68 protein-coding genes and 2 pseudogenes (2 of these 70 cut by a window edge) are annotated in these 54,337 nt (G+C 66.3%); 55 read left to right on the top strand and 15 right to left on the bottom strand.

Annotation, left to right across the window (positions count from 1 at the left end; all coding sequences use genetic code 11):
- From fusA to rpsJ, 3 genes are all read left to right on the top strand, one after another.
- A protein-coding gene (fusA, locus tag ACOQPH_RS14460) for an elongation factor G (RefSeq protein ID WP_420622059.1) crosses the window boundary here: on the top strand, positions 1-798 show its 3' end. 1,287 nt of this gene lie to the left of the window's left edge; only the last 798 of its 2,085 coding nucleotides appear in the window; its start codon lies beyond the left edge, outside the window; its stop codon occupies positions 796-798.
- 182 nt (positions 799-980) lie between these two features.
- Complete coding sequence (tuf, locus tag ACOQPH_RS14455; RefSeq protein ID WP_420622058.1) at positions 981-2,165, top strand: elongation factor Tu; 1,185 nt, start codon at positions 981-983, stop codon at positions 2,163-2,165.
- 25 nt (positions 2,166-2,190) lie between these two features.
- Positions 2,191-2,505: a 30S ribosomal protein S10 gene (rpsJ, locus tag ACOQPH_RS14450; RefSeq protein ID WP_323671069.1), complete on the top strand. Its 315-nt coding sequence runs from the start codon at positions 2,191-2,193 to the stop codon at positions 2,503-2,505.
- Positions 2,506-2,540: 35 nt separating this feature from the next.
- Here the strand turns inward: rpsJ and ACOQPH_RS14445 are convergent, their stop codons facing one another.
- The 4 genes from ACOQPH_RS14445 to ACOQPH_RS14430 are packed head-to-tail and all read right to left on the bottom strand — an operon-like array spanning position 2,541 to position 6,528.
- Positions 2,541-2,789: a MoaD/ThiS family protein gene (locus ACOQPH_RS14445; RefSeq protein WP_420622057.1), complete on the bottom strand. Its 249-nt coding sequence runs from the start codon at positions 2,787-2,789 to the stop codon at positions 2,541-2,543.
- An 11-nt stretch (positions 2,790-2,800) separates the two neighbouring features.
- Positions 2,801-5,119, bottom strand: a complete 2,319-nt coding sequence (locus ACOQPH_RS14440) for a xanthine dehydrogenase family protein molybdopterin-binding subunit (protein WP_420622056.1) — start codon at positions 5,117-5,119, stop codon at positions 2,801-2,803.
- 36 nt (positions 5,120-5,155) lie between these two features.
- Positions 5,156-5,635 (bottom strand): (2Fe-2S)-binding protein, encoded by a 480-nt coding sequence (locus ACOQPH_RS14435; RefSeq protein WP_420622055.1) that lies wholly within the window; start codon positions 5,633-5,635, stop codon positions 5,156-5,158.
- Positions 5,632-6,528 (bottom strand): FAD binding domain-containing protein, encoded by an 897-nt coding sequence (locus ACOQPH_RS14430; protein ID WP_420622054.1) that lies wholly within the window; start codon positions 6,526-6,528, stop codon positions 5,632-5,634. Before ACOQPH_RS14430 ends, ACOQPH_RS14435 begins: the two co-directional genes overlap by 4 nt.
- A 309-nt stretch (positions 6,529-6,837) precedes the next feature.
- Here ACOQPH_RS14430 and ACOQPH_RS14425 point away from each other — a divergent pair, with 309 nt between their 5' ends.
- The 6 genes from ACOQPH_RS14425 (at position 6,838) to ACOQPH_RS14400 (ending at position 12,589) form a co-directional block, all read left to right on the top strand.
- Entirely contained in the window at positions 6,838-7,863 is a 1,026-nt protein-coding gene (locus tag ACOQPH_RS14425) for an NADP-dependent oxidoreductase (protein ID WP_420622053.1), read from the top strand.
- An 85-nt stretch (positions 7,864-7,948) separates the two neighbouring features.
- Positions 7,949-8,914, top strand: coding sequence for a sterol desaturase family protein (locus ACOQPH_RS14420; protein ID WP_420622052.1), 966 nt, complete (start codon positions 7,949-7,951; stop codon positions 8,912-8,914).
- Complete coding sequence (locus tag ACOQPH_RS14415) at positions 8,911-10,605, top strand: GH3 auxin-responsive promoter family protein (protein ID WP_420622051.1); 1,695 nt, start codon at positions 8,911-8,913, stop codon at positions 10,603-10,605. The genes ACOQPH_RS14420 and ACOQPH_RS14415 overlap by 4 nt, the downstream gene beginning before the upstream one ends.
- A gap of 23 nt (positions 10,606-10,628) precedes the next feature.
- Entirely contained in the window at positions 10,629-11,759 is a 1,131-nt protein-coding gene (locus ACOQPH_RS14410) for a mandelate racemase/muconate lactonizing enzyme family protein (RefSeq protein ID WP_420622050.1), read from the top strand.
- A complete protein-coding gene (locus tag ACOQPH_RS14405; protein ID WP_420622049.1) occupies positions 11,756-12,214 on the top strand; it encodes a hypothetical protein in 459 nt (152 codons plus the stop codon). Before ACOQPH_RS14410 ends, ACOQPH_RS14405 begins: the two co-directional genes overlap by 4 nt.
- Positions 12,215-12,370: 156 nt before the next feature.
- Complete coding sequence (locus ACOQPH_RS14400) at positions 12,371-12,589, top strand: hypothetical protein (RefSeq protein ID WP_420622048.1); 219 nt, start codon at positions 12,371-12,373, stop codon at positions 12,587-12,589.
- A gap of 43 nt (positions 12,590-12,632) precedes the next feature.
- Here ACOQPH_RS14400 and ACOQPH_RS14395 read toward each other — a convergent pair whose 3' ends face one another.
- Entirely contained in the window at positions 12,633-12,944 is a 312-nt protein-coding gene (locus ACOQPH_RS14395; RefSeq protein ID WP_420622047.1) for a hypothetical protein, read from the bottom strand.
- Positions 12,893-13,927: an SWIM zinc finger family protein gene (locus ACOQPH_RS14390; protein WP_420622046.1), complete on the bottom strand. Its 1,035-nt coding sequence runs from the start codon at positions 13,925-13,927 to the stop codon at positions 12,893-12,895. Before ACOQPH_RS14390 ends, ACOQPH_RS14395 begins: the two co-directional genes overlap by 52 nt.
- Before the next feature lie 327 nt (positions 13,928-14,254).
- On the opposite strand from ACOQPH_RS14390, the gene ACOQPH_RS14385 reads away from it, so the two are divergent.
- Entirely contained in the window at positions 14,255-14,572 is a 318-nt protein-coding gene (locus tag ACOQPH_RS14385; protein ID WP_420622045.1) for a DNA-binding protein, read from the top strand.
- A gap of 342 nt (positions 14,573-14,914) precedes the next feature.
- Here the strand turns inward: ACOQPH_RS14385 and ACOQPH_RS14380 are convergent, their stop codons facing one another.
- Together ACOQPH_RS14380 and ACOQPH_RS14375 are read right to left on the bottom strand one after the other, a co-directional pair.
- Positions 14,915-15,253, bottom strand: a complete 339-nt coding sequence (locus ACOQPH_RS14380; RefSeq protein ID WP_420622044.1) for a hypothetical protein — start codon at positions 15,251-15,253, stop codon at positions 14,915-14,917.
- Positions 15,254-15,548: 295 nt separating this feature from the next.
- Positions 15,549-15,698 (bottom strand): hypothetical protein, encoded by a 150-nt coding sequence (locus ACOQPH_RS14375; protein WP_420624391.1) that lies wholly within the window; start codon positions 15,696-15,698, stop codon positions 15,549-15,551.
- Between ACOQPH_RS14375 and ACOQPH_RS14370 the strand changes: the two genes are divergently transcribed.
- The 31 genes and pseudogenes from ACOQPH_RS14370 to ACOQPH_RS14220 all read left to right on the top strand — a co-directional run bounded on the left by ACOQPH_RS14370 (position 15,669) and on the right by ACOQPH_RS14220 (position 32,028).
- A complete protein-coding gene (locus ACOQPH_RS14370; protein ID WP_420624358.1) occupies positions 15,669-16,019 on the top strand; it encodes a hypothetical protein in 351 nt (116 codons plus the stop codon). The genes ACOQPH_RS14375 and ACOQPH_RS14370 overlap by 30 nt on opposite strands.
- A 33-nt stretch (positions 16,020-16,052) precedes the next feature.
- Complete coding sequence (locus ACOQPH_RS14365; protein WP_420622043.1) at positions 16,053-16,334, top strand: hypothetical protein; 282 nt, start codon at positions 16,053-16,055, stop codon at positions 16,332-16,334.
- Between the two features lie 377 nt (positions 16,335-16,711).
- Entirely contained in the window at positions 16,712-17,413 is a 702-nt protein-coding gene (gene rplC / locus ACOQPH_RS14360) for a 50S ribosomal protein L3 (RefSeq protein WP_420622042.1), read from the top strand.
- Positions 17,414-17,423: 10 nt separating this feature from the next.
- On the top strand, positions 17,424-18,071 hold the full coding sequence (rplD, locus tag ACOQPH_RS14355) for a 50S ribosomal protein L4 (protein ID WP_420622041.1): 648 nt from the start codon (positions 17,424-17,426) through the stop codon (positions 18,069-18,071).
- A complete protein-coding gene (gene rplW, locus ACOQPH_RS14350; RefSeq protein ID WP_420622040.1) occupies positions 18,068-18,358 on the top strand; it encodes a 50S ribosomal protein L23 in 291 nt (96 codons plus the stop codon). The genes rplD and rplW overlap by 4 nt, the downstream gene beginning before the upstream one ends.
- Positions 18,359-18,369: 11 nt before the next feature.
- Positions 18,370-19,206, top strand: a complete 837-nt coding sequence (rplB, locus tag ACOQPH_RS14345) for a 50S ribosomal protein L2 (RefSeq protein ID WP_420622039.1) — start codon at positions 18,370-18,372, stop codon at positions 19,204-19,206.
- Positions 19,207-19,210: 4 nt separating this feature from the next.
- A complete protein-coding gene (gene rpsS, locus ACOQPH_RS14340) occupies positions 19,211-19,492 on the top strand; it encodes a 30S ribosomal protein S19 (RefSeq protein ID WP_419554743.1) in 282 nt (93 codons plus the stop codon).
- Positions 19,489-20,181 (top strand): 50S ribosomal protein L22, encoded by a 693-nt coding sequence (gene rplV, locus ACOQPH_RS14335; RefSeq protein WP_420622038.1) that lies wholly within the window; start codon positions 19,489-19,491, stop codon positions 20,179-20,181. The genes rpsS and rplV overlap by 4 nt, the downstream gene beginning before the upstream one ends.
- Before the next feature lie 2 nt (positions 20,182-20,183).
- Positions 20,184-21,071, top strand: a complete 888-nt coding sequence (rpsC, locus tag ACOQPH_RS14330; protein ID WP_419554741.1) for a 30S ribosomal protein S3 — start codon at positions 20,184-20,186, stop codon at positions 21,069-21,071.
- The gene (gene rplP, locus ACOQPH_RS14325; RefSeq protein ID WP_419554740.1) at positions 21,071-21,487 is read left to right on the top strand and encodes a 50S ribosomal protein L16; all 417 of its coding nucleotides are present in this window, start codon (positions 21,071-21,073) and stop codon (positions 21,485-21,487) included. Before rpsC ends, rplP begins: the two co-directional genes overlap by 1 nt.
- A pseudogene (gene rpmC / locus ACOQPH_RS14320) lies at positions 21,487-21,717 on the top strand (50S ribosomal protein L29); the annotation flags it as partial. The gene rplP and the pseudogene rpmC, both read left to right, overlap by 1 nt.
- A gap of 131 nt (positions 21,718-21,848) precedes the next feature.
- On the top strand, positions 21,849-22,127 hold the full coding sequence (gene rpsQ / locus ACOQPH_RS14315) for a 30S ribosomal protein S17 (RefSeq protein ID WP_420622037.1): 279 nt from the start codon (positions 21,849-21,851) through the stop codon (positions 22,125-22,127).
- Between the two features lie 30 nt (positions 22,128-22,157).
- Positions 22,158-22,526 carry a 50S ribosomal protein L14 gene (gene rplN / locus ACOQPH_RS14310; protein ID WP_420622036.1) on the top strand — a complete coding sequence of 123 codons (369 nt, stop codon included), beginning with the start codon at positions 22,158-22,160 and terminating at the stop codon, positions 22,524-22,526.
- Positions 22,527-22,539: 13 nt separating this feature from the next.
- Positions 22,540-22,878 (top strand): 50S ribosomal protein L24, encoded by a 339-nt coding sequence (gene rplX, locus ACOQPH_RS14305; protein WP_420622035.1) that lies wholly within the window; start codon positions 22,540-22,542, stop codon positions 22,876-22,878.
- On the top strand, positions 22,875-23,483 hold the full coding sequence (gene rplE, locus ACOQPH_RS14300) for a 50S ribosomal protein L5 (RefSeq protein WP_420622034.1): 609 nt from the start codon (positions 22,875-22,877) through the stop codon (positions 23,481-23,483). The genes rplX and rplE overlap by 4 nt, the downstream gene beginning before the upstream one ends.
- On the top strand, positions 23,483-23,668 hold the full coding sequence (locus ACOQPH_RS14295) for a type Z 30S ribosomal protein S14 (RefSeq protein WP_419554737.1): 186 nt from the start codon (positions 23,483-23,485) through the stop codon (positions 23,666-23,668). The genes rplE and ACOQPH_RS14295 overlap by 1 nt, the downstream gene beginning before the upstream one ends.
- A gap of 13 nt (positions 23,669-23,681) precedes the next feature.
- Entirely contained in the window at positions 23,682-24,086 is a 405-nt protein-coding gene (gene rpsH, locus ACOQPH_RS14290) for a 30S ribosomal protein S8 (RefSeq protein WP_420622033.1), read from the top strand.
- A 9-nt stretch (positions 24,087-24,095) separates the two neighbouring features.
- A complete protein-coding gene (gene rplF, locus ACOQPH_RS14285; protein ID WP_420622032.1) occupies positions 24,096-24,665 on the top strand; it encodes a 50S ribosomal protein L6 in 570 nt (189 codons plus the stop codon).
- Positions 24,662-25,021, top strand: coding sequence for a 50S ribosomal protein L18 (gene rplR / locus ACOQPH_RS14280; protein ID WP_420622031.1), 360 nt, complete (start codon positions 24,662-24,664; stop codon positions 25,019-25,021). The genes rplF and rplR overlap by 4 nt, the downstream gene beginning before the upstream one ends.
- A complete protein-coding gene (gene rpsE, locus ACOQPH_RS14275; protein ID WP_420624357.1) occupies positions 24,990-25,688 on the top strand; it encodes a 30S ribosomal protein S5 in 699 nt (232 codons plus the stop codon). Before rplR ends, rpsE begins: the two co-directional genes overlap by 32 nt.
- Positions 25,685-25,924, top strand: a complete 240-nt coding sequence (rpmD, locus tag ACOQPH_RS14270) for a 50S ribosomal protein L30 (RefSeq protein ID WP_420622030.1) — start codon at positions 25,685-25,687, stop codon at positions 25,922-25,924. The genes rpsE and rpmD overlap by 4 nt, the downstream gene beginning before the upstream one ends.
- Entirely contained in the window at positions 25,908-26,399 is a 492-nt protein-coding gene (gene rplO / locus ACOQPH_RS14265; RefSeq protein ID WP_419554731.1) for a 50S ribosomal protein L15, read from the top strand. The genes rpmD and rplO overlap by 17 nt, the downstream gene beginning before the upstream one ends.
- Before the next feature lie 9 nt (positions 26,400-26,408).
- Positions 26,409-27,737, top strand: a complete 1,329-nt coding sequence (gene secY, locus ACOQPH_RS14260) for a preprotein translocase subunit SecY (RefSeq protein ID WP_420622029.1) — start codon at positions 26,409-26,411, stop codon at positions 27,735-27,737.
- Positions 27,737-28,306 carry an adenylate kinase gene (locus ACOQPH_RS14255; protein WP_420622028.1) on the top strand — a complete coding sequence of 190 codons (570 nt, stop codon included), beginning with the start codon at positions 27,737-27,739 and terminating at the stop codon, positions 28,304-28,306. The genes secY and ACOQPH_RS14255 overlap by 1 nt, the downstream gene beginning before the upstream one ends.
- A 94-nt stretch (positions 28,307-28,400) precedes the next feature.
- The gene (gene rpmJ, locus ACOQPH_RS14250) at positions 28,401-28,514 is read left to right on the top strand and encodes a 50S ribosomal protein L36 (protein ID WP_419554728.1); all 114 of its coding nucleotides are present in this window, start codon (positions 28,401-28,403) and stop codon (positions 28,512-28,514) included.
- Positions 28,515-28,532: 18 nt separating this feature from the next.
- Entirely contained in the window at positions 28,533-28,910 is a 378-nt protein-coding gene (gene rpsM, locus ACOQPH_RS14245) for a 30S ribosomal protein S13 (protein ID WP_420622027.1), read from the top strand.
- Complete coding sequence (gene rpsK, locus ACOQPH_RS14240; RefSeq protein ID WP_420622026.1) at positions 28,907-29,296, top strand: 30S ribosomal protein S11; 390 nt, start codon at positions 28,907-28,909, stop codon at positions 29,294-29,296. The genes rpsM and rpsK overlap by 4 nt, the downstream gene beginning before the upstream one ends.
- Before the next feature lies 1 nt (position 29,297).
- Positions 29,298-29,915 (top strand): 30S ribosomal protein S4, encoded by a 618-nt coding sequence (gene rpsD / locus ACOQPH_RS14235; protein WP_420622025.1) that lies wholly within the window; start codon positions 29,298-29,300, stop codon positions 29,913-29,915.
- 27 nt (positions 29,916-29,942) lie between these two features.
- Positions 29,943-30,944, top strand: a complete 1,002-nt coding sequence (locus tag ACOQPH_RS14230; protein WP_420622024.1) for a DNA-directed RNA polymerase subunit alpha — start codon at positions 29,943-29,945, stop codon at positions 30,942-30,944.
- 2 nt (positions 30,945-30,946) lie between these two features.
- A pseudogene (gene rplQ, locus ACOQPH_RS14225) lies at positions 30,947-31,297 on the top strand (50S ribosomal protein L17); the annotation flags it as partial.
- Between the two features lie 26 nt (positions 31,298-31,323).
- Positions 31,324-32,028 carry an RraA family protein gene (locus ACOQPH_RS14220; protein WP_420622023.1) on the top strand — a complete coding sequence of 235 codons (705 nt, stop codon included), beginning with the start codon at positions 31,324-31,326 and terminating at the stop codon, positions 32,026-32,028.
- Positions 32,029-32,066: 38 nt separating this feature from the next.
- Here the strand turns inward: ACOQPH_RS14220 and ACOQPH_RS14215 are convergent, their stop codons facing one another.
- The 4 genes from ACOQPH_RS14215 to ACOQPH_RS14200 all read right to left on the bottom strand — a co-directional run bounded on the left by ACOQPH_RS14215 (position 32,067) and on the right by ACOQPH_RS14200 (position 34,910).
- The gene (locus ACOQPH_RS14215) at positions 32,067-32,402 is read right to left on the bottom strand and encodes a transcriptional regulator (RefSeq protein ID WP_420622022.1); all 336 of its coding nucleotides are present in this window, start codon (positions 32,400-32,402) and stop codon (positions 32,067-32,069) included.
- Entirely contained in the window at positions 32,396-33,028 is a 633-nt protein-coding gene (locus tag ACOQPH_RS14210) for a hypothetical protein (RefSeq protein ID WP_420622021.1), read from the bottom strand. The genes ACOQPH_RS14215 and ACOQPH_RS14210 overlap by 7 nt, the downstream gene beginning before the upstream one ends.
- Positions 33,029-33,211: 183 nt before the next feature.
- Entirely contained in the window at positions 33,212-34,150 is a 939-nt protein-coding gene (locus tag ACOQPH_RS14205) for an acyl-ACP desaturase (protein ID WP_420622020.1), read from the bottom strand.
- 142 nt (positions 34,151-34,292) lie between these two features.
- Positions 34,293-34,910 carry a superoxide dismutase gene (locus ACOQPH_RS14200; RefSeq protein ID WP_420622019.1) on the bottom strand — a complete coding sequence of 206 codons (618 nt, stop codon included), beginning with the start codon at positions 34,908-34,910 and terminating at the stop codon, positions 34,293-34,295.
- Between the two features lie 105 nt (positions 34,911-35,015).
- Here ACOQPH_RS14200 and ACOQPH_RS14195 point away from each other — a divergent pair, with 105 nt between their 5' ends.
- Positions 35,016-35,360, top strand: a complete 345-nt coding sequence (locus ACOQPH_RS14195) for a hypothetical protein (protein ID WP_420622018.1) — start codon at positions 35,016-35,018, stop codon at positions 35,358-35,360.
- A 142-nt stretch (positions 35,361-35,502) separates the two neighbouring features.
- A complete protein-coding gene (locus ACOQPH_RS14190; RefSeq protein WP_420622017.1) occupies positions 35,503-38,520 on the top strand; it encodes a M16 family metallopeptidase in 3,018 nt (1,005 codons plus the stop codon).
- A 19-nt stretch (positions 38,521-38,539) separates the two neighbouring features.
- Here the strand turns inward: ACOQPH_RS14190 and truA are convergent, their stop codons facing one another.
- Positions 38,540-39,349: a tRNA pseudouridine(38-40) synthase TruA gene (gene truA / locus ACOQPH_RS14185; RefSeq protein ID WP_420622016.1), complete on the bottom strand. Its 810-nt coding sequence runs from the start codon at positions 39,347-39,349 to the stop codon at positions 38,540-38,542.
- A gap of 74 nt (positions 39,350-39,423) precedes the next feature.
- On the opposite strand from truA, the gene ACOQPH_RS14180 reads away from it, so the two are divergent.
- From ACOQPH_RS14180 to ACOQPH_RS14165, 4 genes are read left to right on the top strand one after another with little or no spacing between them, the layout of a single operon-like run.
- On the top strand, positions 39,424-41,163 hold the full coding sequence (locus ACOQPH_RS14180; protein ID WP_420622015.1) for an N-acyl-D-amino-acid deacylase family protein: 1,740 nt from the start codon (positions 39,424-39,426) through the stop codon (positions 41,161-41,163).
- 51 nt (positions 41,164-41,214) lie between these two features.
- On the top strand, positions 41,215-41,661 hold the full coding sequence (gene rplM, locus ACOQPH_RS14175) for a 50S ribosomal protein L13 (protein ID WP_420622014.1): 447 nt from the start codon (positions 41,215-41,217) through the stop codon (positions 41,659-41,661).
- A gap of 26 nt (positions 41,662-41,687) precedes the next feature.
- Positions 41,688-42,080 carry a 30S ribosomal protein S9 gene (gene rpsI, locus ACOQPH_RS14170; protein ID WP_420622013.1) on the top strand — a complete coding sequence of 131 codons (393 nt, stop codon included), beginning with the start codon at positions 41,688-41,690 and terminating at the stop codon, positions 42,078-42,080.
- A gap of 22 nt (positions 42,081-42,102) precedes the next feature.
- A complete protein-coding gene (locus tag ACOQPH_RS14165) occupies positions 42,103-43,497 on the top strand; it encodes a phosphoglucosamine mutase (RefSeq protein WP_420622012.1) in 1,395 nt (464 codons plus the stop codon).
- A 34-nt stretch (positions 43,498-43,531) separates the two neighbouring features.
- Here ACOQPH_RS14165 and ACOQPH_RS14160 read toward each other — a convergent pair whose 3' ends face one another.
- Both ACOQPH_RS14160 and ACOQPH_RS14155 read right to left on the bottom strand, forming a co-directional pair.
- Complete coding sequence (locus ACOQPH_RS14160; RefSeq protein WP_420622011.1) at positions 43,532-44,455, bottom strand: catechol 2,3-dioxygenase; 924 nt, start codon at positions 44,453-44,455, stop codon at positions 43,532-43,534.
- 307 nt (positions 44,456-44,762) lie between these two features.
- The gene (locus tag ACOQPH_RS14155) at positions 44,763-44,885 is read right to left on the bottom strand and encodes a hypothetical protein (RefSeq protein WP_420622010.1); all 123 of its coding nucleotides are present in this window, start codon (positions 44,883-44,885) and stop codon (positions 44,763-44,765) included.
- A gap of 624 nt (positions 44,886-45,509) precedes the next feature.
- On the opposite strand from ACOQPH_RS14155, the gene ACOQPH_RS14150 reads away from it, so the two are divergent.
- The 8 genes in view from ACOQPH_RS14150 to tsaD are tightly spaced (at most 60 nt apart) and all read left to right on the top strand, a layout consistent with a single transcriptional unit that may run on beyond the window.
- Positions 45,510-49,241, top strand: coding sequence for an SIS domain-containing protein (locus ACOQPH_RS14150; RefSeq protein ID WP_420622009.1), 3,732 nt, complete (start codon positions 45,510-45,512; stop codon positions 49,239-49,241).
- A gap of 36 nt (positions 49,242-49,277) precedes the next feature.
- Positions 49,278-49,622, top strand: coding sequence for a holo-ACP synthase (locus ACOQPH_RS14145; RefSeq protein WP_420624356.1), 345 nt, complete (start codon positions 49,278-49,280; stop codon positions 49,620-49,622).
- Between the two features lie 60 nt (positions 49,623-49,682).
- Positions 49,683-51,128 (top strand): NAD(P)H-hydrate dehydratase, encoded by a 1,446-nt coding sequence (locus ACOQPH_RS14140; protein ID WP_420622008.1) that lies wholly within the window; start codon positions 49,683-49,685, stop codon positions 51,126-51,128.
- Positions 51,125-52,351 carry an alanine racemase gene (alr, locus tag ACOQPH_RS14135; RefSeq protein WP_420622007.1) on the top strand — a complete coding sequence of 409 codons (1,227 nt, stop codon included), beginning with the start codon at positions 51,125-51,127 and terminating at the stop codon, positions 52,349-52,351. Before ACOQPH_RS14140 ends, alr begins: the two co-directional genes overlap by 4 nt.
- 12 nt (positions 52,352-52,363) lie before the next feature.
- Positions 52,364-52,867 carry a tRNA (adenosine(37)-N6)-threonylcarbamoyltransferase complex ATPase subunit type 1 TsaE gene (gene tsaE / locus ACOQPH_RS14130; protein WP_420622006.1) on the top strand — a complete coding sequence of 168 codons (504 nt, stop codon included), beginning with the start codon at positions 52,364-52,366 and terminating at the stop codon, positions 52,865-52,867.
- Positions 52,867-53,559, top strand: coding sequence for a tRNA (adenosine(37)-N6)-threonylcarbamoyltransferase complex dimerization subunit type 1 TsaB (tsaB, locus tag ACOQPH_RS14125; protein WP_420622005.1), 693 nt, complete (start codon positions 52,867-52,869; stop codon positions 53,557-53,559). The genes tsaE and tsaB overlap by 1 nt, the downstream gene beginning before the upstream one ends.
- Positions 53,556-54,173 (top strand): ribosomal protein S18-alanine N-acetyltransferase, encoded by a 618-nt coding sequence (rimI, locus tag ACOQPH_RS14120; RefSeq protein ID WP_420622004.1) that lies wholly within the window; start codon positions 53,556-53,558, stop codon positions 54,171-54,173. Before tsaB ends, rimI begins: the two co-directional genes overlap by 4 nt.
- Positions 54,170-54,337, top strand: partial view of a tRNA (adenosine(37)-N6)-threonylcarbamoyltransferase complex transferase subunit TsaD gene (tsaD, locus tag ACOQPH_RS14115; protein WP_420622003.1) — the 5' portion only. It continues 840 nt past the right edge of the window; only the first 168 of its 1,008 coding nucleotides appear in the window; it begins with the start codon at positions 54,170-54,172; the stop codon falls past the right edge of the window. Before rimI ends, tsaD begins: the two co-directional genes overlap by 4 nt.

Here is a 54,337-nt window from a genome sequence, read left to right as displayed (position 1 = left end):
CTCAGCGAGGAAGATCCCACCTTCCAGGTCAAGTCCGACCTCGAGACCGGCCAGACGGTGATCTCGGGCATGGGCGAGCTGCATCTCGAGGTGCTCGTCGACCGGATGCTGCGGGAATTCAAGGTTGACGCCTCGATCGGCAAGCCGCAGGTGGCCTACCGAGAGACAATCACCGCGCGGGTCAACAAGTTCGAGTACCGCCACATCAAGCAGACCGGCGGTTCGGGCCAGTACGCGGTGGTGGTCATCAATCTGCGACCGTCCGAGCCGGGCGAGGGATACGTCTTCGACGACCGCATTCGCGGCGGCGCCATCCCGCGCGAGTACATCAGCTCGGTCAACGCGGGCTTGCAGTCGTCGCTGGAGAACGGCCCGCTGGCAGGCTTTCCACTGGTGGACGTGGCCGTCGATCTTGTCGACGGCAACCATCACGACGTGGACTCCTCGGAAATGGCGTTCAAGATCGCCGGTACGATGGCCATGCGTGACGCAGCCAGGCTGGCGCGTCCGGTCCTGCTGGAACCGGTCATGTCGGTGGAGGTCGTGACGCCCGAGGACTACATGGGAGATGTCATCGGCGACCTGAACTCCCGGCGCGGCCGTGTCGGGCAGATGGAGCTGCGTGGCGTCAACCAGGTGATCGATGCCAAGGTGCCGCTGTCGGACATGTTCGGCTACGCCAACGATCTGCGGTCCCGTACCCAAGGCCGAGCCACGTACAGCATGCAGTTCGACAAGTACGAACAGGTGCCCTCCAACATTGCCGAGGAGATCATAAAACGCATCCGCGGCGAATGATCCGGCCCGCCGTTGGTGGGCACGACAGCCGTCCGGATTCCTGAGTTATTTGGCCGGGTTTATTGGAACTGGGCCACAGCGTCTCTAACCTCTCACCGTTCAATACGGTGAAGAAACAAAGACATCCCCTGCACCTCACTCTCCCCCGATAGGCGAGCAGAACCCCGAAAGGCGGGTAAGACATGGCCAAAGAGCGTTTTGAGCGGACGAAGCCTCACGTCAACGTGGGCACGATGGGACACATCGACCACGGCAAGACAACCCTGACGGCCGCCATCACACGAGTTCTTGCTGAACAGGTCGGCGGCCAGGCAACGGCCTTCGACGAGATCGACAAGGCACCCGAAGAGCGCGAGCGCGGCATCACGATTTCCATCGCTCACGTCGAGTACGAGACGGCGAACCGGCACTATGCACACGTCGACATGCCCGGCCACGCCGACTACATCAAGAACATGATCACCGGCGCCGCCCAGGTGGACGGAGCCATCCTGGTCGTGTCTGCTGCCGACGGCCCGATGCCCCAGACCCGTGAGCACGTGCTGCTGGCCCGTCAGGTTGGCGTGCCGTACATCGTGGTCGCACTCAACAAGGTTGACATGGTCGACGACGAGGAGCTGCTCGAGCTCGTCGAGCTGGAGGTGCGCGAGCTCCTCAGCGAGTACGAATTCCCCGGCGACGACGTGCCCGTGATTCAGGTCTCCGCGCTGAACGCGCTCGAGGGCGACGCGGCCGCTGGCGCGCAAGTTATCGAGCTGATGAATGCGGTGGACGACTACGTGCCCGAACCCGAGCGCGACACGGACCGCCCGTTCCTGATGCCGATCGAAGACGTGTTCTCGATCACTGGCCGGGGCACCGTGGTGACCGGCAAGATCGAGCAGGGCATCATCAACACCGGCGAAGAGATCGAGATCGTCGGTATCCGCAACACGCAGACCACGACGGTCACCGGTGTCGAGATGTTCCGCAAGATCCTCGACGAGGGCCGGGCCGGCGACAATGTCGGGCTGCTGCTGCGAGGCACCGGCAAGGACGACGTCGAGCGCGGCCAGGTTTGCACCAAGAAGGGCGCGATCACGCCGCACACCAAGTTCGAGGCACAGGTGTACGTGCTGAACAAGGACGAGGGCGGTCGTCACAAGCCATTCTTCTCGAACTACCGGCCGCAGTTCTACTTCCGTACCACCGACATCACGGGCGTCGTTGAGCTTCCTGCAGGCACCGAGATGTGCATGCCGGGCGACAACACCGAGATGACGGTTGAGCTCATCAACCCGATCGCGATGGACGAGGGCTTGCGCTTCGCCATTCGCGAGGGCGGCCGCACCGTCGGTGCCGGCCGGGTCACCAAGATCATTCAGTAACAGAAGCGACAAGTCAGGCGTTCACATGGCAGCACCTCGGATCCGGATGCGGCTCAAGGCCTACGACCACGAGATCGTGGACCAGTCCGCACAGAAGATCACCGAAACGGTGCTGCGCACCAATGCCAAGGTCCGCGGGCCTGTGCCACTGCCGACGGAAAAGCACCGCTACACCGTCGTGCGGTCACCCCACAAGGACAAGGACTCGCGCGAGCACTTCGAGATGCGCATCCACAAGCGCCTCATCGACGTGATCGACCCGACGGACAAGACGGTCGACTCGCTTCAACGTCTCGACCTTCCTGCCGGCGTCGAGATCGAGCTCAAGGTCCAGCCCTAGCCAGCTATCCGCCCGCAAGCGGGCGCGGTGCTTGTCTATCCGCCCGCAAGCGGGCGCACTAAGTGCACCTCTGATGTCTCGGTGAGTTCTTCGAGCATCGGATCGGGGATGATCTCGCCGTCGATGGCGACCGCGGTGGACGAGGTCTCGACGAGGTGCGCGTTCAGCGAGGGGTAGAGCTCGGTGAGCTTGCGAACGAACTCGCGCACGTTCGCAGCATCTATGGCGACTTCGGCAACACCGGTGTGTTTGCGCTGGTCTGTCGAGAAGTGAACGACCGCCATGAAGTCTCAGATCAGCTGTCGTTCGCGGTCAGTGCTTCCAGCACCCGCGGCGGCGAGAGCGGCAAATCGCTGATGCGGCAGCCGGTGGCGTCGGCCACGGCGTTCGCCAGCACTGGTAGCGGCGGCACGATGCCCACCTCGCCAACGCCGCGCACACCGTAGGGATGCGACGGGTTCGGCACTTCCACGATGACCGTCTCGATCATGGGCAGGTCGGAGGCCACCGGGATGCGGTAATCCAGGAAGCCTGGGTTCTCGAGCGTGCCGTCGTCGGAGTAGATGTACTCCTCGTTGAGCGCCCAGCCGATACCCTGCACGACGCCGCCCTGCATCTGGCCCTCCACGTAGCTCGGGTGGATGGCTGTGCCGGCATCCTGGGCCGTGGTGTAACGCTCGACGGTGATGCGGCCGGTCTCGGAATCGACGGAGATATCCGCCACCTGGACCGAGAACGCCGGGCCTGCGCCGCGGGCATTCAACGACGCAGTCGTACCCAGCGGGCCGCCGGTGCGCTTCGCGTTGCCGGTAATGGCAGCCAGCGACAGCGGTTCCTGTTCACCGGGTCCGTGCACGGCCGAACCGTCCACCCAGTCGACCTGTTCGAGGTCGCAGTCCCAGGTCTTGGCCGCACGCTTGCGCAGCTGCAGCTTGAGGTCTCGGCAGGCTTCCACCACGGCCATACCGGTGGCGAACGTGGCACGGCTGCCCTCGGTGACGTCGGTGAAGCCGACGACCTCGGTGTCGCCCACGACCGGCTGGATCAAGTGCACGTCCAATCCGAGTTCCTCCGCGGCCATGATGGCCATGGATGCCCGGCTGCCGCCGATGTCGGGACTTCCGGTGATGACCGTGGCCGTGCCGTTCTCGTTCAGGTTGACGGTGGCGCTCGACGCCTCACCGATGTTGAACCAGAAACCGGTGGCCACGCCGCGGCCGTATTGCTTGACGGCGGTCGATCCGCCGCTGGGCCCGGCGGGAGGCTCCGACTGGTAGTGATCGCTGTCGCGGATCGCCTCGAGGCAGTCTCGCAGGCCGATCATCGGCCACTTCGGGCCGTACGGCGTCGGATCGCCCTGCGACGGGCAGTTGTGGAGCCGCAGATCGATCGGATCCATGCCGAGCCGACGGGCGATCTCATCGACGACCGATTCCATGGCGAACGCCGCGGCAGGGGCCGACGGTGCGCGGTAGGCCACGTTGACGGGCCGGTTCATCACCACATCGAAGCCTTCGACGTAGAGGTGGTCGAGGGTGTATGCCGAGACGACGCACATGCAGCCGAGCATCGCCGCAATGCCGCCGAAGCCCCCGTTCTCGTACGCCAGCCAAGCCTGCGCCGTGGTGATCGTGCCGTCATTGCGGGCGCCGACCTTCATCTTGATGATCGATCCGGGCGCGGGCCCGGTGGCGCAGAAGACGTCCTCGCGGCTCATCACGATCTTGACCGGTCGGCCCGCCTTCGTCGACAGCAGTGCTGCCACCGGCTCGATGTAGATGGTGGTCTTGCCGCCGAAACCGCCGCCGATCTCGGCCGGGATGACCTTGATGCGCGACGTGTCCCAGCCCAGCACTGTGGCCGTCGACGAACGCACCATGAAGTGACCCTGCGACGAGCACCAGATGACGGCTTTGCCTTCCTGATCGCAGTCCACGACGCAAGCGTGCGGCTCGATGTAGCCCTGATGCACGGCCTGAGTCGAAAACTCCCGCTCGATCACGATGTCGGCTTCGGCAAAACCCTGCTCGACATCGCCGCGCTCGTACACGGTCCGGGCTGCGATGTTGGACGGCTCGGTGGGCCGGGGCTCGACGCCGCGGGTGAACAGGTTGTCGTGCAGGATCGGAGCGTCGTCCGCCATCGCGTCGGCCAGGTTGAGCACATGGGGGAGCACCTCGTAGGTGACCTCGATGGCCTCGGCCGCTGCCTTGGCCTCGCGTCGGGTCGATGCTGCCACCGCGGCTAAGGCATGGCCGGTGTACAGCACCTTGTCGCGGGCGATGACAGTGCACATCAGCTTGCGCGTGGCGCCCTTGGGGGGTGCCTCGAGGAAGTCAGCGCCGGTAACCACGGCCTTCACGCCAGGCATTGCCGCTGCGGCAGAAGTGTCGATGGAGGTGATCCGGGCGTGGGGGTGCGGCGAGCGCAGGATGTGCCCATGCAGCATTCCCGGAAGGATCAAGTCGGCCGCATAGCGGGCCTTGCCGGCGACCTTGTCGAGGCCGTCGTGGCGGATCGGGCGGGTGCCGACCCAGCGGTACCCGCCGCTGCCATTGCCGTCGGTGCCGTTGCCGTTGGTCCCTGTGCTTGCGGGTGCTTCGGTGGTGCTCATGTTCAAGTGTCCTTGTGCGTTCTTGGGCGAGCTGTTCTAAGCGGCGGTACGGATCTCGACGGCGGCGTCGAGCACCGATCGCACGATCTTGTCGTACCCGGTGCAGCGGCACAAATTGCCGGCCAGCGCGTAGCGCACTTCGGTCTCGGTGGGGTCAGGGTTCTCGTCGAGCAGCGCCTTGGCGGCCACGAGAAACCCGGGGGTGCAGATGCCGCACTGCAGCGCGGCGCCTTCGAGGAAGCACTGCTGCAGCGGGTGCAGCCCCTCGGCGCTGGCAAGACCTTCGCAGGTGGTGATGGCCGCGCCGTCGGCTTCGGGGGCGAAGATCAGGCACGAGCACTGCAGGAGCCCGTTCATGATGATCGAGCAGGCACCACAGTCGCCGGTGCCGCAGCCTTCCTTGGCCCCGGTGAGCCCCAGCTCGTCCCGCAAGGCATTGAGCAGCGATTCGCCGTCGTCGGTGAGGAAGTCGACGGTGTCGCCGTTGACCTCGCAGCTCACATGGGTGCGGCTCATTGGGAGTCCCCTTGCTGTTGGTTGTTGGGCTGTCCGTTGCGGGTGCGGATCCGGTCGGCGGCGATGGCGGCGGCTCGACGGGTGAGCACACCGGCGACCTGGCGCCGGTAGTTGATCGTGCCCCGCTTGTCGTCGATGGGGTTGCAGGCAACGCTGGCGGCCGCGTCCGCTGCGGCCAGCGCAGCGTCGTCGAGGCGGCTGCCGACCAGCGCTACTTCTGCCGCATGCACTCGCACGACGGTGGGGGCAACCGCGCCGAGTGCAACAGCGGCCGCGCTCACGGTGCCGTCGTCGTCCAGCGTGAGCCGGACGCCGGCGCCCACCACGGCAATGTCCATCTCGGTGCGCGGGATGAGCCGCAGGTAAGCGTCTGCGGTGCTGGCCGCCGGACGGGCGAGCTCGAAGCACACCACGATCTCGCCGTGGGCCAGCGACGTCTGGCCCGGGCCCGTCACCACGTCGGCCACGGGCACTCGTCGCTCGCCCTGCGCCCCTGCGATCACCGCGACCGCATCGTTCACCACCAGAGGCGGCACAGAGTCGGCGGCGGGAGAGGCGTTGCACAGGTTCCCACCGAGGCTCGAGCGGTTCTGGATCTGGTCCGACCCGATGAGCCCGGCGGCCTCGCTCAGGCCCGGAAAGTCGGCGCTGAAGGCGGCATTGCCGGTCAGCACCGAAGAGGGCACTGCGGCTCCGACGTGCCAGGTGTCGCCCTCGAGGCTTACCGACATGAGACGGTCGATCTTCTTGAGGTCGATCACCATCGACGGCTCGGGCCGGCCGCCGCGCATCTGCGGCACGACGTCGGTGGCGCCTGCGAACACGATGGCGTCGGTATCGCCAGCGAGCAGCGCCCGGGCCTCATCGATGGTGGTCGGCGCGGCATATTTCATGCGGGTAGCTCCCGATCCGGTATCTGTGGCGAATGTATCGACGGCACCGCCTTTCGGCGGCTGTGTCCAATGCACCGCCTTGCGGCGGCTGTATCTCGTGCACCGCCTTGCGGCGGTCGTGTCTCGTGCACCGCCTTGCGGCGGTCGTGAGTACACGGCAGCGGACGATAGTTGCGCTGGGACGTGCTTGTGGCGTTAGCGACGCTCGCCGGCCACCGGGCGATCGCGACCCGGCGGCGAGCGGACGAAGAACGGTCGCCGGAAACCGGCAATCATGGCGGGTGCTGGGTGAGACCCGAGGAGCGATTGATGGCTGAACAACAGGGTGCAGCGCGGGGGTCCGACTGCGTCGTGCTGGCAACTGTGCCCGATGGGCCGTTGCGCAGCGAGCACTTCGCGATGCAGACCGAAGACGTGCCCGATCCGGGACCGGGTGAGGTGCTGGTGCGGGTGCAGGCGATCACGATCGGCGCGGGACAGCGGGCGGGCCTGCAGGGCAGTGCCAGCTACGCGGGCGCTCCGGAGGCTGGCGTCGTGATGCGAGGCACCGGCGCCGGCGTGGTGGAGGCCTCCAACGCCGAGGGGATCAACGTGGGCGACACGGTGGTGGGCTGGACCGGCTGGCGCCGTCACGCGGTGATGACCGGTGGCGACCTGCGAGTTTCCGATGGCTCGCTGGATCCCGCCTTGCACCTGGGTGTGCTCGGTACGAACGGGCTCACTGCCTATTTCGGCTTGCTCGACGTTGGCCGACCCCAACCGGGCGAGACCGTGGTGGTGTCCGCAGCGGCGGGATCGGTGGGGCACATCGTCGGGCAGATCGCCAAGGCAAAGGGCGCCACGGTGGTGGGCGTGGCCGGTTCAGACGAGAAGTGCGCGCTGCTGACGGGCGAGATCGGCTTCGACGCTGCCATTAACCGACACTCGCCCGAATTCCGGGCCGAATTCCGGGCTGCCACACCCGACCGCATCAACGTGTACTTCGACAACACCGGCGGCGAGATCCTGGGCTCCGCCCTGTTCCGCATGGCCACCTTCGGACGCATTGTCTGCTGTGGTGCCGTTTCGGCCTACGACACCGCCACGCCCGACCCCAGCCCGCGCGGCATCCCGGGCTTGCTGGTGAACAATCAGGTGCGCATGCAGGGCTTCATCGTCTTCTCCTACGCCGACCGTTACGACGAGGCTCGTGCGGAGATGCGCGGGTGGATCGACAACGGTGCGCTCACGCCCCGTCACGTCACCTACAACGGCCTCGACACCGCCGGCGGCGCGTTCGTCGACCTGCTCGGCGGTCGCACGATCGGCACCACCATCGTCCGCCTCGGCGACTGAGCCACCCCAACGGCCCGCTCGGCTGCTGAGTTGCTTGCACCGCCGATACGGCGGTTGTGCGCGCGGCGGAACCTAGGCTCAGCCCATGGCGGCCGCCCCTCAGCCGGAGCGAGCAACTGCTGAGGCGCACGCCGACGGCGGAGACCGACCTTCTGCTCTCGCAAGGCTCACAGTTCGAGGCGCGTATCCGATCGTGATCCTGCTTGGGATCGGCATCTACACCACGCTGGGATCGCTCGGCGTGCCCGCCACAGTTGCGTCGTACGTGGCTGTGGTGGTTGGGGCCGGCTTGGTCACGCTGCACGAGATCTTTGTGCCCTACCGCCCCGAATGGCGCCCGCAGGGTGACGACGTGCGGGCCGATGTGGCCTTCATGCTGGCCGTACAGGTGGTGTTGCCGTTGCTGCTCGCGCTTGGGGCAACGACGGCGTTTGCCGGCTGGTTGCGAGAAGGCGACCTCACTTTCGGGAGTCTGTGGCCGCACACCTGGCCAGTCGCGCTGCAGGCGGTCCTGATGCTGGCCGTGGCTGACTTCTTCCGGTACTGGATGCACCGGGCCTTTCACGGTTCCGCCTTCATGTGGCGGTGGCACGCCGTGCATCACTCTCCGCATCGGCTGTACTGGCTCAACGTCGGCCGCTTCCATCCAGGAGAGAAAGCGGTCCAGTTCTGCGTTGACGCGTTGCCGTTCGTGCTCGTGGGCGTGGGAAGCGAGGTGCTTGCGGCGTATTTCGTCTTCTACGCGCTGAACGGCTTCTACCAGCACTCCAATTGCAATGTGCGCCTTGGGTGGCTCAACTACCTCATCAGCGGCCCGGAGCTGCACCGTTGGCATCACTCCGAGTTGCCGGCGGAGTCCGATCACAACTTCGGCAACAACCTGATCATCTGGGATGTGCTGTTCGGAACCCGGTATCTGCCGGCCGACGCAGCCGTCGGTCGGCTCGGACTGTTGAACCGCGAGTACCCGAGGAGCTTTGTGGCCCAGATGCGCACCCCCTTGATTCGAGGACTCGACAAGCGGGCGGCCGAGGGGGCGACGTCTTCGTGACTCACGGCCTCAGCTACCGCCTGCTCCGTGCTGGTCTGGCCGCGGCCAGCGGGCGTACGTACCGCCGGCTTGTGGATGCGTGCGCCAATCCTCGGGCGGTTCAGGATCAGGTACTGCAACGCATTTTGTCCGACAATGCCGGCACGGTGTTCGGAGCCGATCATCGCTTCGGTTCCATCGCAGGATTCGAGGACTACCAGCGTGCCGTGCCCGTGCAGACCTACGAGGACCTCCGGGAGGGGATCGAGCGGCAAGAAGCCACCGGCGAACCCTGCCTGACCGCGGAACAGCCCGTCTATTACAACCAGACCAGCGGCACCGTTGCAGCGCCCAAGAACATCCCGCTGACCAAGGCAGGCTTGGCTCGAATCCAACGTTTGCAGCGACTTGCCGCCTACGCGTTGTCAAGGCGGACATCGGCACTCGGCGGCAAGGTGTTCGTGGTAAGCGGCGCTGCGCACGAGGGCACCATGCCGGCAGGCACGCCGTACGGCTCGGCATCGGGCCAGATCTACGCGAGCCAGGGTGCGCTGCTTCGCCGCCGGTATGTGCTGCCCGCGTCAGTATCGGACATCGCTGACTATGACGCCCGCTACTTGACGATGGCGGTGCTAGGTGCCGCTGACGGTTCTGTTACAACGATGGCGACGGCCAATCCGTCGACGTTTGTCCGGCTGATGGATGTGCTCAACGAGCACGCCGAATCGGTGATCGACGCGGTGGCGGCGGGGAAGCTGCCCGCGGCGTGCGCCGGCGCGGTTCGCGGCGACGAGCTGGGCTTTGGTCCTGATCCGCAGCGAGCAGCAGGGCTCCGCCGGAGACTCGAAGCCGCCGGTGAGCTCACCTATGCCGACATCTGGAGCGATCTGCAGGCGGTGGTGACGTGGACCGGGGGGAGCTGCGGCCTGGCCGTCGAGCGCCTTCAGCCGATGCTGACGAGCGGCTGCCCGGTATTCGAATTGGGATATCTCGCCAGCGAGGTGAGCGGCACCGTCAACATCGATCCCATCGAGGGCTCGTGCGTGGCGACCCTGGCCGACAACTTCTTCGAGTTCGCAGAACGCGACGCGTGGGAGGACGCCGCCGATGAAGCGGACCGTGGCCTGCAGACCTGCACGCTCGCCGACCTCGAGACCGGACGGGACTACTACGTCATCGTGACCACAGCCGACGGTCTGTACCGCTACGACATGAACGACATCGTGCGGGTGACGGGCTGGGTGGATCGCGCGCCGGTCCTTTCCTTCGTCCAGAAGGGCAAGGGAGTCACGAGCATCACCGGCGAGAAACTCTATGAGTCCCAGGTGATCTCGGCCGTGACCGCTGCGGTCGCGGAACTCGGGACCGTCGCGCCATTCTTCATCGTGCTCGCCGACGAGGCCGAGGCGACCTACACGTTGTACGTGGAATTGGCGAGCACTCCGGACGCCGTGTCGGAGGCCAGCGTGGCCGGCGACTTGGCGAGCAACATCGAGCGGTCGCTGCGACACGCCAATGTCGAGTACGACGCGAAACGAGCCAGCGGTCGGCTCGCTCCGCTGCGTGTCCGGTTCCTTGCTGCGGGCACCGGCGACGCATACCGGCGCCAGCGTGTCGCCGACGGCCAACGCGACGTGCAGTTCAAGTACCTCCATTTGCAGTACAGCGCCGAGTGCTCGTTCGGCTTCGACGACTTCCTCACCGCCACCTGAGCGAGATTCGACGGGGTCACCGCGTGCAGATCCGCCATCTGAAAGCGTTCACGTTCCCGGTGCCGTTCAAGCGTGTGTTCCGGCATGCCTCCGCGAGCCGCAGCCAAGCCGAGAACGTCATCGTGGCGGCCCACGCTGCCGACGGGAAGATCGGTTACGGCGAGGGGTGTCCGCGGCTGTACGTGACTGGGGAAACGGTCCCCGACTGCGCTGCATTCGTCAGCCAGTACGCCGATTCGTTCTGCGCGGACGTCAGGAGTGTCAACGATCTGCGGGCTTGGGCCGATGCCCACCGCAGCGTCATCGACAACAACCCAGCTGCGTTCTGTGCAATGGAGATTGCCGCACTCGATCTGCTGGGCAAGGAAGACAGTTGCAACATCGAGCAATTGCTCGGCGTCGCGACGGGCCCACCCGACGTGGCCTACTCAGCCGTCCTCGGCGATATGCCGCTGCCGCTGTATCGGTGGCAGCTCCGCGACTACCGGGCGCGGGGTTTCACCGATTTCAAGGTGAAGCTCTCGGGCTCGCCCCGGCGTGACCGCGCCAAGCTGGCCCCGTTCGCCTCTCGAGGTTCGGGTCCGGAGACCGTTCGTCTCGATGCGAACAACCTCTGGGAGACGCCCATGGCGGCCATCAAGCACTTGGACGCGCTGGAAGATGTCGCGTTCGCTATCGAGGAGCCGCTGCAGGCGGGCGACATCGAGGGGTGCGCTCAGATCGCCCGTGACTGCCGCATCAAGATCATCGCCGACGAGAGCGTGTGGCTCGCCGATCAGCTGGAGGCGTTGGCGGAACCATCTCGATGGATCGCCAACGTGCGCGTGTCGAAGATGGGAGGCATCGTCAGGTCGCTCGACGTCGTGGCCGCCGCAGCGAGCGCAGGCATCGATGTCATCGTCGGATGCCAGGTGGGGGAGACGAGCCTGCTCACCCGAGCAGCGCTCCCAGTCATCGCGAGCGCCCCGGGCGCAATCGTGGCGGCAGAGGGTGCATTCGGCACGCACCTGCTGGCCAGTGATCTCACTGATCGGACCATCATGTTCGGTCACGGCGGCGTGCTGCGGGGACGCGACGTGCCCGATCGCAGCGGCGGCGGGCTGGGCCTTCGGCTTGATCCCGCAGCCGTTCTGGTGCCGCTGGAGGTCACGTGAGCGACGACCGCTTCGCCGCGGCGAGCCTGGCGCTGGGCCTGGCGTTCTTGGCCCGCGTCGCGGGCCAAGCCGCCCAGCGCTGGTGGGGTGTCAGCTTCTTGCCCTCGCAGGACGCATGGCAGGGCAGCAGCCTGCCGTTCCCGGCACTGTTCGTGTCCCAGCTCGTGATCCTGGTGATCATCGCGGTAGCGACGCTGCGGATCCGAGCAGGCCGGAATCTCTTCGGGCGGCGCTGGATGACGTCGGTCGCTTGGTTCGGGATCCTGTACTTCGTCGTGATGTCGGCCCGCCTGGTCCTCGGGTTCGGAGGCAGCGCCGGCGTATTCGGCGAGGACAGCTTTGCCGCCCGAAGGTGGTTCACTGCCTACCTGCCGACGGTGTTTCACCTGGTCCTGGCGGGTGAAGTGCTGCTGTTCGCGGCCTACCAACGCGCTCGCCTGAGACAGACCAGCTGAGCGACCGCGGGGTTGGGGTGTTGCCCGTGACTGTCAGTGACACCGTGCCCGCATGGTTGCCGCCTTGATGCCATCGGCTTTTGCCTTGGCGTACAAGCTGTCTGTGTCGCCGAATTCTGCTTGTTCTGGCTCGACCCCGACTAGTAGCTTCAATTGGTGAGACGCAGGAAAGGAAGTGACGCTGTGGCCGCGAATCCGATGCCAGCCGCGATCAAGATCGAATCCGATACGGAACTTGTGACGCTTGCTGATGTGGACGCTGCCGTAGGCGCCACCCCGGTTCCACCGGATGAGCAGAACGGCGTGATCTACAGCAGCGACGAGGAATTCTCCGCGCACCTCGAAGCTCAGCCGTTCGATTCATCGGGCGAATAGTCCGAGCGGGTGCCGACGCACGAGATTCTTCCGTAGCTCGGTCTCAAGGCCAGCCTCGTTCGTCGATGTCGGTCATGAGGCGGCGCTTCAGCTTGTGCTCGGTACGGATCTGACCCAAGAGCGTCACGAAGCGCTCGGGCTCACCAGCGGAGTTGGCCAGGCGACGGATGCGCGCCATGAGGTCGACGGCACCGCGATAGAGGTCCGGTCGCTTGAGTCCAATGATCGACAGCGCTTCTGATTCGTAGACGGCGATTGCGTCGAGCGGGTGGGTCTGCTCGCGGACGCGGGCGAGTGTGAGTCTCAGCGCTGGTCCGCATCCGAATTCGGCGGCTGCGTCCCACGCTGCGCCCACGAGATCGCCTCGTCGGATCGGCCGGCAGCTTCGAGCGAGATAGCGATCTCCAGGACGTCCCGAGAACTCGGCTCGTCCCGGCTGTGTACGTCGATGAGGGCATCAGGGTCGCCGGTGGCGAGCGCCCATCCCACCATTGCCTGGCGAACGGCGAATACGGCACCGTACGGATCGTCCGTCGGCTTGATCTTGCGCCACCGAGGTTCGAGCCGGCGCCGGTATTCGGCCAGCCCGGCCTCGCCCAGAATGTCCGCATAGCTCGCGGCTGCTCGGTGGAACCCGTCCAGTTCCGAGCTCAGTTCCAGCTTCACCAGGCAGGCTGCAAGCTCGACGGGGTCGGACGTTCCTTCCCGGCATGATCGAAGATGCAATTCGGAGAGCCGATCGATGATGCCGGTCAGGTGGCCGTCGGAGTCGTCCACATAGTTCATGGCCTTGTCGGCGCAGCCGAAGACGTGTTCTGCGAGTTCGGCGACGGCATCGGGGTGGCCGAACTCGCACAGGTTCTCGAGATGCTCGATCATGACGTGGATGCCGTCTGCCCAAGCTTCAGCCTCGTAGTAGCTCACGAAGTCGCCGTGAGCGAAGAAGGCGCGGTCGATGCGCCGCACCCACACGCTGAGCTTGGGCGCGCTGGCACTGGTGCCGATCTGCCTTCTTGGTGAGCTGCTGCCGGCGGCCGCGCGCTCGGGTCGGACATCGGGCTCATCCCTGCGGGGAAGCAGCGCCAGCGCCGTTGCCACGCAGTGCTTGCAGAAAGAGCCATCCTCCGCCGCAGGGCAAGTACACGACGAGCGGGGCCGGTCACCGTCGGCCCACAGCTCCACGATGTAGGGCACCGTGCCCCGAACCATCGCCCGGACCCGTCCATCGCGCTCGACCGGCGTTTCGACCCGGCGTTCGTGCAAGTAGCCCACACCGCGCTCATAAGAACGTGGCCCAGCGAGCCTCTTCACTCTCGCAGCGTCGAACAGCGGGTCCACGACCTCACTCCAGAATCGGTGCATCGCCAACGGCCGACGTGGAGACTTGTCCTCCCGAGGGCCGTCTCAGCCCCGAGCCGCACGAACTGTACGACCCCGGCAAGATCCACCGTTCCCATCAGCCGGCCCGCAAGTGTGCGACGCGTCGTCGCTGAGGTTCCATGGCGAATTCACCACTATGTTCGGCGAGGAGGCATCTACTGATGGCACGCACCTCCTGACTGACGCACATGCCGTGGAAGTCGCGGGATTCGTCTGCCCAAACTTGCATGTTGGTACCATAAATGTTACCAACAAGCTATTCGCGGCAAAGACGAGGGGATTGAGATGGCACTGACTCGAGACTTCAAAGAGACGGTCCAGGCCCGCGTTCGGCGGGACCCCGAATTCCGCGTGCGACTCCTGAAGGAAGGCGTCGACTGCATGCTCGCCGGAGACATCGACACAGGCAAGCTCGTGCTGCGTGACTACATCAACGCGACGATTGGCTTCTCAGGACTCGGCGAACTGACACACAAGCAGCCCAAGAGCCTCATGCGCATGCTGAGCCCGAGCGGCAACCCCCACGCCCGCAACTTGTTTGAGATCATCGGCTGCATCCAACGACACGAGGGCCTCCAGCTCGAAGTGAAATCAGTCCGATAAGTCGGCCCTGCGCAACCATGCTTGGGACGGTTGATGTCGCCTTGACTCGGCTTGCCGATGAGGCCGTCGAGGTCTTCTCTGCAACGATGCAGCCGTCGGTCCCAGCTCGTGAGAAGTGATTCGGAGATGCCGTGGTCACGGCATTGGCTGGCTGCGAATTCTGCGATGTCGAACGCCGCGGCAGTGTGAGTGCGGAGTCGTGCCTCGTCGAAGTGGGCTTGAGGCCGGTCAGCGCTGTAAGTCGAGCCTTGCCGCCATACATCCAAGTCTGCGAGGTTGACCTGGCTGCCGGCGAGCTTTCCGAATGCATCGCTCACCCATTCGGGCTGGGGTCTGAGTAGTTCAAGGATGTTGTGAGAGTGAACCGGCGCAGTGCCGACGAGCACGACATGCGTCGTCTTGGCTGCTGACTCGATGGCCATATGAATCTCGCCCATCGCCGCCGCGAAGCGAACGTCTTCGACCGCAGCCAGCGGCCGCTCGGGCTCGTGCCTTGAGGGCACAGCGTCGTATCCACCGTTCGTCGTAGTCGAGGTCATCGTAGATGGCCACCAAGTCGATGTCGCCCACGTTGATGGCCTCGCCCTGGGCCAACGAGCCGTAGAGCAGCACAGTGCCGACGCCGGCATCGAGGATCGCTCCAGCGGCACGCTGAGCCGCTACGAGGTCGGGTGCGGCCATAGACCGAGACTAATCAGAGCGGCCAGCAAGAACGAAACGGATCGGAACTGTTCGCTACCTCACAGCTCACAGGGTGCGCGAGATCACCCATCGCTCGCGTGACCCAACCGTTGGCCCAGATCGACGGGCGTGCGTTCCAGAACGGTTAGCCAAGAGAGAATTGGCCATTGTGATCCCGGTGCCGCAGACGTTCATGCTGATGCGACCTGCCGATATGGCGGGAAACGGGGGAACGCAAATCGCAGCTCGCGTCATCTCGTAGCACGAATACATGCGCGCATCGAATGGATTGCCTCTATTGCGGCCCGATGCTGACGACGCCACGCGATAACTGAGAGTTATGAGCGGTACCGTTCTTGGTCTTGGCGGCTCGAATCACGACTTCAGCGCCGCCATCGTTCGCGACGGCGAGATCTTGATTGCGGTCGAGGATGAACGCCTCCACAGGGTGAAGCGTGGCAACTCCGGCTGGCACGCCAGCCCAGCACGAGATGCCACCAAGTATTGCCTCGACGCGGCCGGCCTCGCGCTCGAAGATCTGGATCGTGTGTTTTGGGAGTCTTCGCGTTCTTGTGGGATGCAGGCCAGCACACGACCGGCACCGTTGGTGTTCGGCCTCGCGAGCCAGGCGGTACTTGTGCGCGTGCGACCAGAAAATCGCTTTGCTCGTTCATGCCGTGCATCTACGTTGCGCTGTCACCTCGACGGCTGCGGAGGGAGTCTCGTGTCTGAACAGGATCGTGTCCGGCTCTATCGTTGGCTGTGAGAGCAGGCCGACGAGCAGCTGGCTGAGTACCTGATGTCGTGCCTGCCGCCGGTTGCTGACAACGATGTGGTCACCAAGGAGTTCCTGCGCGCAGAACTGTCCCGGTTCGCCACCAAAGACGAACTCACAGCGCGGTTCGACGCAATGCGCACTGAGCACGCTGCGCAGCGAGACGCCGATCGCACTGAGCACGCAACCCAGTTCAATAGCCTCCGGACTGAGTCAAGACACCAATTCCGTTGGCTCGTGGGCATTGTGACGACGATGTTCGGCGTGCTGATGGCAGCCATGTTCGCTCTTGCCGCCGTTTCCTGACGTACACCGTCGTGCTCGGCGGCCTGGCGCAGCGCACGCAGGTGAACACGGCCGTGCTTGGGGCTGAATCCCGCTGACATCTGAGGGTTGGGGAGATGGGGGACCCTCGGTAGGCTGCTTCATTCGCGGTGCGGGGTCTCCTTCACCGAACCGACGTCCGGCCAGGCCGGGTGCGCAATGCCAATTGGCGGCGGGCACACGGAACCGGTTGGCACAACCGGAGAATCGCTCCGCCGGCAGCGCCGTGCGGAGCGTTTACGTGCCGCCCGGGAGGGCGGACCGGCAAGCAGAGTGCCGCCCGGGAGGGCGGACCGGCAAGCAGAGTGCCGCCCGGGAGGGCGGACCGGCATCGACGAAGGCACGAGAGAGACGCTGACATGGCGAACAAGGCGCTCGTCGCGACGAAAGTCGGCATGACGCAGCTTTGGGATGACGAGAATCGGGTCGTCCCGGTCACCGTGCTGCGCGTGGATACATGCCGGGTCACCCAAGTCCGCACCACCGAGCAGGACGGCTACACCGCGGTGCAGGTCACCTACGGCCACCGCGAAGCCCGCAAGCTCAATCGCCCCACGGTGGGTCACTACGAGCGTGCTGGGGTCGACCCCGGCGTACGCCTCGTAGAGCTGCGGCTCGATGATGTGAGCGAAGTGACGGTCGGTGCCGAATTGGGCGCCGACCTTTTCAGTCCTGGGGAGCTCGTCGATGTGACGGCCACCTCCAAAGGCAAGGGCTTCGCCGGTGTCATGAAGCGGCACAATTTCTCGGGCCAGCGAGCCAGCCACGGCGCCCACCGCGTGCATCGCGCTCCCGGAGCCATCGGTGCCTGCGCCACGCCCTCGCGTGTGTTCAAGGGGACCCGCATGGCCGGCCGCATGGGCAGCGAGAAGGTCACCACGCTCAACCTCACTGTCGTCGAAGCCGACGCGGAGCGCGGCCTGCTGTTGGTGCGCGGTTCGGTCCCCGGACCCAAGGGCGGCACGGTCGTCGTCCGCAACGCTGTCAAAGCGCCACTGGACGCGTCGGCAAACACAGCGCCCCTGGGCGCGTCGGCAAACACAGCGCCGGCAAGGGTTTGAGGGGGCTGCGATGACGCTTACGCTCGATGTCCGCACCTCCGACGGAGGCGCTGCCGGCACCGTCGAACTTGACGAGGCCATCTTCGGTATCGAACCGAACATGGCGGCCCTGCACCAGGCCGTCACCGCACAGCTCGCAGCTCGCCGCAGCGGCACTCACAACACCCGCACGCGCGCCGAGGTGCGCGGCGGTGGCGCCAAGCCCTGGCGGCAGAAGGGCACCGGTCGGGCCCGCGCGGGTTCGATCCGCTCGCCCCAGTTCGCCGGTGGCGGTGTGGCGCACGGTCCCAAGCCGCGCGACTACCGCCAGAAAGTGAACCGCAAGATGGTGCGGCTCGCCCTCCGGTCCGCCCTGAGCGACCGGGCTCGCAGCGAGCGCGTCATGGTCATCGACGAGTGGCGCTTCGCCCAGCCCCGCACCAAGGAAGCCATTGCCGTGCTGGAGAACCTGTCGCTAGACGGGCAGGTTCTGCTCGTTCTGGACGGCAGCCCTGCGCACCAGACCGCCGACCGTAGCTTCCGCAATCTCCCCTCAGTGCGTTCGGTTCGCACGGCTGAGCTGAACGCCTACGACATCCTGCGCTCGGACTGGCTGGTCTTCACTCCCGACACCCTTCCAACCAGCAACGGCTCGCAGAGCGGGGGAGCAGACCAGTGAAGGACCCCCGCGACGTGCTGATCGCCCCCGTCATCTCGGAGAAGTCCTACGACTTCCTCGAAGAGGGCGTGTACGTGTTCCGCGTCCATCCCTCGGCCAGCAAGCCGGAGATCCGCCAAGCGGTCGAGACGGTCTTCGACGTCAAGGTCGCCAAGGTCAACACGATGAACCGCAAGGGCAAGGCCCGCCGCAACCGGCGCAACAACACCACTGGCAAGCGGCCCGACACCAAGCGGGCGATCGTCACCCTCGTCGAGGGCGACTCGATCCAGATCTTCAATTCCTGAGGCACAGCGTCATGGGCATTCGAGTACGCAAACCGACAAGTCCCGGCCGGAGGTTCCAGACCGTCTCGGACTTTGCTGACATCACCGCAACCAAGCCCGAGCGCTCGCTCATCGCCAAGCAGCACTCCACTGGCGGCCGAAACAGCTACGGCCGCAAGACCTCCCGCCACCGTGGCGGCGGTCACAAGCAGCGATACCGGGTGATCGACTTCCGCCGCAACAAAGACGGTGTGCCGGCCACGGTCGCCACCATCGAGTACGACCCCAACCGCAACGCACGCATCGCGTTGCTGCACTACCACGACGGCGAGAAGCGCTACATCCTGGCGGCAGCGGGGCTGGAAGTCGGCGACAAGCTGGCCAACGGATCCCAAGCGGAAGTGCGCGTCGGCAACGCCATGCCGCTGCGGTACGTGCCGGTCGGCACCACCGTTCACAACGTGGAGCTCAAGCCCGGCGCGGGCGGCCGCATGGCGCGTTCGGCAGGCTCCAGCGTGCAGCTGGTGGCCAAGGAAGGCGTGTACGCCACCTTGCGCCTGCCGTCCACCGAGATGCGCCGTGTGCCGATCGACTGCCGTGCCACGATCGGCTCGGTCGGCAACTCCGAGGCCGATCTCATCAAGATCGGCAAGGCAGGCCGGAATCGCTACAAGGGCGTCCGCCCGCAGACCCGCGGCGTGGCCATGAACCCCGTCGACCACCCCCTCGGCGGCGGCGAGGGCAAGTCCTCGGGCGGCCGCCACCCGGTGTCGCCGTGGGGCAAGCCCGAAGGCCGCACCCGCTCCAAGAACCGCAAGTCCAACGACCTCATCGTCCGTCGCCGCCGGACGCGCGGGTCCCGGAGGTAGAGCGATGCCGCGCAGTCTCAAGAAGGGCCCGTTCGTCGACGACCACCTGCTTTCCAAGGTGGACGCACTCAACGAGAGCGGCGAGCGCAAGGTCATCAAGACGTGGAGCCGGCGCTCCACGATCATCCCCGAAATGATCGGCCACACCATCGCCGTGCACGACGGGCGAAAGCACCTGCCGGTGTACGTGACCGAGTCGATGGTGGGCCACAAGCTCGGCGAATTCGCGCCGACGCGGACATTCAAGTTCCACGCCGGCCAGGAGCGAGGCGGTCGTCGGCGATGAGCGGTTTGATCGATCTCAACGTCATCGCCGGGGCGAAAGCCACGCACAAGTACGCGCGGCTGTCGGCATCGAAGGCACGCGTCGTGCTCAACCTGGTCCGCGACGAGGACCTGGGCCTGGCCCGCGACCGCCTGCGGTTCTGCGAGCGCGGTGCCGCCGAGGTCGTGTCCAAGGTGCTCGAGAGCGCCGTGGCCAACGCCACCAACAACGAGCAGCTCGACGCCGACGAGCTGTACGTGGCCGAGTGCTGGGCCGACGAGGGTCCCGTGCTGAAGCGGTGGCGCCCGCGGGCGAGAGGCCGCGCCACGCGCATTCACAAGCAGACCTGTCACATCACGGTGATCGTGGCGCAGCTCAGCTCTGAGGAATTGGAGTTGCGCGAAGCACGCCTCGCGGCCTCGGGCGCTCAGACAGCCACCGCCGCTCGCGCTGCTCGCGTTGCCGCCAGCCGTGGTGCCGAAGACACCGATGAGGCGCAAGACGCTGAGCTCGAAGACGCTGAGCTTGAGGACATTTTCGACGTGGCCGAAGCAGTCGACGAGACCGAAGACGCCGCCGCCGAGGCCGACGAGACCGAAGAAGTCTCCGCTGTTGCGACGGACGATGTCAGCCCAGCCGATGAGATCGACGAGGCAACAGAGGCTGAAGCCACCACCGACGACGCCACCGACCGCAAAGAAGGCAGCTAGCCATGGGTCAGAAGGTCAACCCGTACGGCTTCCGCTTGGGAATCACCACCGACTGGAAGTCGCGCTGGTACGCCGACAAGGAGTATCAGGACTATCTCATCGAGGATTGGAAGATCCGCGACTTCCTGCGGACCGAGCTTCCGCATGCTGCAATCAGCCGCATTGAGGTGGAGCGAACCCGCGACCGCCTACGGGTCGACGTGCACACGGCCCGACCGGGCATCGTCATCGGTCGCAGGGGGAGCGAGGCCGATCGCCTGCGCACCAAGCTCGGGCAAATCTCGGGCAATCCCAAGGTCCAGCTGAACATTCAGGAGATCAAGCAGCCCGAGCTTGAAGCGGCGCTCATCGCCCAGGGGATAGCGGATCAGCTGGCCGGCCGGGTCGCATTCCGGCGAGCCATGAAGCGTGCTGTGCAGAACGCCCAGAAGGCGGGCGCACTCGGGATCCGGGTGCAGTGCTCAGGCCGTCTGGGCGGTTCGGAGATGGCCCGCACCGAGTGGTACCGCGAGGGTCGTGTGCCACTGCACACACTGCGCGCCGACATCGACTATGGCTTCCGCGAAGCGCGCACCACAGCGGGGCGCATCGGCGTGAAGGTATGGCTCTACAAGGGCGACATCCTCCCCTACAAGGTCTCCTCCGATGATCGCATTCACCGTGAGGCGGCCATGGCAACGGGGCAGACCTCAGGTGACGGTGCTCCTCCCGGAGGGGTGGTGGCATCCGCCGGGCGCCGGGGCGACGCCGATGAACATCCGGAAGAGCCAGCACCGCTGCTGCGCGAAGCCGATCCGGAGTTTGAGCGCCTGCTGGAAGAGGAAGAGCAGATCGAGCGGGCAACGCGCGACCAGTCCCAGACGCCGAACTTCAGGCCGGGAGACGACTGATGCTGATGCCTCGCAAGGTGAAGTACCGCAAGGCGCATCGCGGCCGCATGAAGGGCCGTACCAAGGGCGGCACGGCCGTGCATTTCGGCGACTTCGGCATCCAGGCGCTCGAACCCGGCTGGATCACTGCCCGCCAGATCGAAGCGGCACGTATCGCCATGACCCGTCACGTCAAGCGTGGCGGCAAGGTCTGGATCAACATCTTCCCCGACAAGCCCGTCACGGCGAAGCCCGCGGAGACCCGCATGGGCTCTGGCAAGGGCAACCCCGAGAAGTGGGTGGCCGTGGTGAAGCCCGGTCGGGTGATGTTCGAGCTGGGCGGAGTGAACGCCGAGCTGGCTCGCGGCGCCATGGAGCGCGCCATTCAGAAGCTGCCGGTGCGCGCACGGGTGATCTCCCGAGAGGAGGCCATCTGATGGCAAAGGCCGCAACGCTTCGCACGCTGTCGGACGATCAGCTGTTCGACGAACTCGACAGCGCAAAGCAAGAACTGTTCAACCTGCGCTTCGCCTTTGCTACCGGGCAGCTCGACAACTCCGCGCAGATGTCCGCGACCAAGCGCGACATCGCTCGCATTCACACCGTGCTGCGCGAACGCGAGATCGCCGCTGCCGACGTGCTGGCGGGCGCTTCGGATGGCTCAGCTGCTGTGCCGGCTGGCGCTTCGCAAGGCTCAGCTGCTGTGCTGGCTGGCGCTTCGCAGGGCTCAGCCGCTGTGCTGGCGGGCGCTTCGGATGGCTCAGCCGCGCAAGGCGCAGCTTCGACAGGAGACCCGTCATGAGCACCGAGACCTCTGAATCCGTCGAGCGCAACCGGCGCAAGGTGCGTGAGGGGATTGTCACCTCGACCAAGATGGACAGTACGGCCGTCGTGTCGGTGACCGAGCGCGTGCGGCACCCCCGCTACTTCAAGACCGTCCAGCGCACCAAGAAGCTGTACGTCCACGACCCCGCTGGAGACACACGCCCGGGTGACCGAGTGCGCGTCATGGAAACCCGACCGATCTCGAAGACCAAGCGTTGGCGCTTGGTGGAGATCGTCGAACGGGCTCGCTGAGCCCGCGGCGCCGCAAGCACAGGGGATGCCATGATCCAGCAAGAGTCCAGACTCAAAGTCGCTGACAATTCCGGCGCACGCGAGGTGCTGTGCATTCGCGTGCTCGGCGGCACGGGTCGGCGCTACGCCTCGATCGGCGATGTGTTCATTGCCACCGTGAAGGACGCCATCCCCGGCGCAGCCGTTCGCAAGGGCGAAGTTGTGCGCTGCGTCGTGGTGCGCACGAGCAAGGAGCGCAGGCGTCCCGACGGCAGCTACATCCGCTTTGACGAGAACGCCGCGGTGCTCGTTGACGACAACCGCCAGCCACGCGGCACTCGTATCTTCGGTCCCGTCGGCCGCGAGCTGCGCGACAAGCGCTTCATGCGCATCGTTTCGCTCGCCCCTGAAGTTCTGTGATTGGGGTGACGTGATGCCGAGACAGCGAAACCAATTGCCCCGCCTGCGCGTCCGCAAGGGCGACACAGTTCGCGTGATTTCCGGCCCCGACAGAGGCCGGGAAGGCGAAGTTGTGTCAGTGGATGTGCAGCGACGCCGCCTCACGGTCGAAGGCGTGAACGTCGGGCGCAAGCACGAGCGACCCTCCCAGCAGAACCAGGACGGCCAGATCATCGACTACCTGCTTCCGATCGACGCGTCGAACGTGGCAGTGGTGTGCCCGCGCACGGGCCAGCCGGGCCGTGTCGGCTTCCGCTTCGAAGGCGGGCGCAAGGTGCGCTACCACCGGGTCTCTGGGGAGGAACTGCCATGAGCGTGACCGAGGCCCAATCCGAGCCCGAGTCCCTCGACGGTGGCCCCACGCGGCCCGAGCCCCGCATGAAGGTGCTCTACCGCGACACCCTGCGCGCCCAGTTGCAGACCGAGCTCAGGCTTTCCAACATCATGCAGGTGCCCAAGCTGACGAAGATCAGCGTGAACATGGGCGTGGGCGCGGCGCTGACGAACCGGGCGCTGCTTGAAGGCGCCATCGGCGACCTCAGCCGCATCTGCGGTCAGCGGCCGGCGATCACCCGGGCGAAGCGTTCCATCGCCGGATTCAAGCTGCGCGAGGGCAACGCGATCGGGGCCCGGGTCACGATGCGACGGGATCGGATGTGGGAGTTCTACGACCGTCTCGTGTCGCTGGCGATCCCGCGCATCCGGGACTTCCGCGGCCTGTCGCCGCGCAGCTTCGACGGGCACGGCAACTACACGTTCGGCATCACCGAACAGCTGGTCTTTCCAGAAATCGATTACGACAGCATCAACCAAGTCCGGGGCATGGACATCACCCTCGTTACGTCGGCCGTCGACGACGAGGGCGGACGTGCCCTGCTGGTTGCACTCGGCTTCCCATTCCGACAGGGGCAGAACTGATGGCCAAGAAGGCACTCGTCAACAAGCAGCAGCGCACTCCCAAGTTCAAGGTGCGCGCGTACACGCGCTGCCGCGTGTGCGGTCGACCGCGGTCGGTATACCGCAAGTTCGGGCTGTGTCGAGTGTGCCTACGAAAGATGGTCCACGCCGGCGAGGTGCCCGGCGTGACGAAGGCCAGCTGGTGAGGGCGGTGCGCACATGTCGATGACCGACCCCATTGCGGACATGCTCACTCGCATCCGCAACGCCAACATGGTGTTCAAGGACGCAGTGGCCATGCCGTCCTCGAAGCAGAAGGAGCGCCTCGCGGCGATCCTCAAGAGCGAGGGCTACGTGAGCGATTACAAGGTGGAAGATGCCGCCGACAGCCGCGTTCGTACGCTCACCATCAACCTGAAGTACACCGGTGACCGGGATCGCACGATCTCGGGACTGCAGCGGATCTCCAAGCCCGGGCTGCGGGTGTACACCAAGTCCGACAAGGTTCCCCGAGTGCTCGGCGGTCTCGGCATCGCCGTGCTGTCGACGAGCCGGGGCTTGATGACCGACCGCGAAGCCCGCCGCAACCGCATGGGCGGCGAAATCCTCTGTTACGTCTGGTAGGAGGCGACAATGTCACGCGTGGGCAAAACGCCCATCTCGATTCCCGACGGGGTGACGATCACGGCTCAACCGGTCGCGGATGTCGCCGGCTCGGCGCCAGGCGAAGTGGTGACCGTCAGCGGACCGGGGGGCGAGCTGAGCCGGGAGCTGGCTGCGGGGATCACGATGCGTCTCGACGAGGGCGAAGCCACCGTCGAGCGTGCCGACGACAGCCGCACGCAGCGGTCGCTGCATGGGCTCTGCCGGGCGCTGGTCGCCAACATGGTGCTTGGCGTGTCGCAGGGCTTCTCCAAGGAACTGCAGATCGTCGGCGTGGGTTACCGGGCAGCTGCCAAGGGGCCATCGGCGCTCGAGCTGTCGCTGGGGTTCAGTCACACGGTGCCGGTGACCGCACCCAACGGCATCAGCTTCGAGGTTCCGAACCAGACGTCGATCATCGTGAAGGGCATCGACAAGCAGCTCGTCGGGCAGGTAGCGGCCAACATCCGCGCGCTGCGCAAGCCCGAGCCCTACAAGGGCAAGGGCATTCGCTACTTCAACGAGCGCGTGCTGCGCAAAGCGGGGAAGGCGGCCAAGTGAGCGTTCCCACGAGGGCGGCTCGGCGCGATCGGCGCCGCTACCGCGTCCGCAAGAAGGTGATAGGCACTGCGGAGCGTCCGCGCCTCGCCGTGTTCAGATCCAATCGGCACATCAGCGCCCAACTCATCAACGACGAAGCGGGGAACACGCTGGCCGCCGCGTCTACCCGCGAGCCTGGGCTGGCGGCGGCTGGCGGCGGCAATATCGTGGCCGCCGGCGAGGTCGGTCGGCTCATCGCCGAGCGGGCCCGGGCCGCTGGCACCACCACGGTCACCTTCGACCGGGGTGGCAACCGTTACCACGGCCGCGTCGCGGCCCTTGCAGATGCTGCCCGCGAGGGCGGCCTGGAGTTCTGAGGGAGTACTCGTGACAGACGCACCAACCTCAGCGGTCCGACCTGATCGAGAGCGCAGCGGCAACCGTCGCCCGCGCGACCGCCAGTTCGAGAATCCGCGCAACAGCGGCGATGACGGCCTGCGCGAGTCGCGGGTCATCGACATCAACCGCGTGGCCAAGGTGGTCAAGGGCGGGCGCCGCTTCTCGTTCTCCGCGCTCGTCGTGATCGGCGACGGTGCCGGCCGGGTCGGACTGGGCTACGGCAAGGCCAAGGAAGTGCCGCTGGCCATCCAGAAGGGCACCGAGGAGGCCCGCAAGACCCTCTTCCAGGTGCCGCTGGCCGGTTCCACCATCGTGCACCCCGTGCTGGGCGTCATGGGCGCCGGCAAGGTGCTGTTGCAGCCGGCGGCACCCGGTACAGGGGTCATCGCCGGCGGCGCGGCGCGGGCGATCCTTGAGGAGGCGGGTATCAACGATGTGCTGGCCAAGTCCCTTGGCTCGTCCAATCACATCAACGTGGCCCGCGCCACCATCGCAGGCCTGGCGGCGCTGAAGCGGCCCGACGAGGTGGCAAAGCTGCGCGGGCTGTCGCCCGATGAGTGCATCCCCGCCGGTCTGCTGGAGGCGTACCGGGAGACCGAACGCACTCGCAAGCTGAGCCATGCCTCCCCAGGAGCCCAATCATGAATCCGCCCAGCATGAGCGACAGCAGCACGAACCAGATCGTGGTGACCCAGGTGCGGTCAGGCATCGGAGCCAAGCCCAAGGCGCGCGGCGCCCTGCGGGCACTGGGGCTGGGCAAGATTGGCCGTAGCCGTACCCTTCCGGATCGGCCCGAGATCCGCGGCATGCTTCGTAAGGTCAGCCACTTGATCACAGTTCAAGAAGTGACAGGGGAGGTCAGCGATGCTGAGACTGCATGACCTGGCCCCGCCGCCGGGAGCGAAACGCAAGCGCAAGCGGGTGGCGCGCGGCACCAGTGGCAAGGGCGGCAAGACCGCAGGCCGCGGCACCAAGGGAGCCCGCGCTCGCGGGACCGTGCCCGTCTGGTACGAGGGCGGCCAGCTGCCGCTGCAAGTCCGCATTCCCAAGCGGAAGGGTTTCAAGAACCCGTTCCGCGTCGAATACCAGCCGATCAATCTCGACACGCTCGAAGATTGCGGCCTCGACGAGGTGACGCCATCAGAACTGCTGGCCCGCGGCTTGGTGTCCAAGGGCGCCATGGTCAAGGTGCTCGGCCGTGGCGAGATCACCCGGTCCATCTCGGTGAAAGCCCACGCGGTGTCCGGCTCGGCCCGCGAAGCCATCGAGGGCGCGGGCGGCAGCATCGAAATCCTGCCGCCCAACTTCGGCGGCCCTCGGCCACCCGCCCAGGGCAATCAGCACACCAATCGCTAGGGATTCATCGTGCTCGGCCACATGCGCAACATCTTCCGGATCGCCGATCTGCGCCGGAAGATCATGTTCACGCTGTTCATCATTGCGGCGTACAGGCTGGGCTCCCAGGTGCCGGTTCCGGGCATCGACTTCGATGCCATCGTGTCGCTGCGCGAGCAAGCCAGCTCCACCGGCGGCGTGCTGGCGCTGCTGAACCTGTTCTCGGGCGGCGCGCTCACCAATTTCGCGATCTTCGCGTTGGGGATCATGCCGTACATCACGGCGTCGATCATCATCCAGATCCTCACCGTGGCCATCCCGCGCTTCGAGCAGCTCCAGCAGCAGGGGGCGGTGGGTCAGCGGAAGCTGACGCAGTACACGCGCTACCTGACGCTGGGCATCGCTTTCGTGCAGGCCACGGGCATCACGTTCATCTTCGGCCGAGGGCAGGGGACGGCGCTGGGCAACACGGCTGGCGTCATCGTCATCCCCGACTTCACGTTCAACCGGGTGGCGCTGGTGATCCTGTCGCTGACGGCAGGCACGGCGCTGCTCATGTGGATGGGCGAGCTGATCAGCCAGCGGGGCGTCGGCAACGGCATGTCGCTGCTGATTTTCGCCTCGGTCGTGTCCACCATCCCCTTCGACGGGGCCCGCTTGCTGGCAGTGCAAGGCACGGTGTACCTCGCTGCGGCGGTCATCGTTGCCACGGGAATGATGGTGGCAATCATCTTCATCGAGCAGGGCCAGCGGCGCATCCCGGTGCAGTTCTCCCGCCGGCAGGTGGGACGCCGGCTCTATGGCGGGCAGAACACCTACATCCCGCTGAAGGTCAACCAGTCGGGCGTGATCCCGGTCATCTTCGCCAGCTCGATCCTTTTCCTGCCTGTACTGCTGTCGAACGTGGCGAATTGGGGCTGGCTGCAGATCGCGGTCGATGACTACCTCACCCAGCCCGACAACATCGCCTACATCCTGTTCTTCGGCGGGCTGATCGTCGGCTTCGCCTACTTCTATACGGCTATCTCGTTCGATCCGGTTCGCCAGGCCGACAACATCCGCAAGCAGGGCGGCTTCATTCCCGGCATCCGGCCCGGGCCGCAGACCGAGCGCTACCTCTCCAAAGTGTTGAATCGCATCACGCTGCCGGGCGCGCTGTTCATCGCCGCGGTCGCACTGCTGCCGAGCGTGCTGCTGTCGCTCACGAGCGACCTCGATGCGCTGGGCTCTGGTGGCGCAGGAGCGGCAATCGGCTTCGGTGGTGTTTCGATCCTGATCGCCTCCGGCGTGGCGCTCGAGACCATGAAGCAGGTCGACAGCCAGCTGCTGATGCGCAACTACGAAGGGTTCCTGGCCTGATGTCCGGCACCATCACCAGGCGCCTCGTCATTCTGGGCAAGCAAGGGGCCGGCAAGGGCACCCAGTGCGAGCTGCTTGTCGAGCGCAACGGCGTGGCGCACATCTCAACGGGCGACATGCTGCGAGCCGCGGTGGCCGCTGGCACCGAGCTGGGGCGCCAGGCAAGAGAACTCATGGATGCGGGTGAGCTCGTCGGCGACGAGTTGATCCTGGGCATCGTGGCCCAGCGTCTCACCGAGCCCGACACCGCTCCTGGTTTCTTGCTGGATGGCTTTCCTCGCACCGAGGCCCAGGCCGACGGTCTGTTCGCGCTGCTCGCGCCGCACTCCGTCGAACGAGCTATCGATCTCGACGTACCTGATGAAGTGGTGACCCAGCGCATGCTGGACCGGGGCCGAGCCGACGACACACCGGAGGCAATTGCCCGGCGGTTGGAGCTGTACGAGGCGGAAACGGCGCCGTTGCGCAAGCTGTTTGCTGATCGAGGCGTACTCGTCACGGTTGACGGCCTCGGCACTCCCGCACAGGTCCATGGCCGCATCGTGGCCGCCATTGAGGCGGCACCGTGAGCTTGCGTGGCGGCCATGGAGGCCGCACCATCCGCATCGTGAATGCCATCAAGGCCCCTATACTTGCTCGCTCGCCTAAAGCGCAGGTCACCCGATGAAAGTCCGTCCGAGCGTCAAAAAGATCTGTGACAAGTGCCGCATTATTCGTCGTCACGGGCGGATTCGGGTGATCTGCCCGAACCCGCGGCACAAACAGCGACAAGGCTGAGACAGGAGTCCCGTATCGATGGCCCGAATCGCTGGCGTCGACATACCGCGTGAGAAGCGTGTCGAGATCGCTCTCACCTACATCTATGGAATTGGCCGCTCGGCCAGCCAAAAGATCTGCGAAGACCTGAATATCGCTGAGCGCACCCGCGTGCGCGACCTGACCGACGCCGAGGTGGCCCGCATCCGCAACCACATCGACGCCAACCTCACGGTCGAAGGCGACCTGCGGCGCGACGTGGCCCAGGACGTCAAGCGGAAGATCGAGATCGGCTGCTACCAGGGTGTCCGACACCGCCGCGGACTGCCAGTGCGGGGTCAGCGGACGCACACGAACGCACGTACTCGCAAGGGTCCGCGCAAGACGGTGGCGGGCAAGAAGAAGGTACGCAAGTGAATCAGCAGCCCCGGCGCGGACGGCGCAAGGAGCGCAAGAACGTCGGCGACGGCGTGGCGCACATCAAGAGCTCGTTCAACAACACGATCATTACCTTCACGGACCTGCAGGGCAACGTGGTGTCGTGGGCGTCGGCAGGCAATGCCGGCTTCAAGGGCTCTCGCAAGTCCACGCCGTTCGCTGCGCAGCAGGCCGCAGAGCAAGCCTCCGAGCGTGCCATGGAGCAGGGGGTGCGGCGAGTGCACGTACACGTGAAGGGTCCCGGCTCGGGCCGCGAGACCGCTATCCGCTCCATCCAGAATTCCGGCATCGAGATCAAGGGCATCCGCGACATGACGCCGGTGCCTCACAACGGCTGCCGTCCTCCGAAGCGCCGGAGGGTCTGAGATGTCTCGCTATACGGGTCCCAAGGCGCGCGTCTCGCGGCGTCTCAACACCAATATCTGGGGTACTGCGGGCGAGACAAAGGCTCTCGACCGCCGTCCGTATCCGCCTGGCGAGCACGGTCGTGGCAGGCGCCGCAGCCAGAACTCAGAGTTCCTCATGCAGCTGCAGGAGAAGCAGAAGTGCCGCTTCACCTACGGGATGACGGAGCGGCAGTTCCGCAACGCCTACGAAGAAGCAGCTCGCCAACGAGGGGTCACTGGCGAGAACCTGCTGCGGCTGCTCGAGCTGCGCCTCGACAACATCGCGTACCGAGCCGGCTGGGCAGCGACTCGCCCGCAGGCCCGCCAATTCGTCAGCCACGGCCACATCGATGTCAACGGACGCCGGGTGAACATTCCCAGCTTCCGGGCTCGCAAGGGCGACGTGATCGAGCTGCGGTCGAAGGCCCGTGAGATCGTCACCGTCCGCTGGAATCTCGATGTGCTGGACCGCACTCCGCCCGTGTGGCTGGAGGCGAGCGACGGAGACCAGCGTGTCACCGTGCGCGAGCTGCCGATCCGGGAACAGATCGAGATCCCGGTGCGCGAGCAGCTCATCGTCGAGCTCTACAGCAAATAGCCACCATCTGCCCACGAAGGGGTCAATGTGTCCATTTCCGACACCTTGGTCATGCACCGACCGACCATCGACATTCTCGGCGAACCCGAGGGCAACCGCCAGCGTTTTGCCATTGGCCCGCTGGAGCCCGGCTTCGGGCACACGCTGGGCAACTCGTTGCGACGCACGCTGTTGTCGTCGATTCCCGGCGCAGCCGTCACGCAGGTCCGTTTCGATGAAGCGCTGCACGAGTTCACGACCATCACCGGCGTCGTTGAAGACGTCACCGACATCATCCTGAATCTCAAGGACGTCGTTCTGCGCTGCCACAGTGACGAGCCTGTTGCAGTGCGCCTCGACGAGCGTGGCGTGGGCCCTGTGCTGGCAGGACACGTCGACTGGGGCGTCGACGTCGAGTGCCTGACGCCGGACCTGCACATCGCGACGCTCGGCGAAGGTGCACGCTTGGCGATGGACCTCACCGTCGAGCGCGGATGGGGCTACGCGGCGCCTGAGAGCGACCGTGCCGGTGCCACGATCGGCGTCATCCTCATGGACGCCTTGTTCAGCCCGGTGCGGCGCGTGGCGGTCGAAGTCGAACCAGTGCGCGTGGAGCAGTCCACCGATTTCGACCGGCTCGTGCTCGACATCGAGACCGATGGCGCGATGAGCCCTCGTGAGGCGCTTGCGTCGGCCGGCGACACCCTGTGCCGGTTGATGCTCATGATCGCGGAGCTGTCACCCGAGCGCTTGGGACTCGACATTGCCGATGTGGTCGTCGGCGATGGTCGGGCCAGTGATCTGGAACGACCCATTGAGGACTTGGGCCTGTCCGAGCGTGCCCGTAACTGCCTCAAGCGTGCGCAGTTCAACACGATCGGCGAGCTGCTCGATCAGTCCGTCGATGAGCTCATGACCGTCCCGAACTTCGGCCAGAAGTCCCTTGACGAGGTCATCGAGAAGCTCGACGAGCGCGGCTTAGCGCTCCGGGGCATGCGCCCATCAGCTGAAGTGGCCGAAGAGCAGGCTGAACCTGCGGCGGTCAGCTGACCGTGCCAGCACCCACGAGGGGTCGACGCCTCGGCGGCAGCGCCAGCCACCAGCGCTCCATGCTGGCGAACCTGGCGGCGTCGCTCTTCGCGGCAGAGGCCATCGAGACCACCGAAGCCAAGGCCAAGGCGCTGCGGCCGTTTGCCGAGAAGCTCATCACCAAGGCCCGCAAGGGCGGCTTGGCCCGGCATCGCCAGATCATCGCCAGCCTCAACGGCGACCAGGAGATGGCGCAGAAGCTGATCGACGAGATCGGACCGCGCTATGAGGGGCGCCCGGGCGGCTACACGCGAATCCTCAAGCTGGGCCCGCGCCGCGGCGACAACGCCCCTATGGCGCTCATCGAACTGGTCTAGCCCGGCCCACGAGGCACCCGGTCATGGTCGCCGACCCGCTGAGCCCCGACGTTCTCGATGCCCTGCGGGCGCTTGACACTCCAACGGTCTGCAACGCGCTCGAGATTGCTGCGCCGCACCGCCGTGGCTATGGCTACACCACCTCGCCGCTGGTGTGCCCGAACCCGGATGCACCGCCCATGGTCGGCTATGCCCGGACGGGCACGATCCGTGCGAACGCACCGTCGGGCCGCTCCGGCGATGAGGATCTGGCAGTCCGAGTCGGCTACTACCGCCACATGGCCGAGGGCCCCCAGCCCACCATCACGGTCATCTCCGACATCGACGCATCTCGGGGCTATGGCGCGTGGTGGGGCGAGGTGAACAGCAGCATCCACGCAGGGCTGGGCTCGCTCGGCGTCATCACCAACGGCTCCATCCGGGACCTGGAAGATTGGGCACCCGGCTTCGGCGCTCTCGCCGGCTCCGTCGGCCCCTCCCATGCGTGGGTTCACGTTGTTGAGTACGCGGTGCCGGTGACCATCCACGGCATGTCAGTGCGACCGGGTGATCTCATCCACGCCGACCGGCACGGCGCTGTCGTGGTGCCACCGGAAGCCGCGGCCGACGTGCCCGAGGCCGCCGCCCGCATCGCCGCTGCCGAGCGTCTTCTCATCGACGCCGCCCGCAGCGACGGCTTCACCATCGACCAGCTCACGAGCTTGCTCGACCCCAAGGGCGATCACTAGCCCTCAGCCCTGCCCGGGGGGCCGCACGGTGAGTCCGTTCAGGACCGCCCACCGACGCCGAGCGCCCGTTCGAGCTTCGTCACGTACTCGGCGAACGCATGGCGCCCCACCGCTGTCGCCTGGACCCATGTGCGCGGCTTGACACCATGAAACTCCTTGGTGATCGCCACGTACTCCGCGTCCTCCAGTTTGCGCAAGTGGGTCGTGAGGTTGCCCGGGGTCAACTCCAGGTGATTCTGCAGGAACCCATACGCGAGCGGGTCAGTCGCGTCCACGGAGACAAGCAACGACATGATGCGCAGCCGGGTCGGCTGATGAATGGTCTCGTTGAGGACGATCGCATCGTTGTCGGGCACCTCGCCGGTGTTTACCATTCGCCGGTCCTGTGCACCCAGACGAACGTGGCAGCGAGCAACGCAAGCATCGCGATTCCGGAGACCGCTGGAGCGATGCCTTCGAAGATGTAGTGCGGAACGTAGAACGACACGGCGTAGCCCAAGCCGAACACCGCAATCACGGGCCTGTGCAAGATGCCGAAGAGCACGTGCCCCAGCGCGATGACGCCCACCAGCACGTACGGAATGGTTTCGGCACGGGTCTCGTTCCACAGTCCTGCCGCTCCCGGCAAGAGCCCAGCCGCCGTGACGACGGCCATCCAGTAGAGAAACACCCGGATTCCAACGCTCTGCATGGCGGCGCCCGTCGACAGAGATCGGCCGGCGCGGTGGCCGATAGTCATACTCCCAATAACACCGGGGAGCGTGAGGGCTGCCCACAGCGGCCCCGGGAACCATGGATATTGCTCGGCAAAGTCCGAGGCGAAGGTCGAGATGGCGTACTGGGCGAGGTACGCAATCGAGATGATCCCGGCCCACATCAGCAGGATCGCCGTGCTCCCCGCGGTGTACATGGCCCCGCGGGCGTCGTGGATGGTGGCCTGAATGGTCTGCCACCCCTCCTCTGTGCTCAGCACGGTCGTGTCGTCGCCATCTGAGGTCATTGGGCCCTCCTCCATTGCAGTACAAACTAGTTTGTATCACAAACTAGCGGAGCAAGCGAAAACAAGCAAGCGCGAATTCAGGGCGTCCTGTTCCAGCCTTTGAGCCAGCCGCGCATTCGTTGTGGCGCCACACTGGTGGAACGCAACGGCCGCCGAACGCTGGGTGCCAGCGTGCGCCGGAAGCTACTGAAGGAGGGCCGCGTCGCGGCTCAGCGATCTCCGTGCTTCGCCGTAGCGCTCGGCAAGACGCTGGCTCACGCGGCCGATCCGATCGATCAGCTTCATGAGCCGGTCGCGGGCCGCCTCGGCAATGCCGGACAGCCCAGTCAGTCCCGGCAGATTCCAGTCCCGCAATACGACGGGCTGAAGGATCTGGTCGTGATGAATCGACAGGTCGTAGATCCCGGCCTCGGCGATGATGCGCGCGTGGTTGTCGAAATCGGTGATTCCCAGCCCGGGCATGGCAAAGCCCTTCACCTGGTTGGCGATGGCGACCACCGCGCTGGAGGGATCCATCTCGACGGCGGCGCTCATCACATCCCGATAGAACAGGAAGTGCAGATTCTCATCGAAGGCGACCCGGCGCATGATGGCCTTGCCCGCTGGGTCGTCGATGTGGCGCCCTGTGTTGAAATGCGCAATACGGGTCGCCAATTCCTGCAGTGTCACGTAGGCGAGACCCTCCAGGATGCCGGGGGGTTCGGGCACCTGCCCGCACTGCACCATCGCCATGCGGGCCCGCTCCAATGCCACCGGATCCAGGGCGCGGGTGACGGACAGGTAGTCGTAGATCACCCGGCCATGCCGCCCCTCTTCCGCGGTCCAGCGGCGCACCCATTCGCCCCAAGCGCCGTCTCGGCCGAACAACCGCTCGCTGTCGCGGAAGTAGTAGGGCAGGTTCTCCTCGGTGAGCACGTTCACGAACAGGGCGCTGCGAGCCTCTTGGGTGAGATTTGCCTCTTCGGGCGACCATTCGTAGTCAGGCCCAAAATCCTCGCCGCGGCTCCACGGCACTAACGCGTGGGGATGCCACTCCTTGGTCTGCCGAAGGTGGCGCTCAAGCAGTTGCTCTACGGTCGGCTCAAGGTCGGCAAGCGACCGGACATCGGCTTCTACAGACATCGGGCATCGCCAATCTGACTTAGGAATTCAGCCTAACGACCTGCGCCGTCGCTGCAGGACACCTGCCAGAGGCAATGTCGCTGTCAGTTCAACTTCGACAACCGGCGCTCATCTCCTCCGACGGCAGAAACGAGCGGTTGGGCTAGGCGTGGATGCGCAGGGCTGCGGCGTAGTTGGCCGAAGCGAACTCACAGCAGACCAGGTGCTCAACAAAGGCGTTCACATAGGCAGCTCGCGCGTTCTGGTAGTCGAGGTAGTAGGCGTGCTCCCACACATCGATGACCAGCAGCGGTGTCAGCCCGTCCGTCAAAGGCGTCTGCGCGTCGTCGGATTGGACGATGCGCAGGGCACTCGGCCCCGCACTCGTACCGTCGAACACCAGCCAGCCCCAGCCCGAAGCGAAGTTTCCGACCGCCCCGGCGGCGAATTCGTCCCGGAAGGCGTCCACGCTTCCAAAGCTCGCTGCCAGCGCCGCCGCTAGGTCGCTATCAGGCTCACCGCCACCGCCCGGGGACATCGACTGCCAATAGAAGTCGTGATTCCACGCCTGCGCGGCAGCATTGAACAGGCTGCCCGCCGGCAGCGAACGCACCAATTCGGGAAGCGTTCGGCCCTCGTCCGGTGTGCCCGCAACCCCATCGTTCACCGCCCGCACGTAGGCAGCGTGGTGCTTGCCGTAATGGAAGCTGATGGTGCGCTCGCTGATGTGCGGCGCCAGCGCATCGGGCGCGTATGGAAGGTCTGGAAGCTGAATCGTCATGTGAGAGTCACGTGGTCACCGGCCCGGGCGAGTATGCCAGCGGCCACGGCAACTTCCCCCGGGGCAGCGTCCAAAGCACTGCCTAACGCGCCGGTATGGTGCGGCGTGCGCTTGGTCGGCATCTATGACGCAGACGGATCGCTGGCCGGTGAGCTCCGCTACGCATTCGACAAGCTCACGGGCCGCAGCAGCTGCGCCCTGTGTGACATCACTCACGGCTGGAATCCGACGGGTTCACGTCAGTGGAAGCAGGCCTGCGCGGCCTCGCCGATCGCGCTGGAGCTCGTCCACCGCGACGATGCCGCCGCCGATCAGCTCGCAGCTGCCTCAGCGCTCCCGAGCATCGTTGCCCACAACGGCGAGGGCTGGAGCGAAGCGCTCACTACCGCTGACATCGCTGGTTACAAGGACTCACCCGAGGCCTTGCTCGCTCGGCTAGAGCAGCTGTGAAGAACGGTCACTTGCACGCCAGTGCGCCCTATAGCCGCAAGCGAGAAACGCCGATACCGTCCTGTGCCGCTCGCCTGCTGTGCTGCGGCTCCCTCTCCGCGCACGCAGCATTGCTCAACTCGTCCGAAAGGCGACTCAGCCGATGAACACCACCTCTTGGCGCAAACTGTTCGCAGCCCTGTTTGCCTCCGTGTTGCTGGCGGCGGCCTGCGCACCCGACGCTCACGACGCGGTCCCCGCTCCCGGCGAGGCCAACGACGAAATGTCCGAAGTCCACGAGGAGGCTCCCGAGGCTCCCGCTGAGCCCGAAGAAGCCGACGAGCCCTCCCCGGCAGAGGAACCTGGGCCCGCCGACGAACCCGATCCCGCAGACGAGCTGGAGCCCATCGGCGATCCGGTCGATCTGGGTGAGTTCAACGACTACGAACCCGCCGATCCGGATGTGGCGCTGCTGCCGGTCGACTCGAACGTTCTGATCGGCGAGCTCTCGAACGGCCTCACCTACTACCTGCGGTCGAACGACTCGCCCGGCGAGGCCGTCGTCATGCACCTGGTCGTCAACGCAGGCGGTGTGCAGGATCCCGATGGGGCTGAGGGTGCCGCGCACTTCTTGGAGCACATGATGTTCAACGGGACGGAGCGGTTCTCCAAGAACGAGATCGATCAGGTGCTGCGCGACTTCGGTACCGCCTTCGGCGCCGACCTGAACGCTTTCACCAGTCCAGACGAGACCGTCTACATCCTGGACTTCCAGCTTGACGATCCCGAGGCGCTCGACCTTGCGTTCACGGTGCTGTCGGAGTGGGCGTCGGCTGCCACGATTCTCCCCGAAGATGTCGAGGAAGAACGCGGCATCATCCTCGATGAGTACCGGCTGCGAGACGAGTCGGCATCGGGCCGGATCTCGAACTTCCTTGATGCGATCTACTACAAGGGCACCGTCTATGAGGGCATGCTGATCGGGGGCAGCGAGGAGTCCATCTCGTCGGTCACCGCCGCACAGCTCCGTGACTTCTACGAAATCTGGTACCGGCCCGACAACATGGCCGTGGTCGTAGTGGGCGACCTGCCGGTCACGCAAATGGAGCAGCTGGTTGTCGAGCACTTCGGAGACTGGGCCGCACGTACCGATGCTGCGCCGGCTCAGCCGGACCGAAACGCGTTCACCGTGGAATTCGTGACCGAGCCGGTTACCGGCGTCGTCACCCACCCTGACCATGGAACCATCTATGTATCGCTGGATTGGCAGCTGCCGGCATGGCCTGCTGGCACCGTCGGCGGCGAGCGGCTGCGGCTCATGGAAACCCTCATCACACGGATGCTCGACATCCGCTTGGACGCCGCGCACCGAGCGGGTTTGATGTCCCAAGCGACCGAGCCGCACATCGGTACCTTCGCAGCGGCCCGGGGACTGCGCCTGGTCGGCACCAACTACCAGGGCTCGGATCTGGTGCAGGCGACCACCGACTATCTCGCGGTCGTGCACGGGGCGGCTCACTTCGGCTTTAGGCCCGATGAGCTTGACCAGGCCGTCAGCGCCATCCGCACGTCGCTCGAGTTCCAGCTTGAGAGCGAGGAGACCCGCCAGGACAACGAGTACGCGTTCGGCTACGTCGACCACTTCCTCTCGGGAGCCGACATCTCGTCAACCGCGGACCGGGTCAACCGCCTGGGGGCTCTCCTGGGCACCTACTCAGTCACCGAGCTGACTGCGCATCTGCGCTGGGTGCTGGACAAGGCGCCGCCGCTCGTCGTGTCGATCGGACCCGATCCATCCCAGGTGCCGACCGCGGAAGAGCTCTACGCAGCGGTCGAAGCCGTGGTGCCACTGGCGCCGCCGGAGGCTGAAGAGGCGGTTGACGTCCTGATGCAGGAGCCCGAACCGGTCGCTCCCGCACGCGAAAGCGCGCTGGACCTGTTCGAAGACGCGTACGAGTGGGAGTTCCCCAACGGCGCCCGGGTCGTGTTCGCGCCATCGGACATCGCTGCGGGCGAGGTGAACGTCGTCGCGGAGGGCTTGGGCGGCTGGTCGACATTGTCCGAGGGCGACTCCGCGCTGGCCCGGCATGCGGTCGGAGCTGTTGCCTCCAGCGGCGTGGGGGATGCCTCCGCGACACAGCTGGACGAGTACCTCGCCACCACGACAGCCCGGGTCAGTCCGTTCATCGCCGAGTTCTCCGAGGGATTCTCCGGCGCGACGGGTTCTGATGACCTCGAGGCCCTGTTCACGCTGGTGCACCTGTACATCACCGCGCCCCGCATCACCGACGTGGCGGTCAACGAGCAGGTCCAGGCCATGGCGACGCGGCTCGCGAATGCCGAGACCTTCCCGCGGTGGATCTCGCAGTTGGCGCTGCTTAATGCGCTCTATCAGGGCAGCCCGTGGTACCAGTTCATTGCCACGCAAGACCAGATCGACGCCACGACGACCTCGTCGCTGCTCGGCTTGTACGAAGCGCGGCTGAGCGACGTGGACGACCTGGTGGTGGCAGTCGTGGGCGACATCGACCGTGCCACCGTGGCCGACTTGGCGGCGCGCTACATCGGCACATTGCCGTCCGGTGCCTCTGACACGTTCGTGAACCATCGTCCGGGCTTCCCCTCCGGCGTTAAGCGCATCACGATCGCGGTCGACGCCGATGCCGGCGCGGCGGGCTTCGACGTCATGTTCGGCGCTGCGGCACTGATCACCACCGAGAGCTTGGTCATTGCCGACGTGACGGCTGCGGTCATCAACGACCTGCTCACCGTGCGGGTGCGCGAGGAACTCGGCGATGCCTACGCCGTCGGAGCATCAGTGTCGCCCAACGACGCAGTGGGAACCTGGGAGGCACGCATCTACTCCACCGGTGCGTCGGAGGGCCTCGAGGCCGGTCACGCTGAAGTCATCGAGATCCTCAGCGAGTTGATCGCCGACGGTCCGACAGAGCGCGATCTCGCCCAGGCACTCGCAGTCGTCCGCGACAACTACGTGCTGGAATCCAACTCGCTGATCATCAACCCCCTCCTGCGACGTCACCATCTCGACGACGCAGACGTGGGCACGCCGGCTCAGCGACGGCAGGCGCTCAACGAGGTGACGGCGGACGACGTGCAGCAGTACGCCGCTCTGCTGTTCAACCTCGACAACCGCATCGAGGTGTTCCGCACCTCCGAGTGAGCCGGGCGACCAGCCTCGCCTAGAACTCCTCGTCGCGGTAACGCACCGCCACGAGGGTCAGCCCGTGGGGCGGGGCGATCGGCGCGGCCGCGTCCCGGCGGCGCGCAGCCAGTACGGCGGATACATCGTCGGCCGAGCGATCGCCGCGGCCAACCGCAACGCACTGTCCCACAATGGCTCGCACCATCTGGTGGCAGAAGGCATTCGCCACGATCTCGAATAGCAACTGCGCGCCCTCAGCTGACCAGTGCGCCTGCGTCACGGTCCGCACCAGCGACGCGTCGGGACGATTCTTCGGCCGGCGGCAGAACGACGTGAAGTCGTGCTCGCCGACGAGGTGGCGGGCCGCAGCGTTCATGCGGTCCACGTCGAGGCGCTGGGGTACATGCCATTCGAGGTCGGCGGAGCGCGGGTCGAGGTGCGCTTCGTTGCGGATGCGGTACTCGTAGGCCCGAGCGATGGCCGAGTGACGCGCGTCAAAGCTGTCTGTGGCCAACGCTGCACCCGTTACGGCAATGTCGGGATTCAGCAGGCGATTCAGCGAAGCCGCGAGGCGATCCAGACGATCACCAGGCTGGCTATCGCCGATGCGGCGCAGCCCCTCGCTCCCGATCTTGAACGACACCACCTGACCTGTCGCGTGAACTCCGGCGTCGGTGCGACCTGCCGCGGTCACCGGGGGCGCCTCGCCGAGGATCCGCTCAAGCGCTGCGTTGAGATCGCCTGCAACCGTGCGCACGCCTGCATTGGCGGCGAAGCCACGAAAGCCGGTGCCGCGGTAGGAGAGATCCAGCCGCACCGTGCGGTCCTCGGACTCATGTTCGTTCACCGTTGGCACGGTAACTTCGCATTCAGCTTCGCGGGACCAGCTCGCAGGGGCCATCTGTGAGGGGGACGGGGCAGATGCTCGATATCAGGATTGCGGGCGGCACGATCATCGACGGCACCGGGGCGCCACGGCGCCACGGCGACATCGGCATTCGGGACGGCCGCATCGTGGCCATCGGCGACGAGGCGGTGCGCGCCGCGGGCACTGCTGAGCGAACCATCGACTCCGACGGCATGGTCATCGCACCCGGCTTCGTCGACATCCACACGCACTTCGATGCACAGGTGTTCTGGGACACGACGCTGTCCCCGTCGCCACTGCACGGCGTCACTACGGTGATCGGCGGCAACTGCGGCTTCACGATCGCCCCGCTGGAGCCCGACCACGGCGACTACCTGATGCGGATGCTCGCCCGGGTGGAGGGCATGCCGCTCGCGTCTCTGCAGGAAGGCGTCCCGTGGGACTGGCGCAGCTTCGGCGAGTACCTCGACTCCATCGACGGCACGCTCATGCCGAACGCCGGGTTCCTGGTGGGCCACTGCGCGCTGCGCCGGGTGGTGATGGGCGAGCGCTCCGTAGGGCACGAGGCCACGCCTGAAGAACTCGATGCCATGAAGAAGATGCTGGCCGACAGCATCGCCGCTGGCGGGCTGGGCTTCAGCTCGTCGTGGGCCAAGACCCATAACGATGCTTCGGGCGAGGCAGTGCCGTCGCGTCACGCCTCGACCACCGAGCTCATCGAGTTGTGCTCGGTGCTGCGCTCGAGCCCTGCAGTCGCGCTCGAGTTCATCCCGACGATCGAACGCTTCGACACCGACGTGTACCAGTTGCTCACCGACATGTCGGTGGCTGCGGACCGGCCGCTCAACTGGAACGTGATCTTCGCCAACGGCCGGCATCGAGACGCCATCGCCCAGAAGCTCGAAGCCAGCAACTTCGCGGCCCGCCAAGGGGGGCGGGTACTGGCACTCACGGCGCCGATGCCCGCCGTCAGCCGACTGTGCTTCGAAAGCGGCTTCCTGCTCGACACGTTGCACGGCTGGGCCGAGCCGATGGCGCTGCCGCCTGACGAGAAGACGCGGCTGCTGTCTGACCCGGTGCGCCGGGCCGAGCTGAACGACCTCGCCCAGCAACCGAGCACGTTCCGGGGCGTGGCTCGCTGGGAGCGCCTGACGGTCGGTGAAGTCACCAAGCTCGAGCTGGCGCACTTAGAGGGCCGCACGATCGGCGAGATTGCCGACGAGCAGGGCATCACGCCATGGGATGCGCTCTGCGATCTGGTCGTGGCCGACGATCTCAAGACCGGCCTCTACCCGCGAGCCGCGGGGGATGACGACGACAGCTGGGCGCTGCGCCAGGAGCTGTGGAACGACGACCGCTGCGTGATCGGGGCATCCGATGCGGGCGCCCACCTCGACTTCCTGGCGACGTTCAACTACTCGACGTACTTGCTGGCTGCTGCACGCGACCGCGAGATGCTGGAGCTTGAGGATGCCATCCACAAGCTGACCGACATCCCGGCTCGGCTGTACGGCCTTGAAGGTCGGGGACAGTTGGCCGAAGGCTGGCACGCCGATGTGGTGGTCTTCGATCCCGACGCGGTCGCGCCGCGCCCGATCGAGGTGCGCGAGGACCTGCCCGGCGGAGCGTGGCGGCTCTACGGCGAGGCCGACGGCATCGACACCGTGCTGGTGAACGGCGAGGTTGCAGTCAGCGGCGGCGAGTTCACCGATGCCCGTCCCGGAACGTTGCTGCGGGCCGGCCGCGACACTGTGCCGGTGAGGGCATCTGGACCAGTGACGGCAACTGGCTGAGCGCCGGTAGCCTCCTGAGGTCTCATCAGCGACCCCAAGCGGAGTTCCAGCGTGCGCACCTACGCCCCCAAAGCATCTGAGATCGAGCGCGCTTGGTTCGTTGTCGATGCCGAAGGCATGGTGCTCGGCCGCATGGCCACCGAGGTGGCCAGAATCCTGCGCGGCAAGCACAAGCCGACCTTCGCCCCCTACATCGACTGCGGCGATCACGTCGTGGTGGTGAACGCCGAAAAGGTCGTGCTGACCGGCGACAAGGCGACGCAGAAGCTCGTGCACCGCCATTCGGGATACCCCGGCGGTCTGCGCAGCGAAAAGTACGGCGACCTGCTGGCCCGCCGGCCCGCCGACGCCGTCCGGCGCTCCATCAGGGGCATGCTGCCCCACAACCGTCTCGGCCGGGCCCAGCTGCGCAAGCTGAAGGTGTACGCCGGACCAGACCATCCCCATGCCGCCCAGCAGCCCCAACCGCTGCAATTGCCTGGCGCCTCGACGCGCTGAGGCCCCAAACCAAACACGGAGAGTTCGTGCCCGTACCGCTGACGCAGACCACCGGCCGCCGCAAGCGCGCCGTCGCGCGGGTGAGGTTTCAACCCGGCGGCGGCAACATTCGCGTGAACGGCCGCCCGTTCGACGAGTACTTCACGTCCTCGGTACACCGCATGAACATCACTGAGCCGCTGCGGCTCACCGAGACCACCGAGAATTACGACGTCGACGCCACTGTCGACGGCGGCGGTGTAGCCGGCCAGGCGGGTGCGCTGCGGCTGGGTATTGCCCGCTCGTTGCTGGTGATGGATCCCGAGATGCGGCCGACGCTCAAGTCCGCCGGGATGCTCCACCGCGACGACCGCAAGAAGGAATCCAAGAAATACGGCCTCAAGAAGGCCCGCAAGGCGCCCCAATATTCCAAGCGATAGCACTCCAAGCGCTGAGCCTGGCGTGATACCCACCTTCGGAACTGACGGCGTTCGAGGGCTGGCGTTCGAAGAACTTGACGAGGTGGTCGCGCACGCCATCGGGCGTGCGGCCAACCAGGCGCTCGGAGCCGGTGCAGCGCCCGCCCGCTGGGTCGTAGGCCGCGATACGCGCGCATCGGGTCCCGCACTGGCGGGTGCGCTCATAGCGGGCTTCCGTGCAATGGGTGCCGAGGTCGTCGATCTCGGCGTCGTGCCCACGCCGGTCGTGGCCTTTGGCGCCGGGTTCGAGGGCTCAGCGGGAGCAATGGTCTCCGCGTCGCACAATCCATGGACTGACAACGGCGTGAAGCTGTTCGCGCCGGGCGGCACAAAGCTCGACGATGACGCTCAGTCAGCCGTGACGCACCACCTCGACCGCGTGGGACTCACCCACGGCGACCGCCCATCAGCTTCCGATGTTGCACGGCGGAGCAGTCTCGCCAGCGCAGCGGTCGGAGCTGCTCCGACCGGCGAGACGGCCCGAGTGCTTGCTGCGTACGAGATGTCGCTGAGCGAGGCCATCGATGGGCGCACGCTCGACGGCCTCCGCCTCGTCGTGGACGGCGCAAACGGGGCCAGCGCCTCGCTCGCGCCTGCGGTCCTGCGAAGGTTGGGGGCACAAGTCACGGCGCTGTTCTGTGAGCCCAGCGGTCGCAACATCAACGACGGCTGCGGCTCGGTGAATCCGGCTGCGCTCCAAGCGGCGGTGACCGAGCAGCGAGCGGACCTCGGCTTGGCATTCGATGGCGACGGTGACCGGCTGATCGCCGTGGGCAGCGATGGACGCCTCATTGACGGCGATCGCCAGATGGTGCTGTTCGCGTTGGATATGGCCGAGCGCGGCCTGCTTGAGGGCAACACGCTCGTCGTCACCGTGATGTCCAACCTGGGGCTGCGCCGGGCCATGGCCTCCGCTGGCATCGAGGTGATTGAGACCGCAGTGGGGGACCGTGCTGTGCTTGAAGCGCTGGACACCGGCGGCTACAGCCTTGGGGGCGAGCAGTCAGGCCACGTGGTCTTTCGTCACGAGGCCACGACCGGTGACGGGCTGCGCAGCGCAGTCCATCTGGCCGACCTCGTCATACGCCGCGGTATGACCGGCTCACCGGTCCGCACGAGCAGTGATCTTGGGGGCGCGGCGATGCAGAGCGCTCCGCAGGTGCTGCGCAATGTGCCAGCCAGCGCAGGGTCATTGTCCGACGAGACCCGCCGCTCGGTCGACGAGATTGCTGCGCAAGCGGGACCCGATGTGCGGGTGCTGGTGCGCCCGAGCGGCACCGAGCCGGCTATTCGTGTCATGGTCGAAGCGCCGACCGAGAGCGAGGCAGCCGAGATTGCGGACCGCCTCGTCCAGCTCGTGCGAGCGACCAGCTTCTAAGAACGCCGTAGATGCGGCGTCCCGCCGCGCTTGATCAGGTGTAAACGTTCAGGAACGCCTCGTTGAGCCGGCGGTCGACGTAGAACACGCCCTTGCCAAGCTGCTCGGCATCCCAGGTCCGCTGGGGGTTGTCCGGGAAGTAGATGTAACCGCCCGAGAACACCTCGTTGCGGTTGCCCGACGGATCCCAGAAGTAGATCGTCTGGCCGCGGGTGATGCCGTGGCGGGTCGGGCCGATGTCCACGGGAATGTCGTACCGGCTCATGACGTCGCCAGCGTGGGCGACGTCGTTCCAGCTCTCCAAGTAGAACGAAACGTGGTGGAAGATCCCCGGGTCGTCGTGGTGGACGAATGCCACGTCGTGGGCTTTGCTGGCGCACGTGAGGAACGGCGCGATGTAGGAGCCGTCCGGTGCGACCACCACTTCGGCCAGCTCGAAGCCGAGTACCTCGATGAACAGGTCGACGGTCTCGGCGATGTTCGGCCCATATAGCAGGCAGTGGTCCATGCGGGTGGCCCGCATGCCCCGGGGCTCGGAGTCCCACACGTCAGGGTTGTGCGTCGGCGGCGTCCGCTCCGCGATCGCCATCTCGCAATAGAGGTGGATGGTGTGCCCCGCCGGGATCGTGAAGCTGACGACGCGACCCAGTGCGGGCTGCGAGCCCGGCTCGAGGTGGTCAACTGCCACGCCGTGGTTGTAGAGCTTGTCGGTGAGCTCGGTCAGGTCGTCGTCGTTGCGCACTTTGAAGCCCATGAAGTCCAGTCCGGGCTTATCGGCGGGCCGCAGGATGACGCTGTGATGGTCGAACTCGTCGTATGCCTTGAGGTAGACACGGCCGTCGTCACCGGTGCCGACGACGGACAAGCCGATCCGGTCTCGGTAGTGAACGATGCTGGCATCCATGTCAGTGACGCGAACCTGCACATACCCAGCTCGCATGACGCCGGTAATGGCCATGGCGAAACCCCCCTGTGAGTTGCTGCCACCTATCTAATCACGCAACCCAAACCCCCGCCGCCGTTCTGAGTACGCTCAGCCCGTTGCGTTTCATCGCTCAGTCACTTTGCAGTCTGGGCAACATCGGGGGCCAATCAATGCAGACCGCACGGCTGCGAGCGTTGACCCCTGAGTAGTCGGGGTCTAGGCTCAATTTGTCTCTCGGTACTGTTCTGAGAGGAAGCCGCAAGCCCCGGAGGGCCAGTCCGAGGCTCCCCTTGGAGCGTCTAGGACGGGAGCCGGGGCTTACGCATGTCGCCGGGGATGTTCAGCCCAGGTACTCGACTTCCACCAAGGTGCCTCTGCGTCTCAAGTCGGCGAAGTACGGCAGTGATCCCGTACTGAGTTGTTCTCGCACGACACCGGCGAGGGCGTCGGCATACCACAGCAACGGCTCCGCCTTGGAGTGCCACTCATACTCGAACCGGCGGACGTCCTGGTCGCGGAAGCACTCGAGAATGGCGCTTCGATCGCGACGGTCTCATCGACCGCAGCGATCAAACCCGTTGTCGTCCTCTGGTCGTCACGAGTCATGGCGAGTCTGGGGTGGACACGCGTCCCTACGCAACAACCAGCCGTTCATCCGAGAGGGGCGGCCATCAAGATTGGCCGCGAATGCTCAGTGCATGAGAATGTCTCTATGACTGCCAGTTCGAATCCACCTGAACGTGTCCTGCATGCCGAGCGGCGAGCAGCGAACGCGGGGTTTGGAAACTCGTGCGAGCAGTCGGTGGGACAACTGCTCGCCTGCTTGGCAGCAGCTGTTCCACCCGGTGGTCGCGTATTGGAAATTGGCACCGGGCTGGGGGTAGGTCTCGCTTGGATCGTGACTGGGCTTGAAGGTCGCAACGATGTCGAGGTCATCTCCGTCGAATGCGATCCCTTGCGTAGTGACAATCGGCTCGTCATTGCCGAGATCGAGGCATCTTCTGGGATGATTCTCGGAATCCGCAGGTCATCAAGCACCTAGTGCTGCAAATGGGCAGACACCGCGACTCGACCGGAGGGTGTTCGGGTGCTCGGTACCCTCGCTGGTGTGTGCGGGATTGTGGCTGTCATCGGGCGTCGCGACGACCGGGATGCGCTCGAAGCGTCAGCTGTTGTACCGCTGCTGCATGACGCAGCGGCCCTGCTGGCAGTCGTCGCAGATGTTGGCCCCTCGACCGCTGACGCTGGCCGTCGCGACCTCGCCGAGCAGCTTGAAGCTGCCGCAGCCTTGCTGCGAGAGGCCGACGAGGCACTGCGATCGCTGCCGGGAGTCCGTCTGCTGATCGATGATGCCAAGTGTGTGCTCGACATCGAAGCCGTTCTGGCGACCGTGGATGCGTACATCGCCGCAATCGACCGGGCTGTCGATGCGGGAGCTGTACTGGCTGACGCTCAGGACGAGCAGGCGAGCGAGCTTGACGGCGCGGGCGCTCGCATTGAACGCCTCAACGCCGCCTTGGGCGAACTGAAGGACCACGCCTTCGCGTTACGACGCGATCGCCTGCGGATGGCCCGGGAGCTTGTCGGGCTGTGGGGTGGCACGCCCCCGCCGACCGCCATCGGGGGACTCTGGTCGATCCAGGTCGCGCTGTCTGCGCTCGACCGGCTCGAGGTTCGAGGGCGGGACTCGGCTGGCTTGCAGGTGTTCGTGCGGGGTGCTCGCCTCGACGCGGATGCTGAAGGCGCCACTGCAAGCTCCCACAGCGTGCGACTGGCGGATCCGCTCTTCGGTGCCGGCACGGTGCGGAACACTCCCGATGGCCTCGCATTCGTCTACAAGACCGCTTCGGAAATCGGTGAACTGGGCGACAACACCGCAGCTCTGCTATCGCAGATCCGCCAGGACAGCCTGCTGCGCTGGGCCCTGTGCGTTGACGGCGCCGAGGTGGTGGTGGTGAGCCACACCCGCTGGGCCAGCATCGGCATCGTCTCGGTCCCCAATACCCACCCGCTCGATGCCTGGACCGGATCGGGCGATAGCAGTCACGTGGCCGCTGTGCTTAACGGTGATGTCGACAACTACGCCGACCTGATCGCGCAGCGTCGCCTGTCGATTGCGCCCGAGATAACCACCGACGCCAAGGTCATTCCCGCGATGTTGCGCCAAGCGTTCGCAGCAGGAGTCGACTCCGCGGGGTCGGCGCAGCTTCGGCAAGCCTTCGCTGATGCCGTCAGCAGCTTCGAGGGTTCGGTGGCGATTGCGGCGCACACCTCGCAGGTGCCCGATGTTGTGGCGCTGGCGTTGCGGGGAAGCGGCCAGGCGCTCTATGTCGGCGAGGCGGGGCAGTCGTACGTGATTGCCAGCGAGCCGTACGGCCTGGTCGAGGAATGCCGCCAGTACGTCCGCCTTGACGGCGAGACGCCGTCCGATCCGGCGAACCCCGTCGGCAGCCGGGGCCAGATCATGCTGGTCGGCACACCGCCTCCCCCAACGGCTGGCGAGCCCACAGCGGCTGAGTTCACTGCCCTGCAACGTTTCTCTTACGACGGCACTGAGTTGCCCGTCGAACCCCACGACATCGTCGCTGCTGAGGTGACCACCCGCGACATCAACCGGGGCGACAACCCGCACTTCCTGCTGAAGGAGATCCGCGAGGCGCCCAGGTCGCTCCGGGCCACATTGCGTGGCCGCATTGAGACAGCCACATTGCGTGGCCGCATTGAGACAGCTGACGCGTTGCTGCACTCCCGTCTCGGTCCCGACGTGATGCCGGCTGACGTGCGAGACCGTCTGCGTGACGGCTCCATCCGCCGGGTCGTCGCCATCGGCCAAGGAACTGCGGCCGCGGCCGCGGCGTCGCTGCCGCACTTCTGTGAGACGTTGCTCGAACCGTCGCACACCCAACAAAACCTCGAAACCGTGGCATCGCTCGCCTCCGAGCTCAGCGGTTTCGGCCTGCGCTCGGACCTGTCGGACACGCTCGTCGTGGCAGTCAGCCAATCGGGCACCACCACCGATACGAATCGCACCGTCGACTTGGCGCGTTCGCGGGGAGCAACGGTCATCGCCATCGTGAACCGGCGCGGCAGCGACCTGACCGATCGATCCGACGGCGTGCTCTACACGTCGGACGGGCGCGACGTCGAGATGTCGGTGGCGTCCACCAAGGCGTTCTACGCACAGGTTGCGGCCTGCGCGCTGCTCGCCGGCGCCATTGCCGCCGAGGTTCGCCCCGACGACGCCCAAACGGCGCGGGCCATCAGCGAACTGCTCGATGCACTGGGCGAGCTTCCGGCGGCGCTCGAGGTGGTGTTGGCGTCACACGATGAGATCGCCCGGATCGCTCGTCGCCACGTGGGTACCCACCGCCACTGGGCAGTGGTGGGCAACGGCGCCAACCGGATCGCATCGCGTGAGATCCGTATCAAGCTCTCCGAGGTCTGCTACCACGCCGTTGCCGAGGACAGCACCGAGGACAAGAAACACATCGACCTCTCGTGCGAACCGCTCATCTGGGTGTGCGCTACGGGGCTCAGCGGCTCGGTCGCCGCCGACGCTGCCAAGGAGGTGGCGATCTACCGGGCGCACCGGGCCACACCGATCGTCATTGCATCCGCTGGAACCGGCCGCTTCGATGCGGCGGCAGAACTGCTGGAAGTTCCCGCGGTGCACCCCGCAGTGGACTTCGTTCTCGCGACGGCTGCAGGCCACCTGTACGGCTACGAGGCGGCACTGACCATCGACGCCCTCGCCGATCCGCTGCACGAGATGCGCGCAGCCACCGAGTCACTGCTCGCGACCCAGGGCCCCGACGACGATCTGCTCGACGTGCTGGCGGAGCGACTGCGTCCGGCGGCCAATCGCTTCCGCGACGGTGTGCGCGCCGGAAACTACGACGGCCACCTGCGGGCCGGCACTGCCGCTCGCCTCGGTGCGGTGCTGCGCTACGCAGCAGGGGTGGCGCCGCTCGAGATGTACCAACTTGACATGGGCAAGGTAGGCAGACCCTCGGTCGTCATCGACGACCTCACCGATGCCCTGAACATCGCCATCGACGAGCTCACCCGGCCGATTGACACCATCAAGCACCAGGCCAAGACCGTCACGGTGGGCATCTCGCGAGCCGATGAGACACTGCTCGACTCGATGCTGGTGGCGGCGGCGCTTGAGGCTGGGGGCCCGCGGGATCGGCTGTCGTACGCGACCCTGCGCACCCTGGCTGCACTGGACCTCGCCGTGGCGGAGGTCACCGGTTGGTCGCGCTACCGCATCGAAGGCGACGTGGCGTCGGCCAGCAGTCCCGAGGTCACGATCTGGCTGACCGACCGCGGCGGCACCGCGCTGGGCATCGAGTCGCGCACGGTGGCCAATCCGCAGCTGCGCGGCAGCAAGCACCGTGCCGCCTACGAGCGGGAAGTCACCGTGGCCCGCGGCAGCGATGGCCGCACGGTGCTCCACATTCCTGAGACCAAGGACGGCACGGCAACCGGGCTGACGCTGCTGCACTGCCGCTTCGTTCCGCGACTGCGGGCGCCAGCGATGCGGGCAGTGCTGATGAGCTACCGGGGCCGTTACGGTGCGCTTGCCGACGCGGTCACCGAAACTCTGCCGTGGTTCCGTGACGACCTGCTCGGAACGCTCGACGTCTTCGATCTGCTGACCCGCCCGGTGTATGTGCTCGCAGAGCACTGGCTGGGCCAGCCGGCAACGTCCGCCGGAGGCGGAGCATCAGACACGTCCGCCGGAGGCGGAGCATCAGACACGTCCGCCGGAGGCGGAGCATCAGACACGTCCGCCGGAGGCGGACCGGGTGACTAGGACCGTGATCGGGTGAGCACCACAATCGGGCTCGACATGGTGGACGTCCAGCGCTTCGCCGATGTGCTCGAGCGGCGCAGCGGCATGCGCACCCGTCTGTTCACCGAAGCGGAGCTCTCCTACGCCATGGGAACGGTGGATCCCGACACCCGCCTCGCCGCTCGGTTTGCTGCGAAGGAGGCAGTCATGAAAGTGCTGGGCATCGGCTTGGGCGCTTGCCGCTTCCGCGACATCGAAGTGGCACGCCACCCCGGCGGCCGCCCCGAACTGGTGCTGCGGGGACTTGCGGCCGAGCGGGCGGCAGCCGCAGGACTGTCTGACTGGCAGGTCACGCTCACCCACACCGACTCGGTGGCAGCGGCCATGGTGCTGGCGCAATGAGCGAGCGCCGGTGTGCGGGCGGCTGCGAGCCGGCGGGCAGCTGACGCCATGATCCCGATCGTGACACCGGCCGAGATGGCCAAGATCGACGCGGCCGCGCCCGAGGGCACCGACGTGCTCGTTTCCCGCGCCGGCGCGGCTGTTGCCATCGAGGCCCGCCGGATGATGGGTGGCACGTACGGGCGCCGGGTCCTTGTGGCCGTCGGCAAGGGCAACAACGGGGCAGACGGTCGGGTGGCGGCAACGGCGCTGGAGCGATGGGGTGTTCGCTGTCGCACCGTAATGCCGACCGAGGCACTCGAACTTGTCGCAGCGGCCAATGCTGCCCCAGGAGCCTCGGCGCCGTGGGACCTCGTGATCGATGCGGCGTACGGAACGGGCTTGCGCGGATCGTGGGGCGCGGATCGTCCGCCGCCTGTGCCCGTGCTGGCAGTCGACATCCCGTCAGGCATCGACGCGCTGACCGGCGAGGACTATGGCTGCTGGCCGGCGACGTCGACCATCACGTTCGGGGCGTTCAAGCCAGGCTTGCTGCTGCATCCCGGCGCTGCAGCCGCCGGCGAGGTGCAGCTGGCACCCATCGGCCTCGACACCAGCGGGGCAACGTCGTGGCTCGTCACTGACGCCGATGCCGACATGGCGCTGCGGGGCCCGGGGCCGACAGCGCACAAGTGGCGCCGAGCCGTGCGGGTCATCGCGGGTTCGCCGCAGATGCGCGGCGCCGGCCATCTCGTGTGCGCAGCCGCCCAGCAGACGGGAGCGGGCATGGTCGTCATCAGCTCGCCGGGCCTGCGCGCGGCCGACGTGGCTCGGCCTGCCGAGGCGGTCGCTCGCGACCTTCGACCTGGCAACTGGGCAGAAACCTCACTTGAGGGCATCGAACGCTTCGACGCAGCTGTCATCGGTCCTGGCATCGGCACCGACCCCACGGCATCGGCCCAGATGGCTCGCTTCATCTCCGAGTGCCCGGTGCCGTTGGTTGTCGATGCCGACGCCCTTTCGGCTGTTGGGGACCATCCCGAGTGCCTGTGTGCGCGAACTGCGCCCACCGTCCTCACGCCGCACGAGGGGGAATTCGCCCGGCTCGCTGGCGGCCCACCCGCGGCTGACCGATTCGATGCGGTGCGTCAAGCCGCTGGCGCGCTTGGCGTCATCGTGCTGCTGAAGGGGCCGACAACACTCGTGTCTGTGCCCCCGAGCGAATCTGGATCGTCGACTGTGCTGGCTGTCACGTCGGGCACCGAGCGTCTGGCGACCGCTGGCTCGGGCGACGTGCTCTCCGGCGTGATCGCCGCAGTGCTGGCGGGCGAGGCTCCGGGCCGCGATCTCGACGACATTGCAGCAAGCGTTGCCGCAGCGGCGCACTGGCACGGCCGAACAGCCAGCATCGCGACTGTGGGGGGAGTCACCGGCTCGATGCCACTGCTTGCGAGCGCGCAGGTTGACCTGCTCGTAGCCGCCAGAGCCGAGTTGACCGACGCGTCGGCGGATCGCAAGCGTCCATGACCATCGACGCAATGGCCGACGCCGCCGACTTGCACCTGCCTCCAAGCGACGCATCACAGATGCGTCCCACCTGGTGTGACATCGACCTCGGCGCGCTCGACCGCAACCTGGCCACGATCCGTCGACATGTCGGCAGCTCGGAGGTGGTGCCCGTCGTCAAGGCCAACGCCTATGGCCACGGCATCGCGCCAGTCGGGCTTGCGTTGCAGGGGGCCGGCGTGTCCTGCGTGGCCGTCGCGTACGTCGAGGAAGCGCTGGCGCTGCGCGCCGCAGGCGTCACCATCGACATTCATGTCCTCGGCGGCGCCGTCAAGCGGCAGATCCCGCTGTTCGTTACCCATGACCTGATCCTCACGGCACCGTCGGTGGAGAAGCTGCGCCAGATCGACGAAGCAGCTGCTGCCGCGGGCTGTACCGCCCGGGCGCATCTCAAGATCGACACCGGCATGGAGCGCATCGGCATCCACCACTACAACGCCGACCGTCTGATCGAGGCCTCACTGCGCTGTGACTCGGTGCGCATCGAAGGCGTGTTCAGCCACTTCGCCAACGCCGATGCCGCCGAGCTCTCGGACGCCCGCACACAGCTGGATCGCTTCAGCGAAGCGGTGAGCTTCTACGAGCGGCGCTCGCTGCCGACCCCGGTGCGCCACATGGCCGCCTCCGCAGCGATAGCTCGCCTGCCCGAAGCACATCTCGACCGCGTGCGCCCCGGCATCGCGCTGTACGGGGTCTCCCCGAAGCCCGAGATTGCGGCCGCCTTGCCGACCGAACCCGTGATGACATGGCACAGCGAGGTCGTCTACTTCAAGGTCGTGCCAGCCGGAGCGTCTGTCGGCTACGGCAGCACCTGGACCGCGCCCCAACAGACCCGGGTGATCACCCTGCCGGTGGGATATGCCGACGGCTATGCCCGCTCGCTCGGATCTGGATCGACGGGAGAGGGGGCAAGCGTGCTCATCGACGGCGTCCCGCACCCCGTCGTCGGCCATGTCTGCATGGACCAGACGATGGTGAACATCGGCGATTCCAGGGCCTACAACGGCGACCGCGTCACCCTCGTGGGCACCCACGGCGACGAGCGCATCACCATCGCCGATCTTGCTCGATGGTCTGAACGCAGCCCCTACGAAGTGCTTACGGGGATCTCATTGCGCGTCCCCCGCGTTTACCGCCGCACAGATGCCCCCCAATGCGGTCCCGTCACTGGCGAGGCGCGCTAGACAAGCTCCGTTATGCAGTTCCGGACGACGAGTGCCGAAGCGACACGGGAGATCGCCGCAGCGCTTGAGCCGCTGCTGCGCCCCGGCGACGTGGTGCTGCTCTCAGGCGACCTCGGGGCCGGCAAGACCGTCTTCACTCAGGGGCTGGCGGCAGCCCTGGGAGTCACCGAGCAGGTCACCAGCCCCACCTTCACCTTGGCGCAGAGCTTCCAGGGACGGATGCGGCTGCATCACCTCGACGTCTACCGGCTTGACAATCTCGGTGAGGTGCTCGACCTGGACCTGCCCGAGCTGCTCGACGACGACGCTGTGGTGTGCGTGGAATGGGGCGAGGTCGTCATTCCTGAGCTGCCGCGAGATTTCCTGCGGGTACGGATCAGTCTCGCGAGTCCTAGAGAGCACCCGGACATCCGCATGTTCGACGTCGATACCGTCGGTCCCAGTTGGCAGGCACGCGCCAGCGCGCTCGCCGAGGCGTGGCACGTGCACAGCCCCTCGGGAGTCGAGAGGTGTTAGTGCTCGGCATCGAGACTGCGACGCCCCAGGTCGGCGTGGCCATCGGCGGGCACGAGGGCATCATCGCCTCGTTCCACACCACCCGCGACCGGCGTCACGCAGAGACGCTCGTCCCGGCGATCCAGTTCCTGTGCGAACAGGCACAGATGAAGCTGTCCCAGCTGGGCCTCGTGGCGGTGGACATCGGCCCGGGCCTGTTCACCGGCCTGCGGGTGGGGCTGGCCACAGCGAAGGCCATAGCGCACGCCTGCCGAATCCCGATGATCGGCGTTTCAAGTCTCGACCTCACCGCGTTCCCGGCACGGTTCAGCGATCGGCTGATCGTCTCGACGGTGGACGCCCGCCGGGGTGAGATCTTCTACGCCACCTACCGGCGCGCACCCGGCGGCATCCAGCTCCTGAGTGCTCCGGCAGTCGACCAGCCCGCCGATGTTGCAGGACAACTGATGGCACTCGGCCAGGAGACCCTGATCGTCGGCGATGGGGCCGAGCGCTACGCGGACGAGCTCGGTGCGGTGAGAGGCGCCGAGATCGGCCGGGAAGGCCTGCGCCATCCGAATGCCGGCGCACTAGTGGAGCTGGCGCACGCCCGGGCGCTGCGCGAGGAGTTCGTCAGCCCGTCGGAGATCGTGCCGCTGTACCTGCGTGCCCCTGACGCCCGTATCAACTGGCAGCAGCGGGAGCGTTCGTGAGCATCCGTTCCGCGCCGAACGCTCCAGCCCGAGCCGCTGGAGGAGCGGCCGCCGCCCGACGAGTGCTCATCTGCCCGATGACCCGCAAGCACCTGCGTGACATCAGGCGCATCGACCAGTTGGTGTACCCGCGACCCTGGTCGATGTCGCTCTATCTAGATGAGCTGCGCCACGAGGGTGACCGGGTGTACCGCGTGGCCGCCACGGTCGGACCGGGTGGTCGCTCTACCGGAGTCGTCGGCTACGGCGGCTTCATGATCGTCGCCGGCGAGGGTCACATCACCTCGGTGGCCGTCCATCCCGAGTGCCAGGGCAGCGGCGTGGGTGCGCGGCTGCTGCTGGAACTGCATCAACAAGCCCGCCGCATCAACGGGCTGGAAGCGTTGACGCTGGAGGTGCGGGCGTCGAACGCTGCGGCGCAACGGCTGTACCGCCGGTTCGGCTATGCGCCCGTCGGAACGCGCTCGGACTACTACCGGGACGGACCCGACGGCAGGCGTGAGGATGCCTTGGTGATGTGGTGCCACGACATCGACAGCGCAGAGCACGGCCATCGCCTTGACGCCATCGCGGCCAGTCTGGGTGTCACGACGTCAGGGGCACAGCCGCAATGACGACCATCTTGGGCATCGAGACGTCCTGCGACGAGACGGCTGCGGCAGTCGTCGACGATGGCCGCGAAGTGCGTTCGAGCATCGTCAGCAGCCAGGTGGACCTGCACGCCCGCTACGGCGGCGTCGTGCCCGAGATCGCCGGGCGCGCCCACGAAGCGCTCATC

Origin of the sequence: Candidatus Poriferisodalis sp. (assembly GCF_965221945.1) — a bacterium.
In the GTDB taxonomy this organism is placed as follows: Bacteria; Actinomycetota; Acidimicrobiia; order Acidimicrobiales; family Poriferisodalaceae; genus Poriferisodalis.
This window is presented reverse-complemented; position numbering and strand designations above follow the sequence as displayed.

Excerpts from the sequence above, each read along its gene's own strand:
- rplX (WP_420622035.1), top strand. The coding sequence starts at position 22,540 with ATGCCGAGACAGCGAAACCAATTGCCCCGCCTGCGCGTCCGCAAGGGC.
- rpsS (WP_419554743.1), top strand. The coding sequence starts at position 19,211 with ATGCCGCGCAGTCTCAAGAAGGGCCCGTTCGTCGACGACCACCTGCTT.
- rpsQ (WP_420622037.1), top strand. The coding sequence starts at position 21,849 with ATGAGCACCGAGACCTCTGAATCCGTCGAGCGCAACCGGCGCAAGGTG.
- alr (WP_420622007.1), top strand. The coding sequence starts at position 51,125 with ATGACCATCGACGCAATGGCCGACGCCGCCGACTTGCACCTGCCTCCA.
- rpmJ (WP_419554728.1), top strand. The coding sequence starts at position 28,401 with ATGAAAGTCCGTCCGAGCGTCAAAAAGATCTGTGACAAGTGCCGCATT.
- ACOQPH_RS14205 (WP_420622020.1), bottom strand. The coding sequence starts at position 34,150 with ATGTCTGTAGAAGCCGATGTCCGGTCGCTTGCCGACCTTGAGCCGACC.
- rpsE (WP_420624357.1), top strand. The coding sequence starts at position 24,990 with ATGCTGCCCGCGAGGGCGGCCTGGAGTTCTGAGGGAGTACTCGTGACA.
- ACOQPH_RS14220 (WP_420622023.1), top strand. The coding sequence starts at position 31,324 with ATGGTCGCCGACCCGCTGAGCCCCGACGTTCTCGATGCCCTGCGGGCG.
- ACOQPH_RS14295 (WP_419554737.1), top strand. The coding sequence starts at position 23,483 with ATGGCCAAGAAGGCACTCGTCAACAAGCAGCAGCGCACTCCCAAGTTC.
- ACOQPH_RS14190 (WP_420622017.1), top strand. The coding sequence starts at position 35,503 with ATGAACACCACCTCTTGGCGCAAACTGTTCGCAGCCCTGTTTGCCTCC.
- ACOQPH_RS14215 (WP_420622022.1), bottom strand. The coding sequence starts at position 32,402 with ATGGTAAACACCGGCGAGGTGCCCGACAACGATGCGATCGTCCTCAAC.
- ACOQPH_RS14425 (WP_420622053.1), top strand. The coding sequence starts at position 6,838 with ATGGCTGAACAACAGGGTGCAGCGCGGGGGTCCGACTGCGTCGTGCTG.
- ACOQPH_RS14380 (WP_420622044.1), bottom strand. The coding sequence starts at position 15,253 with ATGGCCGCACCCGACCTCGTAGCGGCTCAGCGTGCCGCTGGAGCGATC.
- tuf (WP_420622058.1), top strand. The coding sequence starts at position 981 with ATGGCCAAAGAGCGTTTTGAGCGGACGAAGCCTCACGTCAACGTGGGC.
- rpsC (WP_419554741.1), top strand. The coding sequence starts at position 20,184 with ATGGGTCAGAAGGTCAACCCGTACGGCTTCCGCTTGGGAATCACCACC.
- ACOQPH_RS14255 (WP_420622028.1), top strand. The coding sequence starts at position 27,737 with ATGTCCGGCACCATCACCAGGCGCCTCGTCATTCTGGGCAAGCAAGGG.
- rplO (WP_419554731.1), top strand. The coding sequence starts at position 25,908 with ATGCTGAGACTGCATGACCTGGCCCCGCCGCCGGGAGCGAAACGCAAG.
- rplE (WP_420622034.1), top strand. The coding sequence starts at position 22,875 with ATGAGCGTGACCGAGGCCCAATCCGAGCCCGAGTCCCTCGACGGTGGC.
- ACOQPH_RS14180 (WP_420622015.1), top strand. The coding sequence starts at position 39,424 with ATGCTCGATATCAGGATTGCGGGCGGCACGATCATCGACGGCACCGGG.
- rplC (WP_420622042.1), top strand. The coding sequence starts at position 16,712 with ATGGCGAACAAGGCGCTCGTCGCGACGAAAGTCGGCATGACGCAGCTT.
- ACOQPH_RS14145 (WP_420624356.1), top strand. The coding sequence starts at position 49,278 with ATGGTGGACGTCCAGCGCTTCGCCGATGTGCTCGAGCGGCGCAGCGGC.
- rplN (WP_420622036.1), top strand. The coding sequence starts at position 22,158 with ATGATCCAGCAAGAGTCCAGACTCAAAGTCGCTGACAATTCCGGCGCA.
- rpmD (WP_420622030.1), top strand. The coding sequence starts at position 25,685 with ATGAATCCGCCCAGCATGAGCGACAGCAGCACGAACCAGATCGTGGTG.
- rpsJ (WP_323671069.1), top strand. The coding sequence starts at position 2,191 with ATGGCAGCACCTCGGATCCGGATGCGGCTCAAGGCCTACGACCACGAG.
- tsaE (WP_420622006.1), top strand. The coding sequence starts at position 52,364 with ATGCAGTTCCGGACGACGAGTGCCGAAGCGACACGGGAGATCGCCGCA.
- ACOQPH_RS14160 (WP_420622011.1), bottom strand. The coding sequence starts at position 44,455 with ATGGCCATTACCGGCGTCATGCGAGCTGGGTATGTGCAGGTTCGCGTC.
- ACOQPH_RS14365 (WP_420622043.1), top strand. The coding sequence starts at position 16,053 with ATGTCGTGCCTGCCGCCGGTTGCTGACAACGATGTGGTCACCAAGGAG.
- rpsH (WP_420622033.1), top strand. The coding sequence starts at position 23,682 with ATGTCGATGACCGACCCCATTGCGGACATGCTCACTCGCATCCGCAAC.
- ACOQPH_RS14420 (WP_420622052.1), top strand. The coding sequence starts at position 7,949 with ATGGCGGCCGCCCCTCAGCCGGAGCGAGCAACTGCTGAGGCGCACGCC.
- rpsM (WP_420622027.1), top strand. The coding sequence starts at position 28,533 with ATGGCCCGAATCGCTGGCGTCGACATACCGCGTGAGAAGCGTGTCGAG.
- ACOQPH_RS14200 (WP_420622019.1), bottom strand. The coding sequence starts at position 34,910 with ATGACGATTCAGCTTCCAGACCTTCCATACGCGCCCGATGCGCTGGCG.
- rplP (WP_419554740.1), top strand. The coding sequence starts at position 21,071 with ATGCTGATGCCTCGCAAGGTGAAGTACCGCAAGGCGCATCGCGGCCGC.
- rplF (WP_420622032.1), top strand. The coding sequence starts at position 24,096 with ATGTCACGCGTGGGCAAAACGCCCATCTCGATTCCCGACGGGGTGACG.
- rplD (WP_420622041.1), top strand. The coding sequence starts at position 17,424 with ATGACGCTTACGCTCGATGTCCGCACCTCCGACGGAGGCGCTGCCGGC.
- rplB (WP_420622039.1), top strand. The coding sequence starts at position 18,370 with ATGGGCATTCGAGTACGCAAACCGACAAGTCCCGGCCGGAGGTTCCAG.
- ACOQPH_RS14445 (WP_420622057.1), bottom strand. The coding sequence starts at position 2,789 with ATGGCGGTCGTTCACTTCTCGACAGACCAGCGCAAACACACCGGTGTT.
- ACOQPH_RS14440 (WP_420622056.1), bottom strand. The coding sequence starts at position 5,119 with ATGAGCACCACCGAAGCACCCGCAAGCACAGGGACCAACGGCAACGGC.
- rpsD (WP_420622025.1), top strand. The coding sequence starts at position 29,298 with ATGTCTCGCTATACGGGTCCCAAGGCGCGCGTCTCGCGGCGTCTCAAC.
- ACOQPH_RS14435 (WP_420622055.1), bottom strand. The coding sequence starts at position 5,635 with ATGAGCCGCACCCATGTGAGCTGCGAGGTCAACGGCGACACCGTCGAC.
- rplV (WP_420622038.1), top strand. The coding sequence starts at position 19,489 with ATGAGCGGTTTGATCGATCTCAACGTCATCGCCGGGGCGAAAGCCACG.
- ACOQPH_RS14210 (WP_420622021.1), bottom strand. The coding sequence starts at position 33,028 with ATGACCTCAGATGGCGACGACACGACCGTGCTGAGCACAGAGGAGGGG.
- ACOQPH_RS14385 (WP_420622045.1), top strand. The coding sequence starts at position 14,255 with ATGGCACTGACTCGAGACTTCAAAGAGACGGTCCAGGCCCGCGTTCGG.
- ACOQPH_RS14430 (WP_420622054.1), bottom strand. The coding sequence starts at position 6,528 with ATGAAATATGCCGCGCCGACCACCATCGATGAGGCCCGGGCGCTGCTC.